Source organism: Streptomyces sp. NPDC041968 (assembly GCF_055589025.1).
On sequence record NZ_JBVJCB010000009.1, the window covers coordinates 171,607 to 225,914 of the forward strand.

Here is a 54,308-nt window from a genome sequence, read left to right on the forward strand (position 1 = left end):
CCCGGACGGCGTGGCCGTGACGGCGACGATGCCCGCGGGCACCCAGCGCGGGAACGCGGGCTTCGGCGAGGCCTACGCCGACGCGCTCTCCGGCTGGACCGCCACCGCCGGCGGTGCGCTCGCCCTCACCCTGCCGTCCACGGCCACCGCGCCCGCCCCGGCCACCGAGCCCGACGCTCCGGCCATCGTTCCCTCCACCGCGCCCCGCACCCGGGTGCCGGCCGGGGTGAGCGATCCGGTGCCGTACGGCGCCGAGCGCTGAGCGCCGCCTCGCCCCGCAGGTCCGCCCAGCCCGCACGATCACCCACACCTCGGCCGTGGAGCACATCCATGCACGTTCCCCACGGCGCGCGACGCTCCGGCGCGTCGCGCGTCACCCTGCTCACCGAAGGCACCTACCCGCACAGTCACGGCGGCGTGAGCGTCTGGTGCGACCAGCTCGTCACCGGCATGCCCGACCTCGACTTCGACGTCACAGCCGTCACCGGCACGGGGCGCGAACCACTCGTGTGGGACATCCCCGGACACGTCGGCCGGGTCGTCTCCGTCCCCCTGTGGGGTCCGGCCCCTCCGGGGCACCCGCCCCGGGGACGGGCCGGCAACCGGCTCGCCGCCGCCTACGAGCGCTTCGTGACCGCGCTGCTCGACCCGCGCGCGGAGGACGGCTTCGCCCCCGCCCTGTACCGGCTGGCGCAGGCCGCGGCCGACGGCCGGCTCAGCCCGTTCCTGCGCGGCGACCGGGCGATCGCCATCCTGACCGCGGTCTGGAACCGGCCGGGACTGCCCGTGCGCGAGGCCCGGCCCACCCTGCACGACGCGGTGACCGCGACCGCGCTGCTGGAGCACGCCCTGCGTCCGCTGGCCGCGCCGTACCCGGAACAGGGCGTGGCGCACGCGGTCAGCGGCGGTGTGGCGGTGCTGCCCGGACTCGCGGGACTGGAGCGCGACGGCGTGCCGCTGCTGCTGACGGAGCACGGCGTCTACCTGCGCGAGCGCTACCTCGGCTACCGCACCGCCCCCTACCGGTGGCCGGTGAAGGCACTGCTGCTCGGCTTCTTCCGCCTGCTGGCCGAGGAGACCTACCGCCGGGCCGCCCTGATCACCCCGGGCAACCGCTACAACCGGCTGTGGGAGGAGCAGGGCGGCGCCGCCCCGGAGTCCATACGCACGGTGTACAACGGCGTCGACCCGGCCGCCTTCCCGCCCGCCGGACCCGAACCGGCCGACCCCGTGCTCAGCTGGGCCGGACGCGTCGACCCGATCAAGGACCTGGAGACCCTGATCCGCGCCTTCGCCCTGGTACGGGCCGAACTGCCCGCCGCCCGCCTGCGGTTGTTCGGCGGCACCCCGCGCGGCGGCGAGGCCTACCGGGAACGCTGCGAGGCGCTGGCGGACCAGCTGGGCCACGGCGACGCGGTGACCTTCGAGGGGCGGGTCGACGACATCAAGGACGCGTACGCCGCCGGGAACGTCGTGATGCTCTCCAGCATCAGCGAGGGCTTCCCCTTCACCCTGATCGAGGCCATGTCGTGCGGCCGGGCGACCGTGTCCACGGACGTCGGCGGGGTCCGGGAGGCCGTCGGCGACAGCGGTCTCGTCGTGCCGCCACGCGATCCGGCCGCCATGGCCGCCGCCGCGCTGGAGCTGCTGCGGGACGCGGAGCGCCGCCGGGCCATGGGCGAGGCCGCCCGGCTCCGGGTGATCGAGCAGTTCACGCTCCGCCAGACCATCGACACCTTCCGGTCCGTCTACCTGGAGCTCTCCGCGTTCGGTGGTACGGCCGCACACGCCGGCGCGGCCACGGAGGACCTCCTCGCGCCGGCGGGCGGAGCACCGACGCCGGTGAGGAGCGCGACCGGATGAGCGGGCCCATGGCACTGGAGCCGGGCGGCGCGGAGCAGGACACGCTGGCGCTGCGGCTCGCCGGCGGGCGCGCCCCCGCCGGCTTTCCGGCCGACCAGCACACGCTCGCCCTGGTCCGCCCCGGTCACGGCGCCCAGAGCGACGCGGTCGACCTGCTGGCCGCGGAACTGGCCGACCGGATCGCACCCGCCGTCCACCCCTACGAGGTGGCCGCGCTGCTGGAGTCCGAGGGACTGACCGGTGAGGCGATCCGGGAGCGGTACGGGCACCGCGACCTCTTCTCCCTGGCCGCGGCCCTGTACCAGCGCATACCGCGCACGTTCCCGGACCCGCCGCGCCCGGCCGACCCCTGGCGGCCCGACCACGTGCGCTGTGCGCTGCGCGGAGCGCTGTTCGCACTGCCGGGTCTCGCCTACGCGCTGGCGGGCCGACTGCTGGACCAGCACGGTGTGATGCGGGCGCTGGTGGTGGCCGGTCTCCTCTCCTGGGCCTGGAACCAGGCGCTGGGACACCGCGCCTACCTGCGGCTGGCCACCGGGCGCCGGGAGGCGGGCCGCACCCTCCTCAAGGGAGCGACCGCGGGCGCCCTCGTAGCGGCCGCGGCCGGGGTGGCACTCGCCGGGTCCGGTCCCGCCGCCCTGGCCGTCACCGCCCAGTCGGGATACCTCGCGGCGGCCGGCGTGCTCCTCGTGCTGGGCCGGGAGCGGCTGCTGCTGGCCGCCCTCGCGCCGGTGATCGCCGGTGCGACGACGCTGCCGTGGTGGGAGCCCGGCACCGTGCTGCGCGCGGGCCTGCCGCTGCTGTCGTTCCTCGGCACCCTCGCCGCGGCCGGCTGGGCACTGCGCGGCACCCGCACGGCCACGCCCGTGGTGGACGCCGCCCGCCCGGGTCTGCTCCGCTCGCTGCCGTACGGACTCTTCGGGCTGGCCGCGGGTGCACTGGTCTTCCTGGCGGGCCGTCACCATCCGTGGGCGGTGATCGTCCTGACCCTGAGCATGGGCCCGGCGGAGTGGCTGCTGTACCGCTACCGAGGGCTGTCGGTGGCGGCGCTGCGGGCCACCGCCACCCCGGCCGGTTTCCGGTGGCGCTCCGCCGCCGTCCTCGCGGGCTGCCTGCTGGTGTACCTGGGGCCGCTGCTGCCCGCGGCCCTGCTGGTGGACGCCGAACCCGTCACGCTGCTGTTGCTCGCGGCGGCCCTGTGGACCTCCCTGCTCCTCCAGGCCTTCGGTGTGGCCTGGCCACCGGCCGCCCTGTGTCTCACGGCGGCCGCGGGCGCCGGCGCGGCCGCCCTGGCCGGATCGCCACCGGGGCCGGCGACCGCCCTGCCGCTGTGCTGCGGCGCGGCCGCACTCTGTCTCACCGTGTGCGTGCTGCGGCTGCTGGGCCGGCCGGCGGCCCATGCCTGACGCCGCGGCGGAACCGGGCCACCACCGCCCGGCCGGCCGCTCCGGGCTCTCGGCCGGCCACCGGCCCCCTGTCCCACGGACTCACGGATTCACCGCCCCACCGCCCACCGACCGGAAGGACCCCCGCGTGACCGCATCACCGCTCGCCGCCGTCACCGGAGCCGAGGGCTTCATCGGCTCCCACCTCACCGAAGCGCTCGTCGCCTCCGGGCACCGGGTGAGGGCCATGGCGCAGTACAACTCCTTCTCCTCCTACGGCTGGCTGGAGACCCTCTCCCCCGACGTCCTCGACCAGGTCGAGATCGTCCTCGGCGACGTCCGGGACCCGGGCTCGGTCCGCGGGTTCGTCGAGGGGGCCGAGTGCGTCTACCACCTGGCCGCCCTCATCGCCATCCCGTACTCCTACCAGGCACCGCACAGTTACGTGGACACCAACGTCACCGGCACCCTCAACGTGCTGGAGGCGGTCCGCGCCCAGGGCACGCCCCGGCTGGTGCACACCTCCACCAGCGAGACGTACGGCACCGCCCAGACCGTGCCGATCACCGAGGACCACCCCATCAACACCCAGTCGCCGTACGCCGCGTCCAAGGCGGGCGGGGACCGGCTCGCGGACAGCTACCACGCCAGCTTCGGCACGCCGGTGGTGACGCTGCGGCCCTTCAACACCTACGGGCCCCGGCAGTCCATGCGGGCGGTGATCCCGACCGTCATCGGCCAGGTCGCGGCCGGCGAACGCACCATCACCCTCGGCGACCTGCGGCCCACCCGGGACTTCACCTTCGTCAAGGACACCGCGCAGGCGTTCCTCGCGGTCGGCTCCGCGCCCGCCGAGCGGGTCGTGGGCCGGACGTTCAACGCGGGCACCGGCGGCGAGATCTCGGTGGGCGACCTGGTGGCCCTCATCGGCAAGGTGATGGACACCGCGGTCGACGTACGGGAGGACGCGCAGCGGCTGCGTCCGGCGAACTCCGAGGTGATGCGGCTGGTCGCCGACGCGACCCGGCTGCGGGAGGCCACCGGCTGGAGCCCGGCGCACGACCTGGAGGCAGGCCTCGGGCACACCGTGGACTTCTTCCTCGACCCGGCCAACCTGGCCCGCTACAAGACCGGCATCTACAACATCTGACCTGGACCGACACGTGAACCGAGGGGGGAACCTCATGCACGCAGTGATCCTGGCCGGGGGCAAGGGCGTCCGGCTGCGGCCCTACACCACCGCGCTGCCCAAGCCGCTCGTGCCCATCGGCGACCAGCACGCCATCCTGGAGATCGTCCTGCGCCAGCTCGCCTCGGCGGGGTTCACCAGCTGCACGATCGCCATAGGCCACCTGGGCGAGATCATCCGGGCCTACGTCGGCGACGGCTCGCAGTGGGGCCTGACCGTCGACTACTCCACCGAGGAGAGTCCCCTGGGGACCATCGGACCGCTGCTCACCATGCGCGAGCGGCTGCCCGAGCACTTCCTGGTGATGAACGGGGACATCCTCACCGACCTCGACTACGCCGACGTCCTGCGCCGGCACACCGCTTCCGGTGCCCCGCTGACCATCGCGACCTACGCCCGCGAGGTGCACATCGACTTCGGCGTCCTGACCACCGACGCGAGCCGGGTCGTCGCCTTCACCGAGAAGCCCAGCATGGACTACCGCGTCTCCATGGGCGTGTACGGGCTGTCCCGGGCGACACTCGACGACTACACGGCCGGACTGCCGCTGGGCTTCGACGAGTTGGTGCTCGACCTGCTCAGATCCGGCGACTGCCCGCACGCCTACGACTTCGACGGCTACTGGCTCGACATCGGGCGCCCCGACGACTACGACCGTGCCAACGCGGAGTTCACGAGCCGCAAGTCCCTGCTGCTCAAGGGAGCCTGAGCACCGCATGCGCATCCTCGTTGTGGGCTTCACCGGCTACCTGGGCGCCCACGTCGCCGAGCGGCTCCGTGCCCGGCCGGGCACGCGGGTCCTCGGCGGCGGCCGCTCGCCCGCCGCCGACGTGCCGGTCGACCTCGCGGGCGACCGCGTCGACCGGCTCGCCGAGGCCCTGGCGTCGGCGGCCCCCGACGCCGTGGTCAACTGCGCGGGCGCCACCGGAGGTGACCCGGTGGCGCTCGCCGAGCTCAACGCCCGCGGCCCCGCCGTCCTGTGCGCGGCGCTGCGGCTGGCCCGCCCCACCGCCCGCCTGGTCCACCTCGGTTCGGCCGCCGAGTACGGGCCGGGCACGGTGGACGTCAGGGTGCCGGAGTCGGCGGCGACCCGCCCGCTGTCCGCCTACGGCGCGACCAAACTGGCCGGCACCGTCACGGTCGCCACCTCGGACCTGGACGCGGTGGTCCTGCGGGTCGGCAACCCGGTGGGGCCCGGCGCCCCGCCGTCCGGGCTGCCCGGCCGGGTCACCGGGCTGCTGCGCGCGGCGGGCGCGGACCCGGACGCGGTGCTCCGGCTCGGCGACCTGTCGGCGTACCGGGACTTCGTGGACGTACGCGATGTCGCGCGGGCCGTCGAACGCGCCGTCCTCGCGGCCGGCCCGCTGCCGCACGTGCTCAACATCGGCGGTGGTGACGCCGCGTCGGTGCGCCGACTGGTGGGGACGCTCGCGGACACCGCCGGCTTCCGCGGCCGGATCGAGGAGGAAGCCACCGGTTCGGCACGTTCGGGCGAGGTCTCCTGGCAGTGCTCCGACATCGCCGCGGCGCGGGCCGCCCTGGACTGGCGGCCGTCGTACTCGCTCGACGAGTCACTGGCCGCGCTCTGGTCGGCGGACGACCGTCCGCGGGCCCTCACCGCGAAAGGCGACGGACCCTCGTGAGCCTGCTGATCCCGCTGTACGTCCACCCGGCCGAGGACCCGGGAGCCTGGCACCGGCTCATCACCGCGGCCGACCGCACGTACGGCGTCGTCATCAACCCCGGGAACGGTCCGGGCGGTGCTCCCGACGCCGCCTTCGTCGCGGCGGCCGGCGCGCTGCGGGCGGCGGGCGCCCGCCTGCTGGGCTACGTCGACACGGACTACGGCACGCGTCCGCCGGCCGAGGTCGCCGAGGACGCCCTGCTCCACCGGGAGTGGTACGGGACCGACGGGTGCTTCCTGGACCGGGTGAGTTCGGCGGCCGACGCGCTGCCCGCCTACCGGGCCCTGGTACGGGGGCTGCGTCGGCGGGGGTCACGGTCCGTCGTCCTGAACCCCGGGGTCCACCCGGCGCCGGGATACGCCCGGCTCGCCGACCTCGTCGTCACCTTCGAGGGGTCCTGGTCCACCTACGTGTCCGCGTTCAGCCGGCCGGACTGGACGCTGCGGCTCCCGCCGGAACGGTTCTGCCACCTGGTGTACGGGGTGCCCGAGGCGCTCGCCCCGCTCGCCGTGCGGACCGCCCACGAGCGCGGCGCCGCCGTCTCCGGCCCCGTGACGGGCGAACCGCCCAACCCGTGGGCCCGGCTGACGCCCCTGCTGACCGGGGCGCAGCGGTGAGGCGCTGGGCACGGGTGTGCGCCGCGCTGCTGGTCGTCCTGTCCGTCTCGGTGGCGGCGGGGTGCTCCGGCGCGGACCGCGAGCCCGCGCCGGACCCGTCCGCCGGCGCGAGGTGGCGGCCCGGGCCCGGACTGGCCTGGCAGTGGCAGCTCGACGGCAGGGTCGACCCGTCGGCCGACGTGCCCGTCTACGACATCGACGCGTTCGAGAACGGCACGGCGGACGTGGCCCGGTTGCACCGCGCCGGCCGCAAGGTGATCTGCTACGTCAACGTGGGCGCCTGGGAGGACTACCGGCCCGACGCGGACGCCTTTCCCCGCGCGGTGCTGGGCGGACCCAACGGCTGGCACGGGGAGCGCTGGCTGGACATCCGCGAGATCTCCGTACTGCGCCCCCTCATGGAGCGGCGCTTCGACATGTGCCGGGACAAGGGCTTCGACGCGGTGGAGCCCGACCTGGTGGAGGGCTACGGCAACGAGACCGGCTTCCCGCTCACCGCGCGGGACCAGCTCGCCTACAACCGCATGATCGCCGCCATCGCCCATGAACGGGGCCTGGCGGTGGGCCTCAAGAACGACCTGGCGCAGATCCCCCAGCTGGTAGACGACTTCGACTTCGCCGTCAACGAGCAGTGCGCCGAGTACGGCGAGTGCGCGCGCCTCGCGCCGTTCGTCGAGGCCGGCAAGGCCGTCTTCCACGTGGAGTACAGCGAGCCGACCCGTGCGTTCTGCCCCGAGTCGCGCCGGCTGGGCCTGTCCTCGATGCGCAAGCGGCCGGAGCTGGGGGTCTGGCGCGACCCCTGCTGAGCACGGCATGCGGCAGGATGGGGACCATGAGCGTAGTCAAGATCAACGTACTGACCGTCCCGGCCGAGCAGCGGGAGACGCTGGAGAAGCGCTTCGCCTCGCGGGCGCACGCCGTGGAGAGCTCCGACGGGTTCGAGTGGTTCGAGCTGCTGCGGCCGGTGGAGGGCACCGACGACTACCTCGTCTACACGCGGTGGCGTGACGAGGAGTCGTTCCAGGCCTGGATGGAGGGGCCCATGAAGGCGGCGCACCAGGGCGGCGGCGCGGAGGGCGGCGAGCGTCCGAAGCCCGCGGCGAGCGGGTCCACGGTGTGGTCCTTCGAGGTGGTGCAGCAGGCGGCCCCCAAGGAGGCGTGAGGTCACGGAGGCGGCCGCGGTCCGGTGGTCCGGGCCGCGGCCGCCTCCGTGCTCAGCCGAGCTGCACGAGCAGGTCGCCGCCCTCGACCTGCTGGATGCGGTTGATGGCGAGCCTGGTCACCGTGCCGGACTTCTGGGCGGTGATCGCGGCCTCCATCTTCATCGCCTCGATGGTGGCCACGGTGGCGCCGGCCTCCACCTCGTCGCCCTCGGCCACGGCGAGGGTCACCACGCCCGCGAAGGGCGCCGCGACATGGCCGGGGTCCGAGCGGTCGGCCTTCTCGGTGACGGGGACGTCGGAGGCCGCCGAGCGGTCCCGGACCTGGATCGGCCGGAGCTGGCCGTTGAGCGAGGACATCACGGTGCGCATGCCGCGCTCGTCGGCGTCGCCGACCGCCTGGAGCTCGATGAGCAGGCGGACGCCGGGGTCGAGGTCGACCGTGTACTCCTTGCCGGGGCGCAGCCCGTAGAAGAAGTCCTTGCTGTCCAGGACGCTGGTGTCGCCGAAGGTGCCGCGGTGGGACGCGAACTCGCGGGCCGGTCCGGGGAACAGCAGCCGGTTGAGGGTGGCCCGGCGCTCCTTGGCGAGTCCGGTGCGGTCGTCGGCGGTCAGCTCCGGCAGGGGCTTGGCGTCGGCGCGGCCGCGCAGGGCCTTGGTGCGGAACGGCTCGGGCCAGCCGCCGGGCGGGGTGCCCAGCTCGCCGCGGAGGAAGCCGACGACGGAGTCGGGGATGTCGAACCGGTCCGGGTCGGCCTCGAAGTCCGCCGGGGAGACTCCGGCGCCCACCAGGTGGAGGGCGAGGTCGCCGACCACCTTCGAGGAGGGGGTGACCTTCACCAGGCGGCCCAGCATCCGGTCGGCGGCGGCGTACATCGCCTCGATGTCCTCGAAGCGGTCGCCGAGGCCGAGGGCGATGGCCTGGGTGCGCAGGTTGGAGAGCTGGCCGCCGGGGATCTCGTGGTGGTAGACGCGGCCGGTGGGTGAGGCGAGGCCCGCCTCGAAGGGGGCGTAGACCTTGCGGACGCTCTCCCAGTACGGCTCCAGGTCGCCGACGGCCTGGAGGTCGAGGCCGGTGGGGCGCTCGGTGTGGTCGGTGGCGGCGACGATGGCCGAGAGGGAGGGCTGCGAGGTGGTGCCCGCCATGGACGCCACCGCCCCGTCGACGGCGTCCGCGCCGGCCTGGATCGCGGCGAGGTAGGTGGCGAGCTGACCGCCGGTGGTGTCGTGGGTGTGCAGGTGCACGGGGAGGTCGAACTCCCGGCGCAGCGCGGACACCAGCGTCGCCGCGGCGGGTGCCCGCAGCAGGCCGGCCATGTCCTTGACGGCCAGGACGTGGGCGCCGGCGGCGACGATCTTCTCGGCGAGCCGGAGGTAGTAGTCGAGCGTGTACAGCCGCTCGGACGGGTCGGACAGGTCGGCGGTGTAGCACAGGGCCACCTCGGCGACGGAGGTGCCGGTCTGCCGTACGGCGTCGATGGCGGGGCGCATCTGCTCGACGTCGTTGAGGGCGTCGAAGATCCGGAAGACGTCGATGCCGGTGGCCGCCGCCTCCTGGACGAAGGCGTCGGTGACCTCGGTCGGGTACGGGGTGTAGCCGACGGTGTTGCGGCCGCGCAGCAGCATCTGGAGGCAGATGTTGGGGACGGCTTCCCGCAGGGCGGCCAGGCGTTCCCAGGGGTCCTCGGCGAGGAAGCGCAGCGCGACGTCGTACGTGGCGCCGCCCCAGCACTCCAGGGACAGCAGCTGGGGCAGGGTGTGGGCGACCTGCGGGGCGACGGCGAGCAGGTCCTTGGTGCGGACCCGGGTGGCGAGCAGCGACTGGTGGGCGTCGCGGAACGTCGTGTCGGTGACACCGATGGTGGGCGACTCGCGCAGCCGGCGGGCGAAGCCCTCGGGGCCCAGTTCGGCCAGGAGTTGCCGGGAGCCCGCCGGGGGCTCGCCCGCGGGCAGGGGCGGCAGCTTGGTCAGCGGGTCGGCCAGTTCGGGGCGCTCGCCGTGCGGCTTGTTGACGGTGACGTCGGCGAGGTAGGTCAGCAGCTTGGTGCCGCGGTCGGCGGAGTGCCGGGCGGTCAGCAGGTGCGGACGCTGCTCGATGAACGACGTGGTGACCCGGCCGGCCTGGAAGTCCGGGTCGTCGAGCACCGCCTGGAGGAAGGGGATGTTGGTGGCGACGCCGCGGATGCGGAACTCGGCCACCGCCCGCCGGGCGCGGTTGACGGCGGTGGTGAAGTCCCGACCGCGACAGGAGAGTTTGACCAGCATCGAGTCGAAGTGGGCGCTGATCTCCGTACCGGCGTGGGTGGTGCCGCCGTCCAGGCGGATGCCGGAGCCGCCGGGTGAGCGGTAGGCGCTGATCTGCCCGGTGTCGGGGCGGAAGCCGTTGGCCGGGTCCTCGGTGGTGATGCGGCACTGGAGGGCCGCGCCGCGCAGGGTGATGTTCTCCTGGGCGAGGCCGAGGTCGGCCAGCGTCTCGCCGGCGGCGATGCGCAGCTGGGACTGGACGAGGTCGACGTCGGTCACCTCCTCGGTGACCGTGTGCTCGACCTGGATGCGCGGGTTCATCTCGATGAAGACGTGGTTGCCCTCGCGGTCGACGAGGAACTCCACGGTGCCGGCGTTGCGGTAGCCGATCTGCCGGGCGAAGTTCACGGCGTCGGCGCAGATGCGCTCGCGCAGCCGCGGGTCGAGGTTCGGGGCGGGCGCCAGCTCGATGACCTTCTGGTGGCGGCGCTGCACCGAGCAGTCGCGCTCGAAGAGGTGGATGACGTTGCCCTCGCCGTCGGCGAGGATCTGCACCTCGATGTGGCGGGGTTCCACGACGGCCTTCTCCAGGAAGACCGTGGAGTCGCCGAAGGCGGAGGCCGCCTCCCGGGACGCCGCCTCGATGGCCTCCCGCAGCTGGGCGGGTTCCTCGACGCGGCGCATGCCGCGGCCGCCGCCGCCCGCGACCGCCTTGACGAACACGGGGAAACCGACATCCTCGGCCGCGCGGACCAGTTCGTCCACGTCGGTGGAGGGCGCGGAGGAGCCGAGCACCGGGACCCCCGCCTCGCGGGCGGCGGCCACGGCGCGGGCCTTGTTGCCGGTCAGCTCGAGGATGTGGGCGCTCGGTCCGACGAAGGTGATGCCCGCCTCTTCACAGGCACGGGCCAGCTCGGGGTTCTCGGACAGGAAGCCGTAGCCCGGGTAGACGGCGTCCGCTCCGGCCCGCCGGGCCGCCCGCACGATCTCCTCCACGGAGAGGTACGCGCGTACCGGGTGCCCCGGCTCGCCGATCTCGTAGGCCTCGTCGGCCTTGAGCCGGTGCAGCGAGTTGCGGTCCTCGTGCGGGAAGACGGCGACGGTGCGCGCGCCGAGCTCGTAACCCGCGCGGAACGCGCGGATCGCGATCTCACCGCGGTTGGCGACCAGCACCTTGCGGAACATTGTTGATCCCTTCAGCCTGCCGGGTGACGAGACCATGGTGTCGGCGCCACCCCCGGTACGCCATGTGAGCCGGGCCACTCATGGCTCGGCCGGGGGTGGCCCGCCGCGGGTCCGGGCGCGGGTCAGACGTCGGAGTCGATGCCGGTGACCACCGACGGGCCGAGGGGCGCGCTGCTCACGTCCAGGCCGACCGCGCGCAGGGCGGCGTCCGCGACCTCGTGGGCGCGGCCTTCCGCCTGGGCGGTGGTGTCCGCCTCGACGGTGAGGCGGATGGTGAAGGTGCCGTCGTCGTTGAGCGAGAGGGCGTCCAGGTCCTCCTCGTCCCCCAGGTGGGTGCCGTGCGGGTCGTCCGGGCGCAGCGCCCGGGCCAGCTGGTCCTTCGTGCCGTCCTGGACCGTGCCGGTGAACGTCCCGGGTACCGAGATGACGTACGTCGTCATGGCTGTCCTCCTTCGGATGCCCTCCGCCTACCCCGATCCGGCCGCGGGACCCAGGCCGTGCGGGCGGGGCGGCGGTCGCGCGGCTCGTCGGGCCGGTGTCCCGCGCGGCGCACCCGGCGGTGGTGGGCGGGAGGACCCTGCCTCCGCGGGTGCGCCGGCGGTGCACCCGCGGCCGACCGGGTGCACGCCGACAGGCTGTCCCGCGGCACGGCCCGGTAAGCGGCCCGCGGGGGTGGCTGCGGAGCTTCCGAGGCGTCCGAGGGGCGCCCCACGGGCTCCCGCACCTCTCTTCACGCTGAAGCGCCCCGACCCGGCTCTGGGCAGGGGGTGGCGGTCCGTGACGGGCGGAGACCGGACGGTTCGTCGCCGTCGGCTTCCTCAGCGGACTTTGGCGGCTCTTTTAAGGCTTTCTGAAGATGACCTTCGGACGGCCCTTTCCGGCCCGGCCGCGTCCTAGGCTCTCGACCACCCCCCACAGTCCCGGTGGGCGCGGTCGCGTCCACCGGGTACGGGGTCCGATCAGCCGACAGACAAGCCGAGGTGTCCTGCGACATGGGTTCCCGCCGAGCCGCCCGTCCGTCCCGCTCCCACGCCCGGCCCCGCGGCGGGCTCAGGACCCGCGGTACCGCGCTGGCGCTCGGCGCCGTCACGTTGACGGCGGGCGTCGGGATCACCCTGGCCGTCGCCGGGGGTGAGGACGAGCGGGCCGCGGACCGGGTCGCCACGAGCGCGGCCGGTGAGGCCTCGCGCGCCGGGGAAGCGGCGGGCGGTACGGCTCCGCTCGCCTCCACGTCCGCCCGCCCGAGTGCCACGGCGAGCGGCTCACCGAGCGCGAGCCCGGGAGCGAAGGACGCGGAGAAGAAGGACGGGCGCGAGCCGAAGCGGACGACGAGCCCCTCCTCCGCCCGGCCGGCGACGAAGACCGCGCCCAAGGCACCCGCGCGGACGACGGCGAAGAGCGGCGGCGACCGGTCGTCGGGCGGTGGCGGTGACACCGGGTCGGGCAGTACCGGCGCGGGCTCGGGATCCGGTTCGGGTTCCGGCGGGTCCGGCGGCCCCGAGGCGCAGGTGCTCGCTCTCGTGAACGAGGAGCGGGCCGCGGCGGGCTGCTCGCCGGTCACGGCGAACGACCGGCTGACCCGGGCCGCCGACGACTACAGCGACGTCATGGCGAGCAGCGGTGTGATGTCGCACACCGGCCCCGACGGCTCCACGATGGCGAGCCGTGTCGAGGCCGCCGGTTACCAGTGGTCCACGCTCGGCGAGAACATAGCCAGGGGGCAGGCGGACGCCGCTTCGGTGATGGAGTCGTGGATGAACAGCTCCGGTCACCGCGCGAACATACTGAACTGCTCCTTCAGGGAACTGGGCGTCGGCGTGCACTTCGGCGACGGCGGCCCCTGGTGGACCCAGAACTTCGGCACCGGCCGCTGACGCCTCCGTCACCGTCCGCCGTTGGTACCCGCGAGTCCGAACGACACCCGCACCCGCGCCCCTCCCAACGGCGCGCGGGTGATCGTCAGCTCGCCGTCCGCCGTACCCGCCGCCCGGGCCACGATGTCCAGGCCGAGACCGGTGGAGCCCCCGACGCTCACGCCCCGGGTCAGCGCCGCCTCGGGGTCGGCCACGCCCGGGCCGGCGTCGTCGACCGTGAGGATGACGTGCCGCTCCGCCCGCTCCACGCGGACGGCGAAGGCGGTGCCCTGCGGGGTGTGCCGGAACACGTTGCCGATCAGGGCGTCGACGACGGCCGCCAGGTCGTCCTCGGGGAAGGCCACGGGTGCCGGGCGCGGGGTGAGGGAACGCTCGTAGGGCCGGCCCTGCTGGGTGGCGAGGACCGACCAGAACTCGAGCCGCATGGCGACCACCTCGGCGACGTCGCACGGTTTCGCCGTGGCCGTCCCCGCTCCGCCGAGCTGGGCGGCGGCCAGGGGCGTGCGCGCCGCGGCGATGATCGAGTCGAGTTCGCTCTCCAGTTGCCCGGCCGCTTCCGTCACCCGCCGGGCGCTCGGGGTGGCGCCCATCCGGTCGGCCTCCAGGTAGAGGGCGGTCAGCGGGGTGCGCAGCCGGTGGGAGAGGTCGGCGACCAGCTCGCGTTCCACGGCGAGGAGGTCGACGACCCGGTCGGCCATGGTGTTGAACGCGACGCCGGCCTCCTGGAGCTCGGGCGGGCCGTCCGGTTCGACCCGTACGTCGAGGTCGCCGGAGCCGAGGGCCAGCGAGGCGCGCTTGAGGCCGCGGGAGGAGCGGACGACGCGGGCGCCGAGCCGGTCGGCGACCAGCACCGAGCCGCCGACCAGGCCGAGCGCGAGCAGCGCCATCACTCCCCAGGACGCGGCCACGCCCCGGGTGAGGTCTGCGGCGGGCACGTAGGCCTCGACGACCGCGACCCGGTCGCCGCGCAGGACGACGGGCTGGAGGTAGACCCAGCCGTCCGCGGTGTCGACGGCGAGCGTCTCGCGTCCGCGCACGGCCCGGTCGAGCGCGTCCTTCGGCGCGTGCGGGTCCCCTACGAAGCCGCCGTCGGGCAGCCGCACCACGAGCTGGTCGGACGAGCCCAGCTCGGCGACGGCCTGGTGCACGTCGGCGCGCCGGGTGGTGAGGGCGAGCACCGGGGAGAGGGCCGAGGCGCGCTGTTCGGCGGCGGTGGTGACCCGGTCGCGGGCCTGTTCGCGGACGAGGAGGGCGAGCGGGATGAGGAACGACAGGGCGACCATCGAGGTGACGGCCAGGGCGATCCCGGCGAGGGCACGTCTCATGGCGAGCTGACCAGCTTGATCCCGATACCGCGCACGGTGTGGAGGTAGCGGGGCTTGCGCGCCTTCTCCCCCAGTTTGCGGCGGAGTGCGGAGAGGTGGACGTCCACCGTCTGGTCCTCCAGGTAGGGCTGCTGCCAGACCTCGGTGAGGATGCGCTGCCGGGAGATGACCTGGTCGGCGTTGGCGGCCAGGTAGGCGAGCAGGTCGAACTCGCGGCGGGTGAGGGCCAGCTCCCGGCCGGCGAGGTGCGCGGTGCGGGCGGTGGGGTCCACGCGCAGGTCGGCGACCTGGAGGACGGACCGCCGCGCCGCCCGTACGTCGGCGGGCTCGGACCGGCGCAGGACGGCGGCGAGACGGGCCGCGAGCTGCCCGCCGGAGAACGGCTTGACCAGGTAGTCGTCGGCCCCCGCGTTGAGCAGCCGGATGATCTCCGTCTCGTCGTCGCGGGCGGTGGCGACCAGCACCGGGACGCGGGAGATGCCGCGGATCATCCGCAGTACGTCCAGCCCGTCGAGGTCGGGCAGCCCCAGGTCGAGCACCACGATGTCCGGGGGGCTCTGCGTGATGTCGCGCAACGCCTCGAAACCCTGGTGAGCGGTCTTCACCGCGTAGCCGTGCCCGGTCAGGACCTCGATCAGCGCGGCCCGGATCACAGGGTCGTCCTCGACGACAAGTACGGAGGCCATGGGCAGGCACGTTAGCCGGTCCGTCACTATGGTGTCGTGTCCCGCCTCCTGCGCTACCTGATCATCTGGCTGTCGTGCACGGCCGCCAGTGTCACGGCTGTCATCATCACGATCCACTTCGTGGTGGGCTCGACCCGGCCGACGGCGCCGGTCGCGCAGTCGGCGCCGCAGGAGCTGGCGGCCCCGTCGCAGTCCCCGCGGCCCTCTCCGTCCCGGACCGCGAAGCCCTCGCCCAGCCCGTCGGCGACCAGCCGCGAGCCCAGTCCCACGCCGACCCGGACCAGTGAGAAGCCGGCCGATCCGGTTCCGACGCCGACGCCCACCGCCCGCACCACGCCCTCGCGGGCTCCGGCGGGCGGGGGCGACCTCGGCTGCGAGGACGGCGGGGCCGGCGTGTACACCGTGCCGTCGCAGGGCGGCAAGGTGACCGTGCGGTTCGGCGGCGCCGGGGTGTGCCTGATCTCCGCCGTGCCGAACCAGGGCTTCACGGTGGGCACGAGTCAGAGCGATCCACGGACGCTGATGGTGACGTTCTCGGCGGACCGCCACCGGTCGGAGATCACGGCGACGACGCAGCCGCGGAGCCAGGCCGGTGTCCGCGAGGTGTCGTTCTAGGGTGGCCCCGCCCGTCGGGGACCGGTGCCGGCCGGCGCGGGCACCCGCGGTGCCGCCGCCGGCCGGCGGGACGCTCCGCTCACGTCCTCGCGCAGGCGGACCCGTTCAGGTCGAACGCGGTCGGGGTGGTGTTGGCGGCGCCCTTCGCGCCGGTGAACCCGAGGGTCACCGCGGAGCCGGCCGGGACGGTGGCGGTGTAGGAGGCCGGGGTGACACGCACGGCGCCCCCGTTCTGGACCGGGGTTCCTCCCCACATGTTCGTGATCCTCTGCCCGTCGGCGAACGCGAAGGTCAGCGTCCACGGGCCGATGGGCGCGGTGCCCGTGTTGCGGATGACGATCTCCCCCTGGAACCCGCCGGGCCACTCGCCCACGACGCGGTAGCCCACCGAGCATGTGGCGCCGGGGGTGCCGCCCGCGTCGGTGGTGACGTCCACGGCGGCGGAGCGGGCCGAGCGGTTGCCGGCCGCGTCACGGGCGTAGACGGCGAAGGTGTAGGCGGTGTTGGCGGTGAGGCCCGTCACGGTGGCGGTGCTGCTGGTGGAGGCGGCGGCCGGGGTCTCGCCGCCGGCGCCGAGGCGGACCACGTCGTAGCCGGTGACGCCCACGTCGTCGGTGGCCGCGCTCCAGCCGAGGGTGACGGAGGTGGCGGTGACGGCGGTGGCGACCGGGGTGCCGGGGGCCGTCGGGGCCCGGGTGTCACCGGGGCCGCCGCCACCGAAGACCGTCGCCTCCTTCGAGGTCCGGGCGATACCGTTCACGCCGTTGAAGATGCGCTCGCCCCAGGAGCTGAGCCGGCTGGGGTCGAAGTCGATCACGAGGTCGAGGATCGGGTCGGTGTTGCCGCTCCAGGACCAGGCCAGGTAGCCGAGGTCGAGCTGCTCGGCGGTGGCCATCATGGTGTCCTCGTCGGGGTCCCCCCACTGGTCGGCGGGACCGCCGAACTCCCCGATGAGGATGGGCAGTCCGGCGTCCACGAAGGAGTTCAGGTAGCTGGTGATCTCCTGCGCGGTGTCGTAGACGCTGTACATGTGGATGGAGAAGATCAGGTTGCCGGTGGGGTCGGCGTCGTAGACGGCCTGGGCGTCGGCCTTCATCACGCCCTGCCAGTCCTGGCCCCAGTTGGGGGCGTCCACCATGATCGTGTGCTGGAAGCCGGCCGCGCGGAGCTTCTCGACCGCGGCGACGGTCGGCGCGGTCCAGCCGGCCGGGTCGGTGTTGCCCCAGGGCTCGTTGCCGATGTTGACGATGACGTAGTCCTCCTCACCGGCGAGGACGTCCTTGAGGCCGATCCAGTAGTCGGCGGCGTGGTCGAGGGTGCCGGCCGCGGCGTCCTCCCCGTAGCCCGTGGTGTCGTGCACCTCCAGCACGCAGATCAGGCGGTTGGCCTTGCAGTCCGCGACGACGGCGGCGACGTCGGCCGGGCTGTTCTCGGACCAGCGGTGGCCGTCGGAGAGGACGACCCGGACGCTGTTGGCGCCCTTCGCCTTGATGTCGGCGAGCGACTGCGTCTCACCCGGGTACCAGGTGTGCGCGTGGTTGACCCCGCGCATGACGAAGTCGTTGCCGTTGCCTTCGAGCAGCCTGCCGTCGCTGATGTGCAGGCCGACGGCCTGGGCGGCGGGCGTCTGGGCCAGGGCGACGGACGGGCAGAGGGCGCCGACGACGACCAGCCCGATCAGGGTGGCGAGACCGGTCAGGAGACGGGCGAAGGCGCTCTTGCTCTTCGGTCGGGGGCGTTGTGCCGGTAAGGGGCGTGGTGCGGTGCGCACGGCGACTCCAGGGGGCGAGTAAGTGCGGACACGGGGGACGCGCAGCTGTGGGAGCGCTCCCATAGAACTCAGGCGTCACGTACACGTCAAGACCTCGGGCGGAAAACGCTTGCCGGCCGCCCGTTTCCGGGCGGCCGGCAGCCGACTCACGTGACCGCACCCGTCAGGGCAGGGTCCACTTCTGGTTGGGTCCGGTGTGGCAGGACCACAGGTGCACGGGCGTGCCGTCGTTCCAGGTGCCGCCCGACGCGTCCAGGCACTTGCCCGACTGCGGGTTGCGCACCGTGCCGTCCGACTGCGCCGCCCACTTCTGGGCGCCCGAACCGTTGCAGGTCCACAGTTGGATCCGGGTGCCGTCCGCGCTGCCGCCGCCCGAGACGTCCAAGCACTTGCCCAGCGCCTTCAGCGTCCCGTCAGTGGCGACCGTCCAGCTCTGCGCCGCGCTCCCGTTGCACGTCCACACCTGCACCTTCGTACCGTCGGCGGTACCGGAGTTGTCCACGTCCAGGCACTTGCCGTTCACGCCCGTCACCCGACCGGTACGGGGCCCGGGCGAGGTGCCGGACTGCTTGACGCGGATGTTGCGGAAGGCCACGTCGTCGCCGTCTCCGTGGTTCTGGAGTCCGATGTGCCCCTGGGCCAGGCTCCGCGCCGGGTCGGTGTTGGTGAAGTCGTTGATCTTCGACCCGTTGAGGAAGATCTCCAGCCGCTCGCCGGTGACGCGCAGTTCGTACGTGTTCCACTCCCCCGGCGGGTTCAGCGCGGCGTCCCGTGCGGTGAGGTCCGCCGACTTGAAGCCGTAGACGGCGCCCGTGGTGCGGTCGGCGGCGTCCGTGGCGTCGATCTGGATCTCGTAGCCGTTGTTGACCGCCGACCAGGGGTCGTTGGAGGCGGGGAAGCCCAGGAAGACACCGGAGTTGTCGTCGCCGGACGCCTTCCAGTCCAGCTTGAGGGAGTAGTCACCGGTCAACTCCCGGGCGGAGTGCCAGAGCAGGCCCAGGCCCCCGTGGGAGGTGAGGGTGCCGTCGGCGAGAGTGAACCCGCCGGGGCCCGCCTGCTGCCAGCCGGTGGTGCCGGAGCCGTCGAAGAGCGACGTGTAGCCGCTCTCCGGGCGGCAGTCGGCGTTCGTCATCCCCGCCGCCCAGCGGACGCCGCCGAGCAGGTGCCGGCGGAAGGCGGGGTCGGTGTAGGACTCGTCGGTGTGGCCGCCGCCGGTGTAGAAGGCCCGGCCGCCCCGGTAGTCCTTGCACCAGGCGATCGGGTGGTCGCCGTTCATGTTCCCGCCCGCATAGCTCGACTCGTCGAGCGAGGCCAGCACATGGGCCGTGGTGCGGGGGTTGGTGCGGTAGTTGTACCACTCGTCGGTCCGCTGCCAGGTGCCGCCCAGGTGCGCGGTGGCGTCGTGGGCCCGGTCCTCGACCTCGACGGTCGCGGACTGGATGGCCGGGTGCGAGTGGAAGAGGGCGCCGGCCAGCCCCTCGTAGAAGGGCCAGTCGTACTCGGTGTCGGCGGCGGCGTGGATGCCGACGTATCCGCCGCCGCCGTTGACGTAACTCTCGAAGGCCGTCTGCTGGGCGGCGCCCAGTACGTCACCCGTCGTGGACAGGAAGACGACCGCCTTGTACTGGGCGAGGTTCCCGGTGGTGAAGGTTCCCGGGTCCTCGGTGGCGTCCACGGTGAAGTTGTTCGCCGTGCCGAGGGCCCGCAGCGCCGTGATGCCGTCGTCGATCGAGGAGTGGCGGAAGCCCACCGTCCGGGAGAACACGAGGATCTTGTACGCCGGGTCGGCCGCGGCCTGGGCCACGGTGTCCGGGGCCGCCTGTGCGGCGGTGGTGCGGGCGGTGTCACCGGCGGCGACGCCGGGAAGGGCGGTGGCCTGGGGGGCCATGCAGAGCAGTGTTCCGGCGAACAGGCCCAGGGCTGCTTTCAGTTTGTTGCGCATGATCGTCCCCTCCTCTCTACGGCAGGGTCCACTTCTGGTTCGCTCCGGTGTGGCAGCTCCACAGGTGCACGGGCGTGCCGTCGTTCCACGTGCCGCCCGACGCGTCCAGGCACTTGCCCGACTGCGGGTTGCGCACCGTGCCGTCCGACTGCGCCGCCCACTGCTGCGCACCCGAGCCGTTGCACGTCCACAGCTGCACCTTCGTGCCGTCCGCCGTGCCGCCGCCGGACACGTCCAGGCACTTGCCCAGCGCCTTCAGCGCGCCGTCACCGGCGACCGTCCAGCTCTGCGCCGTACTCCCGTTGCACGTCCACACCTGCACCTTCGTACCGTCCGCCGTGCCCGCGTTGTCCACGTCCAGGCACTTGCCGTTCACCCCCGTCACCGCACCCGTGCGGGTGCCTGCGCCGGAGGTGGAGAAGGAGAACTCGTCCACGTCGAACAGCGAGCCGCTGCCGCCCTTGAAGACCAGGTGGAGGGTGGTGGACCCGGTGGGTTGGTTGCTCAGTGCCGCGGTCACGTCCTGGAACGTCTCCCAGCCGCCGGTGACCGGCACCGTCGCCGTGCCCAGCAGCGTGCCGGTCGGGGAGCCCGCGCGCACCTCGATGGTGCCGCCGGACCCCGCGGAGGAGACCCGGGCGGTGAAGGCGGTGGTGTTGCCGAGGGCGTACGGCTGGAAGGAGATCCAGTCACCGTTCTCGATGTGACCGACGGTCCTGCCCCCGTGCGCCGGAGTGTGGGTGACGATCTGGACGCCCGAGGAGTTCCCGTAGTGCTCGGCCTGCCGGTGGCTGGGCTGGGTGATGTGCTGGTCGTGGGTGGTGAGGGCGGGCTGTCCGTTCGCGCCCTGGTCGGTGTACTCGGCGTCGATGACGCCGAAGATGTTGGCGTTGGGGTCGTGTTCACCGTCCGCGAGGGTCCGCAGCGTGCCGGTGCAGCCGGTGGCCGAGGTCTGCGGGTGTCCGTGGCTGTCGTGCCCCACGATGAAGGTCACCTTCACCTTGGCGCAGTCGATGGTGCCGTCCTCGGGGTCGGTCACCGTCACCTTGAACGGGATGGCGGCGCCGAAGTCGTAGACGCTCCCGTCGGCCGGCAGGTCGAGCCGCACCGTGGGCGCGGTGTTGCCGACCGTGATCTGCACGGAGGCCGTGGCGGACTTGCCCGTGGTGTCGGTGACCTTCAGCGTGGCCGTGTAGCGGCCGTTGGTGGTGTAGGTGTGGGACGGGTTGGCCGCGGTGGAGGTGGCGCCGTCGCCGAAGTCCCAAGCGTACGAGAGGGCGTCGCCGTCCGCGTCGGAGCTGCCGGCGGAGGAGAAGGTCACCGCGAGGGGCGCCTTGCCGGAGGTGGTGTTCGCCTTGGCCTGGGCCACCGGGGCGTGGCCGCCGGTGACGTGCTCGATGCGGTACAGGGCGGAGTTGGCGTCGCCGTTGAAGTAGCCGGTGCCGTAGTCGAGAACGTACAGGGCGCCGTCCGGGCCGAAGGCCATGTCCATCACCTGGGTGCCGCTCCAGGGGAAGGCGTTGATGGACTGCACGGTGCCGTCGCCGCCGGCCTCGATGCGTTTGATCCAGCGTCGGCCGAACTCGCCGGCGAAGAAGTCGCCGTCGTACTCGGCGGGGAACTTGACCTCGGAGGTGGAGTTCGCGTCGTAGCGGTAGACGGGTCCGCCCATGGGCGACTCCGAGCCGCCGCCGAACTCCGGTACCGAGCCGCCGTCGTAGGGGATCCAGGCGGGCTGGACGGGCGGCAGGTCGGTGAGGCCGGTGTTGCGCGGCGAGGTGTTCCTCGGGGCGGCGCAGTTGAACGCGGCACCCGACGCGCCGGAGGCGAAGTCGTGGTCGACGTAGGCGTCGTTGTCGCCGGTGCAGTAGGGCCAGCCGAAGTTGCCCGGCTTCGTGACGCGGTTGAACTCGACCTGCCCGGCCGGTCCCCGGGAGGCGTTCGCGGTGCCCGCGTCCGGGCCGTAGTCACCGACGTAGACGGTCCCCGTGGCCTTGTCGACGCTCATCCGGAAGGGGTTGCGGAAGCCCATCGCGTAGATCTCGGGGCGGGTCCTGGCGGTGCCGGGGGCGAAGAGGTTGCCGGACGGGATGCCGTAGGACCCGTCGGCGTTCACCTTGATGCGCAGGATCTTGCCGCGCAGGTCGTTGGTGTTTCCGGAGGAACGCTGGGCGTCGTACGCGGGGTTGCGCGAGGCGCGCTCGTCGATGGGGGTGTAGCCGTCGGAGGCGAAGGGGTTGGTGTCGTCGCCCGTCGACAGGTAGAGGTTGCCGGCCGCGTCGAAGTCGATGTCGCCGCCGACGTGGCAGCACAGGCCGCGGGAGGCGGGCACGTCGAGGATCTTCTTCTCGCTGGCGGTGTCCAGGGTGCCGTCGGTCCGCAGGACGAACCGGGACAGCCGGTTGACCCCGTCGAAGGGGGCGAAGTCGGCCGCCGACCCACTGGCCGGCGCGTCACCGGCGGGGGTGTTCAGCTTGGGGGCGTAGTAGAGGTAGACGAACCGGTTGGCCGAGAAGCCGGGGTCCGCGGCGACGCCCTGCAGTCCTTCCTCGTCGTGGCTGTAGACGTCCAGTTTGCCCGCCACGGCCGTGGTGCCCGCCGCGTCGGTCCGCCGGAGGGTGCCGTCGCGCGAGGTGTGCAGCACCGAGCGGTCCGGCAGGACCGCCAGGGTCATGGGTTCGCCCGTCTCGGCCACCCCCTTGGCGAGGGTGACCTGCTGGAACTCCTCGGCTGCCGCGGCCTTGGTCCCGCCGCCCGGGTCCGCCGTGGCCGCGACGGCCGGGCTCACCGGCAGCGTCAGGCCGACGGCACACGCCAGGGCCGGCAGCAGGAAGCGGACACGTCTGTGTCCGCGCGGTGTCGTGCGCACTGAGTTCTCCCGGAGAGTGAGGGGTGGCGGCAGGCATGCTGGGCCTGCCGTGAGGGAGTACGGGCGCGCGCCGTCGCGCCGTCGAGCGCCGGTCGGGGACAGCTATGACCGGTTCATTTCAAGGAAGTTAGCGGCCTTGGTCCGAACCTGTAACCCCCTTCTCCGCAAGATCTCTAATCTTTTTCCGCCGACGGGACAAAGTGCCTGGACGCGTCGCCGAGGAGGGTCACGGCGCGCCGTGCCGGCCTACGCGGTCCAGCACCGCCCGCATCGCGCGCTGGACGGCCTCGCGGGTCTCGTCGGTCGGGTCGACGCCTTCGAAGGCGTGGTGGCCGTGCGGCACGTCGACCACCTCCACGTCCGCTCCCGCGTCCTCGGCCGCGGCCAGGAACTCCTCGACGGTGGCGGCGATCTCGGGCGCCTCCAGTCCGACGCGGGTGAGCACGAGGGGCAGGTCGCCGGCGTCCGCCACCGCCCGCGCCGGGTGGAAGCGGGAGCCGGACAGTCCCCACGCGGGCAGGGGCGCGAGCACCGGGTAGGTGGCCGCCAGGCAGCGCAGCCACCGCGGGGGCGCGGCGAGCCAGTCGGTGGTGATCAGACCGGCCCCCGAGAAGAACCACAGCGCGACCCGGTCCGCGTCCACAGCCGGGTCGGCCCGGACCGCCTCCACCGCGGCGGCCACGTCCGCGGCGGCGCGCTCGTAGTCCGACAGGTCGTGGAGACGGTGGTCGACGACCGCGCCCACCGCGCCGCCGGCCGCCGCGAGGCGTGCGTAGCCCGTCAGGGTCGGCCAGTCCCTCGGGGTCGGCCGGGCGTCGGCGGGTACCGGGCCGCCGTGCACGAACAGCACCGCGGGCCGCGGGCCGTCGGCGTCGGGCAGGTGGAGGTCGACGTTCCCGTGCCGTTCCCGGAGGGCTTCGGGGACGTCGAGCGGGAACGGGCGCAGATGCGCGGGCGGCACCGCCGCGTCGGCGGGGACGAGCCGGTGTCCCTCGCCGGCCGCGGCCCGCAGCAGGACGTCCGTCAGCTCGGCGGGAGCGGAGAGCATCGGCCAGTGTCCCGTGGGGAGTTCGAAGAAGGTCACCCGCGGGTCGGTGAGGGCCTGCAACGCCGGATCGCCGAAGCCCACCATCATCTGGACCGTTTCGATGCTCGCACCGTTGCGCGTGCACAGCACGCCGGTGGTGGGCACCGTGGCCACCGCGCCGGTCAGGCTCAGCGGCTGGAGCAGGGTGGCGAGCGGCTGCGGCGCGGCGAGAGCGGTGAGCCGGTCCAGCGTCGCGTCCGGGACGCCTGCCGTGCTGCCCCACAGCCGCCACTCGTCGGCCCCGGCCGGGGGCTTGAGCACGTCGCCGGTGTCCTCCCGGCCACCGGCGGCGGCCAACCGCGCGCGCAGCGACCGGTCGGGCACGGCGGCCAGGGCGGGGACGCCGTCCTGCGGCATGCCCGAGTCCAGGTGAACGACGCGGCCGACGCGCTCCGCCCGCCGGTCGGCGGCTCCCAGCGCCGGGTGGATGCCGTAGTCGTGGCCGACCAGCACCACCTCGCGGTCCTGTGCCGTGCCGAGGGAGTCGATCACCGTGAGAACGTCCGCGATGTGGGTCTCCAGGTCGATGCCGCCGGCCGGCGCGGTACGCGGACCGTCGAGCCCGGTGAGGGCCACCGTGTGCGCCTCGGCGCCCGCGGCGGTCAGTCGGGCGGCGGTCTCCCGCCACACGTGGGTACCGGTGAACATGCCGGACACCAGGACGAACGCGGTCATGGTCGCTCCTTCACACCCCTGCGGGGCGGCCCGATCGCCGTCCCGCGGTCGCCGGTACGGTAGGAACTCCCCCTGAGGGAGGTTCAAGTGACCACGTCGGACGACGGTCTGTGCGGCATCGGTGAGCTCGCCGAGCAGGCGGGCGTCACCGTGAAGACGGTCCGCTTCTACTCCGACCGCGGGCTGCTGCCGGAGGCCTCCCGCAGCGCCGGCGGGCACCGGCGCTACGGCCCCGAGGCGCTCGACCGCCTGCGGCTGATCCGGTCCCTGCGCGCTCTCGACCTGTCGGTCCCGGTGGTGCGCCGGATCCTCGACGAGGAGGGCGACCCGTGCGGCGCGTACGCGCAAGGCGGCGCCCTGGAGGCCGCCGTCGCCGGGCGGCTGAGCGACGTCGGGTCCGAGCTGGCGGCGCTGCGCTGGCGGGAGGCGGCGCTGCGTCTTGTGCAGGAGTGCGCGCCCGGGGAGCGGCCGGACCGGCTGCGGCTGATCGGCGCCGTGAGCGTCCCGCCCAGCACGGCCCCGCTGGTCCGGTTCTGGCGCGGCTGGCTGCCTCCGCGGATGCCGGCCCCCTCCACCGGCGCGTTCCTGGAGGTGGCGGTGCCGCGGCCGCCCGACGATCCGGCCCCGGCCCAGGTCCTCGCCTTCGCGCGGCTCAACGCCCTTGTCCTCGCCCCCTGTCCGGGTACCGCGCAGCCCCAGCCCGAGGCGCACCGGGTGGCCGGTGCCCGGGGCGCCGCCGTGCTGTACGAAGGGCTGGCGGAGGCGTACGAGCTGGCTGGCGTCCAGCTGCGCCGGGACCGGCCCCCGAGCCCCGGCGAGGCGCTGGACGGCTTCGTCGGCGCGTACACGGGCGCGTACGGCGTCCGGGACACCCCGGCCTTCCGCCGTGGGCTGGCCGGGCAGCTCGCGGCCGATCCGCGGATCGACCGCTACTGGGAGCTGGTCGCCGAGGTGATCACCCCGCCGGGCCGCCGGGCCGAGCCGACGCCCGGCTCCGCGCACGACTGGCTGCTCGCGGCCCTGGTCGGGGAGACGGGGGCGGCACAGCCGGTGGTGGGACGTCAGGGGACGTCGCCCCGCCAGTCGAAGCGCCGGCGGTCGTCGGTCCTCGGACCGTACGCGGAGCGTCCGCCCGGGCCGTAGCGGCCTATCTCCGTGGCCAGCACCACTCCCCTGGCCCGCTCCCGCTCCGTGAGGTCCGTGACGTCCAGGAGCAGACCGTCCAGGGGGCCGCCCACCAACTGGACGTAGCCCCGGCCGGGCCGCGGCCCGGGGCTGTCGTGGTCGGCGCCGTACACCCTGCCCCGCATGAACTCCACCTCATCCATGCGTCGCAGCCTCGCATCCGCCACTGACAACGCCTGCGGGACGGCGTCCTCACAGGGGCGGGTCGTCGAGCAGGTCGAGCAGGCAGCGGGCGCCCTCCTCGGCGACCTGCGCCGCCGCGGCACCGGACGCGCCGGGGAACAGCCTGCCGTAGGCCCCGGCCCGGCTCAGGGCACTGAGCCGCCACGCGAGACCCACCGCACGCCGCAGCTCCGCCGTGCTCCGGCCGACGCCCGTCCAGGGTTCCAGGTAGGCGTCCCGCAGGCGCGGCAGGACCCGCGGCCCGTATCGGTCCCGGGCCCGGCGGGCGGGGACCGCCAGGCTGCAGAAGGGGTGGGAGAGGACGGCGTCCCCCCAGTCGAAGAAGGTGAACCGGCCCGGCGCGGGGTGGAAGAGCTGGCCCTCGTGCAGATCCGCGTGGTCGAGGGAGTCGGGGATGCCCGCTGCCGCGAGTTCCTCGCACCACTCCACGACACGGGGACGCAGCCCTTCGACTCTCGCGCGGTCCACCGTCCGCAGCGGGGAGGCGTCGAGCCGGTCGAAGACACCGGGCAGCGCGGTGGCCGGCAGGTGCGGGACCCCCAGCCGTGCGATCTCCGGTACGCGCGCGGCCAACGCGTACTGCGCGGCGGCGTACTGGCGCAGGAGTTCCTCCCACGCGGTGGGGCCGACCGTTCCCCGGTCGAGTACGTCACGCAGGAGCGGTCCGCCGTCGGGCAGCAGCGACCAGCCCCGGTCGGCGTCCACCGCCAGGGGCTCCAGCACGTGCCGCGGCACCCAGCGGGCCAGCGCGGCGGTCAACGCGCCCTCGAAGGCACTGGCCGGCGGGTTCGCCTTGAACCAGACCGCACCGTGTCCCGCAACGGGCAGCCGGACCAGGACGGACCAGGGGCGCAGGCGCACCCGCCACTCCCCGGCCGGCCGCAGGCCCCGGGCGGGGAGCCGCCCCTCCACCCAGCCGACGGCGGCGGCCCGCCAGTCCTCGTCCTCCCAGGGGGTGACGGTGTCCGGGAACCGTCCCCGGTCCACCACCACCCGCGTCGTCTCGCGCATCGCCTCATCTCAGCACCGCGTCCCGGGCGCGGCCACCGCTTTTCGACCCCGCCGGGTCGTGCCCGCGCCCGGGAGTGCGGCGGACAATGAGCGCGAGGAGGGCCGCGGCGGCGCACGCCGCGCCGAGGACGGTCCACAGCGGGTCGTAGCCGGCGAAGGCGTCACGCGCGACGCCGCCCAGGAAGGCGGCCAGCGCGGCACCGACCTGGTGCGCGGCGTTGGCCCAGCCGAAGACGATGGCGCTGTCGTCCCCCCAGAAGGTGCGGCACAGGGCGATGACGGGGGGCACCGTGGCGAGGTCGAGGAGGCCGAAGAGGACGACGAAGGCCATCATGGGCGGCGTCACGGTCGCGCTCATGAGCGTGGGCAGCGCGACCAGCAGCAGACCGCGCGCGGTGAGGACGACGGCCAGCAGCCTGCGCGGGTCGAGCCGGTCGGTGAGCCATCCGGCGACGACGGTGCCGGCGACGTTGAAGACGCCGATCAGCGCCAGCAGCGTCGAGGCGGTGGTGACCGGCATGCCGTGGTCGTGGGCGGCGGGCGCGAAGTGCGTCCACATGACGCCGTTGGTCGAGGCACCGCAGACGGCGAAGGCGATGGCGAGCAGCCAGAAGGGGGCGGTCCGCGCGGCGTCGCGCGGGACGGTGAGGGCGCGCCGTGCCGCGCCGGGGACGGGCGGCGGCCTGGGGACGAAAGCGGGGTTGCCGTAGGGGCGGTGACCGCTGTCGGCGGGGTGGTCGGCCAGGGCGAGCCGGACCAGGACCAGGACGGCCAGGGCGGCGAGGGCCGGCGCGGCCAGCGACGCACGCCAGCCGTGGTGGTCGACGGTCCAGGACAGGGCGGGCAGGAAGACCATCTGCCCGAGCACGCCGGCCGAGGAGAGGATGCCGGTGACCAGGCCGCGGCGGGTGGTGAACCAGCGGTTGGCGACGGTGGTGGCGAGGGTCATGGACAGCGCGCCGGTGCCGAGGCCCACCAGGAGGCCCCAGAGGAGGGTGAACTGCCAGGCGGCGGTCATGACGGTGGTGAGCAACGCTCCCGCGGCGACGACGCCGAGGGCGGTGCCGACGATCCGCCGGACGCCGAAGCGGTCCATCAGGGACGCGGCGAACGGGGCGGTGAGGCCGTACAGGACCATGTTCACCGAGGCGGCGAGGCCGATGGCGCCGCGGGACCAGTGGAACTCGCCGTGCAGCGGGCTCTGGAGGATGCCGGGCAGGGTGGAGAACGCACCGGCGACGACGATCGTGGCCGCGGTGACGGCCGCCGTCCACCAGGCGCGGTGGCCGGGGAGGGTGCGGGGGTGTCGGGTCGTGTGGCGCATGGGCACCACCCTTCGCCGGACGCCGAGCACACACCACTGGCCAGATGGACAGCGAGTGAAAGAATCTGGTCATGACTGATGGACGAGGCCGGGCACCGCACCGGGTGGCGGTGTTCGTGCGCCCCGGGTTGCTGCCGATGAAACTGGGCATCGTGCACCGGCTGTTCGGGACGGCCGCCGACGAGGACGGACGGCCGCTGTACTCGGTGCTCACCTGTGCGAGCGCGCCGGGCGAGGTCGCCACCGACACGGACTTCAGCGTGCACGTCCGGCACGGGCCACAGGTCCTGGAGAGCGCCGACACGGTGGTGGTGCCGGCGGCCGTGGAGGACTACGGGCCGCAGGAGCGGGGGCGGCTGGCCGACCCGGTGCGGGCGGCGCTGGAGCGGGTCCCGGCCTCCGCCCGGCTGGCGTCCATCTGCACCGGCTCCTTCGTACTGGCCGCGGTCGGCGCGCTGGAGGGGCGCCGGGCCACGACGCACTGGAAGTCGTGTGCCGAACTGGCCTCGCTGTACCCGGAGGTGGACGTCGATCCGGACGTGCTCTACACGGACGACCGCGGGGTGCTCACGTCGGCCGGCGTCGCCGCGGGGATCGATCTGTGCCTGCACATGATCCGCGACGATCACGGCGTGGAGGTCGCGAACCGGGTGGCGCGCGGGACCGTGGTGCCACCGCATCGCGAGGGGGGCCAGGCGCAGTACGTCGACCGGCCCGTCCCGCAGGCCGACGACGCCTCGACGGCCGCCGCCCGGACCTACGCGCTCCAGCGGCTGGGCGAGCCGCTCACCCTGGAGGACCTCGCACGGCAGGCGGCGATGAGCGTGCGGACCCTCAACCGGCGGTTCCGGCAGGAGACCGGGGTGACGCCCATGCAGTGGCTCGGCCGGCAGCGCCTCGACTACGCGCGGCGGCTGCTGGAGCGCAGCGACGAGCCGGTCGACCGCATCGCCGCCCGCGCCGGGTTCGGCACCGGGACGGCGATGCGCCAGCACTTCCGCGAGGCGCTCGGTGTGTCGCCCCGGGCGTACCGCAACACCTTCCGCGGGACGGCGTAGTGCGAGGTGTCCGGGCCGGCCAACGGGCGGGCCGGCCCGGACACCGGCGGATCAGACCAGGTCGAAGCGGTCGAGGTTCATGACCTTGACCCAGGCGTCGACGAAGTCGTGGACGAACTTCTCCTTGGCGTCGTCGCTCGCGTAGACCTCGGCGAGCGCCCGCAGTTCGGAGTTCGACCCGAAGACCAGGTCGGCGCGGCTGCCCGCCCACCTGACCTCGCCGGTGGCGGCGTCACGGCCCTCGAACGTGGTCTGGTCCTCGGACGTCGACTTCCAGGTGACGCCCAGGTCGAGCAGGTTCACGAAGAAGTCGTTGGTCAGCGAGCCCGGCGTCCTGGTGAAGGCGCCGAGCTGGGAGTTCTGGTAGTTGGCGCCCAGGACCCGCAGGCCGCCGACGAGCACGGTCATCTCGGGCGCGCTCAGGGTGAGCAGGTTCGCCCGGTCGAGCAGCAGGTACTCGGCCGGCAGGCGGTTGCCCTTGCCGAGGTAGTTGCGGAACCCGTCGGCGACCGGCTCCAGCGCCTCGAACGACTCGGCGTCGGTGTGCTCCTCCGTGGCGTCCACCCGGCCCGCGGTGAAGGGGACCTGCACCTGGAAGCCCGCCTCCTTGGCGGCCTTCTCCACGGCGGCGGTGCCACCGAGGACGATCAGGTCGGCCAGGGAGACCTTCTTGGCGCCGGAGTTGAACTCCTGCTGGACGCCCTCCAGGACCCGCAGGACCTGGGCCAGCTCGTCGGGCTCGTTGACCTCCCAGCCGCGCTGCGGCTCCAGGCGGATGCGGGCGCCGTTGGCACCGCCGCGCTTGTCGCTGCCGCGGAAGGTGGACGCCGAGGCCCAGGCGGTGGACACCAGCTGCGAGACGGACAGGCCGGACTCGAGAAGCTTGGTCTTGAGGGTGGCGACGTCCTCGGCGTCGAGGGGCTCGCCGTCGGCCTCCGGCAGCGGGTCCTGCCAGAGCAGGGTCTCCTCGGGCACCTCCGGACCGAGGTAGAGGGACTTCGGGCCCATGTCGCGGTGGGTCAGCTTGTACCAGGCGCGGGCGAAGGCGTCCGCGAACTCCTCGGGGTTCTCGTAGAACCGGCGGGAGATCGGCTCGTAGATCGGGTCGTAGCGCAGCGACAGGTCGGTGGTGAGCATCTTCGGGCGGTGCTTCTTCGACGGGTCGTGCGCGTCCGGGACGATCTCCGGGGCGTCCTTGGCCACCCACTGGTTCGCACCGGCCGGGCTCTGCTCCAGCTCGTACTCGAACTCGAAGAGGTTCTTGAAGAACCCGTCGCTCCACCGGGTCGGGGTGGACGTCCAGGTGACCTCCAGACCGGAGGTGATGGCGTCACCGCCCTTGCCCGTGCCGAAGGTGTTCCGCCAGCCCAGGCCCTGCTCCTCCATGGTGGCGGCCTCGGGGTCGGCGCCGACGTGGTCGGCCGGGCCGGCACCGTGGGTCTTGCCGAAGGTGTGGCCGCCGGCGATCAGCGCGACGGTCTCCTCGTCGTTCATCGCCATGCGGCGGAACGTCTCGCGGATGTCGCGGGCGGCGGCGATCGGGTCCGGGTTGCCGTTGGGGCCCTCCGGGTTGACGTAGATCAGGCCCATCTGGACGGCGCCGAGCGGGTTCTCCAGCTCGCGGTCGCCGCTGTAGCGCCGGTCGTCGAGCCAGGTGGTCTCGGGGCCCCAGTAGACGTCCTCCTCGGCCTCCCAGACGTCGGCGCGGCCACCGGCGAAGCCGAAGGTCTCGAAGCCCATCTGCTCCAGGGCGACGTTGCCGGTGAGGACCAGCAGGTCGGCCCAGGACAGGCTCTGCCCGTACTTCTTCTTGACCGGCCACAGCAGGCGGCGGGCCTTGTCGAGGTTGCCGTTGTCGGGCCAGCTGTTGAGCGGCGCGAACCGCTGCTGTCCGGCGCCGGCGCCGCCGCGGCCGTCGCTGATCCGGTAGGTGCCCGCGCTGTGCCAGGCCATGCGGATCATCAGCGGGCCGTAGTGGCCGAAGTCGGCGGGCCACCAGTCCTGCGAGGTGGTGAGGACCTCGGCGATGTCGCGCTTCACGGCCGGCAGGTCGAGCGACCCGAACGCCTCGGCGTAGTCGAAGTCGTCACCCAGCGGGTTGGCCACCGCGGGGTTCTTGGCGAGGATCTTCAGGTTGAGCCGCTCCGGCCACCACTGGCGGTTTCCGCCCCCCTGGGTGGGGTGCGGGGCGCGTCCGTGGGCGACCGGGCAACCACCGGTCTCCTCGGTTTTCGCGTCGGTCACGATGGCGTCGTGGTTCTCGGACATGGACATCCTTCCGGAGGGGCGGATCAAGGTGCTGGGGTACTGCCGGGGGTGGAGCAGTCGGGACACAGGCCCCGGTAGATGACCTCGGCCTCGTCTATCGCGAAGCCGTGGTCGTCGGAGGCGGTCAGACAGGGCGCCTCGCCGACGGCGCAGTCGACGTCGGCGAGGGCGCCGCAGGACCGGCACAGGACGTGGTGGTGGTTGTCCCCCACCCGCCCCTCGAACCGCGCCGGGCCGCCGGGCGGCTGGATGCGGCGCACGAGCCCCGCCGCGGTGAGCGCGTGCAGCGCCTCGTACACGGCCTGCAGGGAGACGTGGCCCACGCGCAGGCGCACCTGGGCGGCGGCCGCCTCGGCGTCGAGGTGACCGCCCCGCCGGACGGTCTCGAGCAACGCGACACGGGCTGCGGTCACGCGTAGGCCGGCCCCGCGCAGCTCCGAGGCGACGTCCGTATCCCGGGATGCGGTCATGGCGGGAACCTACTCCGCCAAACACGAAAGCCTCAAGGAAACGAACCGATCAATTTCGGTGACGGTCCGGTGCGGCGGGGCGACGCCGTGCCGGGCGTGCCCCGGTGGCGGTGAACGATCGTGGTAGACAACGTGGGTGCGGGGCACTGGCAGGGAACGCCGCATCCGGCACAGCGCGACAACAGGAGTGAGTGAGTAGCCCGTGCTATTGAAGACGTTCCGTTGGGCCTTCGCCGTCACCGCCCTGGGCCTGGCCGTGGGGGTGCTGTACGACGGGTGGACCGCCTTCGGCCTGGTCGCGATCCTCGCCGTGCTGGAGATCTCCCTGTCCTTCGACAACGCGGTGATCAACGCCGGGATCCTGAAGAAGATGAGCGCCTTCTGGCAGAAGATCTTCCTCACCGTCGGCATCCTGATCGCCGTCTTCGGGATGCGCCTGGTCTTCCCCGTCGTCATCGTGGCGGTCAGCGCCCGGCTGAGCCCGTGGTCCGCGGTCCACCTGGCGCTCACGGACAAGGAGCGCTACCAGGAGCTGGTGACGGACGCCCATCCGTCGATCGCCGCCTTCGGTGGCATGTTCCTGCTCATGATCTTCCTCGACTTCGTCCTCGAGGACCGCGAGATCAAGTGGCTCGGTCCGCTGGAGCGCGCGCTGGCCAAGCTCGGCAGGGTGGACATGCTGTCGGTCTGCGTCGCCCTGGTCGCGCTGCTCGTCTCCGCCGTCACCTTCGGCGCCCACGCCCACCAGCACGGCGGCATCCACGCCGACAAGGCGCAGACGGTGCTCCTCGCCGGGGTCGGCGGCCTGATCACGTACATGGTCGTCGGCGGTCTCTCCGGCTTCTTCGAGGGCCGGCTCGAGCGGGAGGAGGAGCGCGAGCGCGAGGCCGGGACGGCGGCGGCGCGTTCCGGCGGGAACCGTTCGGCCGTCGCCCTCACCGGCAAGGCCGCGTTCTTCATGTTCCTCTACCTGGAGGTCCTGGACGCGTCGTTCTCCTTCGACGGCGTCATCGGCGCCTTCGCCATCACCAACGACATCGTGCTCATGGCCCTGGGCCTCGGCATCGGCGCCATGTACGTCCGCTCGCTCACCGTCTACCTGGTCCGCCAGGGCACCCTCGACGACTACGTCTACCTGGAGCACGGCGCCCACTACGCCATCGGCGCCCTCGCCGTCATCCTCCTGGTCACCATCCAGTACGAGATCAACGAGATCGTCACCGGCCTCATCGGCGTCCTCCTGATCGGCGCCGCGTTCTGGTCCTCCGTGCGCCGCAACCGCGCCCTGACCGCGGCTTCCTGACGCCGGAGGCGGCGGGACCGCCGACCGCGGGACCGTGGGCCCGGCGGCCGGGCTGCCGGGGCCCGCCTCAGGAGACGGTCGCGGGCGGCGGGGTCCAGCGCCGGGTGCGGGCCGCGGCGCCCGAGACGCCGTAGTCCTTCCTCAGTTGCTCGGGGATGGCGTAGTGCATCACGCGTCCGCGGGTGAGGGAGGACAGTTCGAGGACCGTCGTGAGGTGGCCGATCCGGTCCAGGGCCCACGCGCCCAGCGGCGAGCGGTCCTCGATGGTCTCCAGGACGCCCAGGAGGTGCGGAGCCGCCTTCACCAGGGTGTCCCAGGTGGTGCGGGGCACTTCCAGCCAGTCGGCGCACGTGTCCCCGACGAGGTAGCGGATCAGGGCCGAGACCACCGGGTCGAAGAGGGTGCCGGGGACCACTTCCTCGTACAGGTCGATCAGCTGCCGCGTCAGGTGGGCGCCCTCCTCGGAGGGGCCCATGTGGCGCAGCATGTACAGGTCGAGGAACCGGCGCGCCTCGTCGAGCGTGCCGGGGACGGCGTTCTGGTCGACACCGAGCATGGCGCCGACCACGCGCCAGGCGTAGAAGTACGCGTCCGCCCCTTCGGCCGACATGTGCACACCTAGGCGGTGCAGGCTGTCCAGGACCAGCAGGGAGAAGAACATCTGCCCGCCGATCATGTCCTCCTGGCAGATCGGTACGCCCAGGGCCTCGGTGTCCCAGCGGTCCTCCCGCCTCAGGTGGTGGCGGATGGCGGCGTGCAGCAGACGTACCTTCTGGGCGGCCGGGATGAAGCGGCCACCGGCCTCGAAGGCGTCCGGTTGCATGAGGTAGACGGTGAACTGGCCGGTCTCCGCCATGCGTTTGGAGGGGTAGTTCAGACCGTGGGTGGCGGACAGCAGCCTGGCCACGTGCGGGACGACGTAGCAGGCGGGCATGGACGCGAAGGACAGCGCGGTGGAGATGTGCACGTTGTTGTCGATGAAGAAGAGGCGGGCCTTCTCCATCTCGCTCCAGTCCACCCAGTCGGGCGGGGTGGCCGTCGCCCGCAGGTACTCCCTGGCGACCCCGGGCAGGCCCTCCGGCAGCGCCTGGCCGGTCGTGGAGACGTAGCGCATCAGGGAGTTGAACGTGCCGATCTCGCCGCGCTCGAACAGGGTGGCCACGACGGCGTCGGCCAGGTCGTCGCCGCTGCGGCGCAGGGCGTCCATCGAGGTCTCGGTGTAGGTCATCGCGGTCTCCTCGTCAGTGGATGCGGTCGGTGGCCTGCTGGGCGAGTGCGTGCAGCGCCCGGCGCGCGTGCGGGGGCGTGTCGGCACGGTCCAGGGCGCGGGTGGCCTGTTCCACCCGGGCGCCGATCATCCGCTCGACGCGCTGCGGTGCCTTCAGCTCCCGCATGAGGGCGCGCACGTCGCGCAGGTGCGTCTCGTCCAGGTCGTCACGGCCCAGCACCCCGCTCAGCCGCTCCCGCTGGGACGCGTCGGCGGCCCGCCAGGTCTCGGCCAGCAGTGCGGTGGGCCGGTGGGCCCGCAGGTCGTCCAGGCCCGCCTTGCCGGTGCGCTCCGGGTCCCCGAAGAGGCCGAGCAGGTCGTCGCGGAGCTGGAAGGCCTCGCCGAGCGGCAGGCCGTAGGCGGAGTAGGCGTCCCGCAGCCCGGGGCCGGCGCCGGCGAGCAGGCCACCGATGAGCAGGGGGTGTTCGACGGTGTACTTGGCGGTCTTGTACCGGACGACCTTGAGCGAGGTCCCGGTGTCCGGTCGTCCGCCGGTGTGCAGGATCTCCAGGCACTCGCCGGCGATGAGTTCCCGGGCGAGTTCGCCCCACAGCCCCCGGGCGCGGGCGAGGTAGGCGCCGGGCAGGCCGCTGCCGGCGAACAGCCGTCCCGCGAGGGCCATCAGGTGGTCGCCCACCAGCATGGCCAGGGACCGGGCGGCGGTACGGGCCCGCCGGCGGCCGTCCCGGGCCAGTACGGCTTCCAGGGCGACGTGGGCGGTGGGCAGACCGTGCCGCAGCGGACTGTCGTCGATGAGGTCGTCGTGGACGATGGCCGCGGCGTGCACGAGCTCCATGGCGGCCGCCGCTCGCACCAGCGCGTCGTCGTCGGGCTGCCCGGCCGCTCGCCAGCCCCAGTAGCAGAAGGCGGCCCGCAGCCGCTTGCCGTGCCCGGCGGCGCCGCGCAACTGCTCGGCCACGGGGGTGAGGGCGTCGTCGACGGCCCCCAGGTGACCGGCCTCCTCGTCCACGAAGCTGTGCAGCACGCCGTCGACGCGGACCTTGAAGGCGGCCGGGTCCCAGCGGTCAGTCATCGACGCCGTCGGCCGCCCGTCGCCCGCGCGCGTGCCGGGCGAGTACCTCCAGGTGGGCGGGCGGCACGTTGGTGCACCGCTCCAGGGCCAGCCTGCCCCGGGCCTGGAGGTCCTGTTCGGCCTCCCGCACCAGGTCGGCGGTGTCCGAGCGGCGCAGGAGACCGCGCACCGCGCCCACCGCCGACCCGAGGGTGCTCACCGCCAGGTCGGCGAGTCCGGCGACCACCAGCACGGCCTGGTCGTCCCGGCCTCTGCCCCGTCGCGTCGCGTGCGTCATGCTTCTCCCCGGAGATCGCGTCGTCAGCGATGCGCCTGGTCGACGGCGCATCCGGTCCGATCATGACCGGGCAGAACGGACGAAAGATCGCGAATACCCCTTCGAGCGATGCGGGGAACTGGCGAGCGACGAGAGCGACCTCGCGTCGGGCGGGCTGTTCAGTCGTCCGAGGCCCCTCCCCCGGCGCTCCTCCCGGAGCCCTCGGGCCGCGCGCCGGCCCGCCGCCGGGGCCGCGGCGGCACCGCTCGCGCCCGGCGCGGCCTCGGATCACCCGGCCCGCTCGACGCTCCACGCCGGCAGCCGCTCGAAGAAGTCGACCGCCTCCTCGCGCCACCGCGGACGCCAGCCCGCGGCCACCAGGCCGGCCTGCTCGGCGTGGCGCCGCATGTCCGCCCGCATGAGGGAGGCCACGCCGCGACGCTCACCGATCTCCCGGACGGCGGCGACGGTCTCCGGGGCGCAGGCACGGTCCCCGAGAGCCTCCTCCACGAGGGTGCGCTCGGCACCGCTCGTCGCGGACAGCAGGCGGGCCACGGTGTAGCTGTGCCTGCCCTCGCGGAGGTCGGTGCCCGTCGGTTTGCCCATGGCGGCCGGGTCGCCGAAGAGGTCCAGATAGTCGTCACGCATCTGGCCGCAGATGCCGACCAGTCGCGCGTAGCGACGCAACTCCTCGTCGTGGTCGGCCGGTTGTCCGCCCGCGGCCAGGAGCCCGAGGTACAGCGGGGCGAGGACCGAGTAGCGGGCGGACTTGTGGTCGGCCACGTCGTGCAGGACCTCGTCGTCCGGGGCGACGGGCGCGAAGTCGCGCTCCAGGTCGGCGATCTGCCCCACGAACGTGTCGGTCGCGGCACGTGTCTGGACCTCGACCATGGCCTGCCGCACCTCGACCGGGAGCTCGGCGTCCAGCAGCACGCGCAGGGAGAGGGCGAGCGCGAGGTCCCCCGCGAGGACGGTGAGCCCGAGCGCGGCCTGCGGGTGCCGGGGGAACCGCTCCCGGTAGGCGTAGTAGGTGGTCGGTCCTCCCCGGCGGGTGGCGCTGTCGTCGATGAGGTCGTCGTGCACCAGGCCGTGGGTCTGCAGCAGCTCGATGCTCAGGGCGGCGGCGTCCAGCCCCGGGACGGGCTCGTCCCGCACCAGGCGCGCGGCCTCGTGCAGCAGCACGACCCTCATCCGCTTGCCGCCCCGCAGGGAGAGGTCGCGCAGCAGTTCCAGGCACTCCGGCGTGAACCGGCTGAAGGACGGCGCCTCCAGCGTCGCGCCCAGCGTCCCGAAGTACTCGGCGAAGAGCGCGTTGAAGAGGCGCTCGCACCGGGCGGCACGGTCCAGCGGCTGCTCGGGCATGGCGAGGTCCTCCTGGGGCCGGGCGGGTGACGCTCAGCAGTGTGCCAGGTGGCCCGGACACGGCGGGGCCCGGCTCCGCCGTCGCGGGGCCGGGCCTCGGGGTCACTCGCGGTTCAGCCCTGGCGGGCCTTGAAGCGCGGGTCCTTCCTGTTGATCACGTAGGTCACGCCGTGCCGGCGCACCACCTGTGCGCCCGGCCTGGCCTTCAGCGAGCGCAGGGACTTACGCACCTTCATGATCGCCTCCTCGCTCCGTCGCTCCGTCGCTCCGTCGCGCCGTTCAGCGTTCCTCGCGGAACGGAACGTGCTGTCCCGCCACCGGGTCGTACTTGCGCAGGACGAGCCGGTCGGGGTCGTTGCGTCGATTCTTGCGCGTCACGTACGTGACGCCGGTCCCGGCCGTCGACCTCAGCTTGACGAGCGGGCGTGCGGTGCTGCGTGCCATGGTGCTCCTTCCGACCGCGGCGCGGGCTGCCGATCCGTCCCGCGCATGTCGGTCAGCGGCGTCAACAGTGCCGTCCGGCGGTCCATTCCCGGGAGTCCGCCGCCCGGCCGAGACGGCGGCGGCGCTCGGTCCGGGCGCACCGCCGGGCCGCGCCCGGAGGGGCTGCGCTTTCGGGCGCCCCGCCGCTCGGGACCGCGGTCCGGCGCACGGGCCACGAGCCGGTCCGGTCGTGCCGCCGGCTCACCCTCGCCCACGCACCCGCCGTACGAGGTCCTCGGCCGCCCGGGGCCACGCGGGGTGGTCGAAGGCGAAACCCGCGTCGAGCAGACGGCCGGGGACGACGCGCCGGCTCTTGAGGAGCAGTTCGGTGTCCGAGCGCAGGACCAGGGCGCCGAGTTCGGCCATCCACCGCGTGGCGGGCAGGCCCACCGGTACGCCCCGCGCCTGCCGCAGGGCGCGCATGAAGGCCCGCTGCGGCAGGGGGGCCGGAGCGGCGAGGTTGACCGGGCCGGTGAGGTCGTCGCGGGCGGCCAGGAAGTCGAGGGCGCGGACGAAGTCACGTTCGTGGATCCAGGACACGTACTGTGCGCCGCCCGCGACGGGGCCACCGAGTCCGAGGCGCGCCATCCACAGCAGGACGTCCAGCACGCCGCCCCGGTCGGGGCTCATCACCATGGCGGAACGCAGGGCGACCTTGCGGGTGTGCGGGGTGTCGGCGCGCTCCTGCTCCCGTTCCCAGGCCCGTGCGATGTCGACGCTGTAGGACCAGTAGGCCGGCACATCGGGCTCCCGGCCGCCCATCACACCGGTGGCCTCGTCGTGGGGCGCGTCGAAGCGGTGGGCGTAGACGGTGGCGGTGCTCATCTGCAGCCAGACCCGGGGCGGCTCGGCGGCCGCCGCGATCGCCTCGCCCACGACGCGCGCGGAGTGCACGCGCGAGTCCCTTATGGCCCGCAGGTTGGCGGGGGTGTAACGGCAGTTCACACTGCGGCCGGCCAGGTTGACGACCAGGTCGCTGCCGTCGACCTCCTTGCACCAGTCCCCCGGCGTCCTGCCGTCCCACGGGACCTCACCGGGCCGCTGCGGCCGGCGGCTGAGCACCACGACCTCGTGTCCGGCCGCGGTCCAGGCACGCTTCAGCACCGTCCCGACCTGCCCCGTCCCCCCAGGGATCACGATTTTCATGGGCTGCTCCCCCTTCGTCGTACGGCGACCCTATCCCAGATTTGAACACGTTCAAACCGATGCGTCGGCAGGGTGTCACCCCGCGGTGGGGCCCGCCCCCAACACCGTCTGGACGAGCGTGGGATGCGGTCCGGCGCGACAGCGGATCGGATGGGTGCCATGCGCAGACCCATAGCCGTGGCGTCCAGCCACTCCCGTCGCCTGCTCACCTCAGGCGTCCTCCTCGCCGTCCCGTCCCTCCTCCTGACCGCGTCCGCGGTCCCCGCGTCGGCCGACGGGACGGGCACGACGCCCGTCCGCGGTTCCGCCCACATGGGCATGGGGGTCCTGGCCCACGAAGGGGTCCAGGGACGGCCCGCCGCGACCCGGGCCACCCAGACCGAAGGGGTCGACGTCTCCAGCCACCAGGGCGACGTCGCGTGGCCGACCCTCTGGAGCAGCGGGGTCAAGTGGGCCTATGTGAAGGCCACCGAGGGGACCTCCTACCGCAACCCGTACCACGCCCAGCAGTACGGGGGTTCGTACGACGTCGGCATGATCCGCGGCGCGTACCACTTCGCGACCCCGGACGGCGCCGGCGGTGCCGCCCAGGCCGACTACTTCGTGGACCACGGCGGCGGCTGGTCCAAGGACGGCCGGACGCTGCCGGGGGTGCTCGACATCGAGTACAACCCGTACGGGGACACCTGTTATGGCAGGACGGCGAGTCAGATGGTCACCTGGATCGGCGACTTCCTGGACCGCTACAGGGCGCGCACCGGCCGTGACGCCGTGATCTACACCTCCACCAACTGGTGGAAGCAGTGCACCGGGGACTACAGCGGCTTCGGCGCGACCAACCCGTTGTGGATCGCCCGGTACGCCTCGACCCCCGGTCCCCTCCCGGCCGGCTGGGACTACCACACGATGTGGCAGTACACCTCCTCCGGACCGACCGTCGGGGACCACGACAAGTTCAACGGCACGCTGGACCAGGTCAAGGCGCTGGCCAACGGCTGAGGCCCGCCGGTCCGGGCGGCTCCGTCAGCGCTCGGGGAGGGAACCCAGGACGTCGGCGACCTGCTCACGCACCACGTCCCGCGCCCCGGGCGGCAGCGCGCCGACGTCCGTGCTCCGCAGCAGGTCGAAGACCTCGTCGGCGTCCGCGTGGCACGGCGCGGTCCCGTCGAGCACCTCGTAGCCGTCGCGCACGGCGACCCGCAGTCGCCTCGGGCCCCCGTCCTCGGCGTGCACGGCGGTGGCGACCACCAGTGGCGGCGGTCCACCGGCCTCGGCGGGCTGCTTGCGGTACCCGCTGGCCAGCGGGGTGCGCCAGCGCAGGCCCAGCAGCAGAGGGCGCTTGGCGACGACCTCCGGCAGATCGGTCTCGTAGGCCCCCTCGGGTCCCAGCACCCTGGCACGGGCGTCCAGCACCAGGGCCGCGGGCAACAGGCACCGCAGGCTGCTGCCGACCAGGTTGCCCCCGACCGTGGCCGTCCGGCGTACGGCTCCGGTGCCCACGGTGCCGGCCGCCCCGCGCAGCACCTCCGGTACGCGGTCGCCAATGCGGTGCAGCACCACGGCCGCCCCCAGTTCCTCGGGCCCGACCGCGGACGCCTCCGGCAGCTCGCGCAACGACATGGCCAGTTCGGGGAAGCCGTCCCGCTGCCAGGTGGCCCACACGAGGGTCGCCCCGCCTATGGGCACCGCTCCCTGTGCCATGCACTCCTGCGCTTCGGACACGGACGTGGGCAGACGCAACAGCATGGCGATCGACCTGCTTTCCCCGGAGGGCGGCGGTCGGTCGGCACCGCGCCTCCCGCCGCGTGATCACGGTCATTGCGCATTCTCCGTACCCCCGCGGGGGCGCGTACAGGGCTCACTCATGCACCATGTGCGCTGTTCGCGCGCCGGAGTACCACGCCGAACCAGCCTCGCCCGAGCGGCTCACCCCAGCGTGGCCAGGAACTCCAGCAACGCACGGTTGAACTGCTCGGGTCGCTCGGCGCCCGGGAGATGGCCGGCCCGGTCGACGACGACCAGGGTGGAGTGCGGCACGAGCCCCCGGATGGCCTCTGCCTCCGCGACGGGGGTGTAGACGTCGTCCGCGCCGACGACCACGAGGACCGGTGCCTCCACGGCGGCCAGGACGTCCCGGTAGTCGGGGCGTTCGGCCCGCCCGCGCAGCGCGGCCGCGGCACCGCGGGGATCGGTGGCGCGCATCATCTCCAGGACGCGGGCGGCCACGTCCGGCAGGGCGGTGACGTTGTAGGCGGCGAGCATCCTGTCGATGACCTCGTCCGCGTAACCGTCCATGCCCTCGGCGAGGAGACGGTCGGCCAGCCGGTTGCGGAACTCCTTGCCCTCGGCGGTCTCGGCGGGCGCGGAGGTGTCGGACAGGACGAGGGCCCGTACCCGGTCCGGGTGGCGCAGCTGGAACTCCATGGTGATCTGACCGCCCATGGAGACGCCGCCGACCACCGCGCGGCCGACACCCACGTGGTCCAGGAGCGCGGCGAGGTCGTCGGCGAAGTCGGCGAGCAGGACCTTGCCGGGCGTCACGCTGCTGCGACCGTAACCGCGCAGGTCGGGGGCGACGACCCGGTGGCCGGCCGCCGTCAGCGCCTGCACCTGGGGCGCCCACAGGGAGCGGTTGAAGGGGTGCCCGTGGATCAGGAGGACCGGGAGTCCGGCCGAGGGACCGGAGTCGTCGTACTCGATCGTGGCGCCGCGCACGGTTACGGAGTTCATTCCCGGCACCCTAACGGGGGCGCCGCACCCCCGGGGCGGAAGCGTGCGGGCGTCTCCGCCCGCACGGTCTCGCCGTCCTACGGGCGTCGTGCGACGAAGACGAACTCCCGTCCCTCGCGGTCGGGGGCTCCGCGCACCTCCTCCAGCACGTAGCCCCGCGCCGCCAGGTCCGCCTCGACCTCCTCCCGCTGCCGGAAGCGCAACGTCGAGTCGGAGGTGAGCACTTCGCCGTCGGAGCCGAAGACGTAGGTCCAGCGGAAGCGGACCAGCGGCCACCGCACCTCCGTCAGCCGGCACCAGCTCTCCACCGTGCCCTCGCCGGGCACCTCCGTGACCCGGTACGTCCGCTCGCGGTTCCACCCCTCCCAGGCGCGCCGGGCCGGATCCCGCGTCTCGAACACCAGGCGCCCGCCCGGCCGCAGGGCCTCGTACGCGCCACGGAGCGTGGCGTGCCACGCGCCGGGGTCGGTGATCTCCTGGGAGGCGTTCGCCGTCATGGTCGCCAGATCGACCCGCAGCGCGGGCAGCGAGGCCGCGTCGCCCTCGATCCACCGCACCCGGTCACCGCCCGGCTTGCGCCGCGCCACGTCGACCGAGGCACCGGCGGGATCGACGCCGACGACCTCGACGCCGCGGCCGGCCAGCAGCAGGGCGAGCACTCCCGTGCCGCAGCCGATGTCCAGCACCCGCCGGGCCCCGAACTCCTCCGCCATGCGCAGGTAGGCGTCGAGGTCACCGCGATCGGGGTCGAGGGCGTCGTGGACGGCGGCGAGCCGTGGATGCCGGAAGCACTCGTCAGCCATGCGGCCGACCGTAGCCGAAGGCCCCGGCGCGGTGGCCCGCGCGCCGGCACCGTCCGACGCGGACACGCCGGCGTCGTCCGCCTCCGGCCGTCGGCCTGGGGCTCCGCACTGGCCTCACGTGCGGTCGGCCGGAGGGGCTCCCGGGTTCCCGGAACCGCCGGTCCGACCGAAGCAGCGGAGGCGGACGCGGGAGCATCGGCGCACGGCCGCCGCCCGCCGTGCCTCCGCGCCCGGCCGGAGGACGCGTCCCCGGCCGCCCCGCCGGGTATCCCCCAGGCACGCCCCGCCGACCGCCGGTGCGGACCCGGGCGCGGACACCCCGTCTCCCACGGAAGGCGAACCGGAATGACCGACCCTCACAGCCTGGAGCCCGTCGCCACGTTCTGCGGCAACTGCGACTGCGGCTGCCCCCAGTTGTTCGTCGACCCCGCCGCCCCGGCGGAGCGACGGATCGTCCTGACCGACGACTTCGGGCAGCGCGTGCAGATGAGCGCCGACCAGTTCGCGTCGCTGGTCGACGAGGCCAAGCAGGGCAGACTCGACGGGATCGCCCTGCCCTGAGCGGACACCACGGGGCCGCCGCCCACCCACCCGTCCCGGCCGCGCCGTCCGGCGCGCGTCCGGGCGGGTGAACGCTCACGCGATCGGACGATCGAGAGCGCCACCGCGGGGAAGGGGGGATCCATGCACGCACTCGTCATCAACTGCACCCTCAAACCCTCCCCGCAGCCGTCGAACACCGAGGCTCTCGCCTCCACGGTCATCGCGGCACTGAAAGGCCACGGCGTGGAGGTGGACGTCGTCCGGGCCGTCGACCTGAACCTGAAACCCGGGGTCGAGACCGACATGGGTGAGGGCGACGACTGGCCGGGCGTGCACGAGAAGCTGCTGTCGTCGCAGATCCTGATCATCGCCTCGCCGACCTGGCTCGGTCGCCCCTCCTCCGTCGCCCAGCGGGTCCTGGAACGCATGGACGCCATGCTCAGCGAGACGGACGACGAGGAGCGCCCCGTCGCCTACAACCGCGTCGCCGGGGTCCTGGTCACCGGGAACGAGGACGGCGCCCACCACGTGATCAGTGAGATCAGCGGCGGGCTCACGGACATCGGCTACACCATCCCCGGCCAGGCCTGGACCTACTGGCACCTCGGCCCCGGGCCCGGTCCCGACTACCTCGACGACGACCGGGGCCACGACTGGTCGACCTCCACGGGCCGGGCCATGGCGTCCAACCTGGTGCACGCGGCGCGCGCGCTCGGCGCGATGCCGCTGCCGGCTCCGCCGTCCTGACGTCCTCCCCGGCGCCCGACCCGGAAGGGCGGTCACGGGCCGGCACGCCCGGGCGCCGCGGACCGGGGCGGGGTGAGGAGGACGGTGGCCTGCGGACGGTTGACCCACCGCAGCGGGGAGACCCGTCCTTCCGGGGAGGGGCGCAACGACCGTGCATGTCTGCCGCCGCGGATGCGGGGCAGTCGTGCACGTGCGACAACGTACGAAAAACGCATGAGGAGGCTGAGGTCCGACATGACGCACGATCTGACCCCGAAGTACACGGTCCCCGGCATCGAGCGCGAGGCCGCCGGACGACTGATCGGCGTGCTGCGGCTGCGTCTGCACGCCCTCAACGACCTGCACCTGACCCTCAAGCACGTGCACTGGAACGTCGTGGGGCCGCACTTCATCGCCGTGCACGAGATGATCGATCCGCAGGTCGACCAGGTACGCGAGATGGCCGACGACGTCGCCGAGCGCATCGCCGCCCTCGGCGGGGTGGCGCAGGGGACGCCCGGGGCCCTGGTCTCCGAGCGGAAGTGGGACGACTACTCCATCGGACGCGCCGACGCCATCGCCCACCTCGGTGCGCTGGACGTCGTCTACACCGGCGTCGTCGAGGGCATGCGCGCGGCGGTCGAGGAGGCGGGCAAGATCGACCCCGCCACGGAGGATCTCCTGATCGGCCAGCTCAGGGACCTGGAGCAGTTCCAGTGGTTCGTCCGCGCCCACCTGGAGAACTCCGGCGGCACCCTGGCGACGGGCAGCGCGACGTCCGAGGCGGAGGCCGCCAAGCGCGGCGCGGAACTCGCCTAGGGCCTCCATGCGGCGCACCGGCGCGGCCCCCCGTCCGGGGCCCCCGCCGGTGCGCGGCCCCGACGGGGGCCGCGCCGCCGGAGCGTGCTCAGCGCGTGGGACGCCCCCGGCGCCGTCCGATGAGCACGCCGACGAGGATCAGGTCGAGGACCAGCAGCACGGCGCCGACGACGAACAGGTAGAACAGTCCCTCGGCGGCCACCCCGATCACGCACAGGACCAGCGCCACCAGCAGCAGCAGGAGAAAGAGGCTCACGGTCGTCTCCCCTCGGAGCGTCTCGTAGGTGGGTCAGCGACGGCCGAGCCGGCGTTCACCGCGGGTGCCCTGCTCGTACGGCAGACCGTAGTGCGCGAAGACCGCGCCCTCGTCCTCGGCGGCCAGTTCACCGTCCGGATCGATGCCGGGCGCGTCCTTGACCAGGCCCTTGTCGTAGGTCACCTTCAGATAGCCCGGTCCGACGACGGCCTTGTCCACCGGGACGAACACCAGCCGCCGACGGGTCGGCAGACCGATCGTGACCGCGACGAACGCGGGCAGGTCGGTGGTGGTGTCGACATAGACCGATTCCAGGGTCCCGATCTTGCGGCCACCGCTGTCGACGACATCATGGCCTCGCCAGTCCCGAATGTTCTCAGCTTCGAACATGCCCGTTCTTCCCTTCCTAGGACGCGCTCACTGTCTTGTTCCCCGCCTCGCGGTCTTGTTCCCCGCATCGCGCCGACGTCGCCCGCAGTGTTCCCCCTCGGACGCCGGGCGCCCGGTCGCGGTAGGCTGCGTGGCCGGAAGAGGCACCCGGGACACGCACGGCGCCCGGCGGAATTCCGAAGGAGATCGAGTGTGGATGCCACAGGTCCCGCGGACGGCTCGCCACAGGTGCGGAGCGGCCCCGTGCTGGAAGTGGGCCCCCTGCCCGGACGGCCGGGCATCCGGGCCAGTGGAGAGATCAGCGTGACCACACGCCGGTCGTGGGAGAACGCTCTCACCGAGATGTCCCGACGGCACGCCGACGTGTCGTACGTCGAGCTGTCCGGCGTACGCTTCGTCGACGTCGCCGGTGTGACGGCGCTCGCCGTCACAGCCATGAACCTGCCGGGCGGGCGGGTGGTGGTGGAGCAGCCGCCACCGCAGCTGCCCCGGGTACTGGAACTGTTCTGGCCGTCCCTGAACCGGATCGAGGTGGCCCCGCGATGAGTACGGTGACCACCGAGGAGACCTTCTCGCATCCAGCGCTGTTCTACCGCTCGGAAGGCGAGTACGCCGACCGGACCGTGACGTTCGTGCGGGACGGGCTGGCCGCCGGCGAACCGGTCGCGGTGGCCGTGCCCGCCCCCAACCTGGAGCTGATCCGCGGAGGGCTGGGACCGGACGCGCGTGACGTCACCTTCCTGGACATGACCGAGGCCGGCCGCAACCCGGGGCGGATCATCCCCGGTGTCCTGCGGGCGTTCGCGGACACGCACCCGCGGGGACGGGTGCGCATCATCGGCGAGCCGATCTGGGCCGGGCGCAGCGCGACGGAGTACCCGGCGTGCGCCCAGCACGAGGCGTTGATCAACGCGGCCTTCACGGGCCGTGCCGCCACGATCCTGTGCCCGTACGACGAGACCCGGCTGGCCCCGGACGTCCTGGCGGACGCCCTGGTCACCCATCCGACGGTCATCACCGCGGGTCACGAGCGGGTCAGTGAGACCTACGACTGGCCCGAGGTCGTCGCCCGCTACAACGAGCCGCTGGAGCCCACCGCGGGTGCCGACGTCCTCTCCTTCGGCGCCGAGGAACTGCCCGAGGCACGCCGCTTCGCCGTGGACCGGGCGTCCGGGCTGGGCCTGTCCAGGCGTCGGCTCCAGGACGCGGAGCTGGCGGTGTCGGAGCTGACCACCAACAGCGTCCTCCACGGTGGTGGCAGGGGCACGCTGGCGGTCTGGGCGGAGGCGGGACAGGTGGTGTGCGAGGTCCGGGACAAGGGGCGGCTCACGGACCCGCTCGCCGGCCGCCGTCCCGCCGAGCGGGGGCAGATCGGTGGGCGCGGCCTGCTGCTCGTCCACTACGTCGCGGATCTGGTGCGGGTGCACACGACGGACGACGGCACCGTGGTCCGGTTCTACCTCGGCCTGTGAGGGTGCGGATGCCGGCTCCGGCGGACAGACCATGAAAAGCATGCATGAGGGTCATGAGCCGGGGTAGGCGCAGTCTCGTCGGCCGACAAAGCCGGCAGTGACGGGGGCCGATCGACTGGGAGGGAACATCATGGCGACGATGACCGCACGGATCACCGAGCACACCACCACGGGCATGCCGGAGGTGGCGGACCCGTCCAAGGTGGCACCGAAGGACGCGCGGGAGTTGTCGAAGCTCTTCTTCCAGCAGCTGACGGTCCTCGAAGAGGGCACGCCGGAATACCAGTACGCGCGCAACACCCTCATCGAGATGAACATGTCCCTGGTCCGCTTCGCGGCCGGCCGGTTCCGCAGCCGCGGACCGGAGGAGATGGAGGACATCGTCCAGGTCGGCATGATCGGCCTGATCAAGGCCATCGACCGCTTCGAGCTGACCCGCGAGGTCGAGTTCACCTCCTTCGCCGTGCCCTACATCGTCGGTGAGATCAAGCGCTTCTTCCGCGACACCTCCTGGGCCGTGCACGTGCCCCGCCGCCTGCAGGAGGCCCGCGTCCAGCTGGCCCGGGCCACCGAGGAGCTGCGCAGCCGGCTGGGCCGCAACCCCACCACCAAGGAACTCTCCGAGCTGATGAGCCTGCCGGAGGACGAGGTCGTCGAGGCCCGCCTGGCGGCCAACGGATACAACTCCGCCTCCCTCGACGCGGCCATCAGCGGCAGCGAGGACGGCGAGTCCGCCCTCGCCGACTTCATCGGCGCCGACGACGCCACCCTCGCCCTGGTGGACGATTTCCACGCGCTCGCCCCGATGATCGCCGAGCTGGACGAGCGCGACCGCCAGATCATCCACTGGCGCTTCGTGGAGGAGCTCACCCAGAAGGACATCGGCGAGCGCCTCGGCGTCTCCCAGATGCACGTCTCCCGGCTGATCTCCCGCCTGCTGGCCCGCCTTCGCGAAGGCATGCTGACCGAGCACTGAGCCGTGCGGCTCAGGCGGCGGCCGTCCTCCTGCGGCGGCCCCCGGCACCGCTGAGGGCGTCGATGAGCTGTTCGCGGCTCATCCTCGACCGTCCGGTGACGCCCTGGTCACCGGCCTTCCGGTAGAGCTCCGCCTTGCTCAGCTCCCGCAGGTCGCTCCGCTTCTCCCTCGGAGGCGTCCTGCGGGAGGAGGCCGCGGCCTTCTTCCGCGGTGCGGAGGACCGCTTGCCGGGAGCGCTCCTCGTGTCGGCCGTCGACCGTCCGCCGGCCCCGCTCCCGCTCTTCGCGGACGCCGGCTTCTTCTTCCCGGGCCCCTGCTTCTTCTCCGCGGGGGCCTGTCGGCTTTCCCCGGGCCCCTGCTTCCTCTCCGCGGAGGCCCGCTTCCTCTGCTTCTTCTCCGGGGACGGCCGGTCGCCCTGCCCGCCCTTCGCGGACACCCGCCCACCGCTGCCGCCGGCCTGCTCCAGACTGCCCCGCAGGGCTTCCATCAGGTCGACGACGTTCGTGGCCCGGGGCGCTTCCTCCGCGACGGCGACCTCCTGGCCCTCGGCCTTCGCCCGCACCAGCTCGCGGACCTTCTCCTGGTACGTGTCGCGGTACCGGGCGGGGTCCCAGGGACCGCTCAGGGCGTCGACCAGTCGCAGCGCCATGTCCAGCTCCTTGCCCCGTCCCGCCCGGTCCTTCGGCAGCTCGGGCAGTTCCTCGACCGGGTCCCGGACCTCGTCGGCCCAGTGCAGGGTCTGGAGCACCAGGACCTCGTCCTCGGCGCGGAGGGCGGTCAGGTACTGCCGGTTGCGCATGACGAAGGTGGCGACGCCGGTCTTGCCGGTCTCCGCGAGGGCGGTGCGGAGGAGTTCGTAGACCTTGAGGTACTCCTTGCCGCGCGGGGCGACGTAGTAGGTGCGGTCGAAGTAGACCGGGGCGATCCGGTCCAGGTCGACGAAGTCGGTGATCTCCAGGGTGCGGGAGCGGCCGGGTGCGATCTCCTCCAGTTCCTCCGGCTCCACGACGACGTACTCGCCCTCGCCCACCTCGTAGCCCTTGACGATGTCACCGGCGTCGACCTCCTCGCCGGTGCGCTGGTTGACCCGTCTGTTGCGGATGCGGTCCGAGGTGCCGCGCTGCAGCTGGTGGAAGTGGACCGTGTGGTCCTGCGTCGCCGTGAACACACCGACGGGCACCGACACCAGCCCGAAGGTGATCACACCCGTCCAGATCGCCCGTGCCATGGCCGTCCGCTCCGTCCGCTCCGCCGTCCGCTCCACCGCCCAGGCCGGCCACGCTGCCACCGCGGTGGCCGCTTCGCGCGCCGGGCGGGGCACACGGGTCACGGGTCGGTGCGGCCCGGCGCGCGGGCGGGCGCCGCCGCACGAACAGCCGGTAGCCCGCGCGGATCGGCCGCCTTCGGTATTCCCTGTGACATGGGGACGGCGATCGCACCGGCGCCTCGGCCCGTCCCCTCCGTCGACCTCCGACCGAAGGGCCACACCCATGACCTGTCACCTGAAGGCGATCACCCGCGAGGAGCACCTGCGCTTCGTCGCCGCCCGGTCTTCCGTGAGTCACCTGCAGACCCCGGCGTGGGGAGAGGTCAAGCCGGACTGGCGGGCGGAGAGCCTCGGCTGGTTCGACGAGGGCGGCGACCTGGTGGGGGCCGGACTGGTGCTGCTGCGGGCGTTGCCGGGGGTCCGGCGGCATCTGGCGTATCTGCCCGAGGGACCGGTTCTCGACTGGGCCGCGCCGGACCTGGAGCGGTGGCTGGAGCCGATGCTCGCCTACCTGAAGGGACGGGGCGCCTTCTCGGTGCGGATGGGGCCGCCGGTGGTGGCGCGGCGCTGGAGCGCCGAGACGGTCAAGGCGGCGATCGCCGACCCGGAGGCCCGGCGGCTGGGCGACGTGGAGCCCACCGTGCGGGAGCCCGCGGCCGACGGCGTCGCCGAACGGCTGCTCCGCATGGGCTGGCGGCGGACCGAGCCCGGGGGCGAGGACGGGTTCGCCGCGGGCCAGCCCCGCTACGTGTGCCAGCTGCCCCTCGCGGGACGCTCGCCGGACGAGATCCGCAGCGGTTTCAACCAGCAGTGGCGCCGCAACGTCAAGAAGGCCGAGAAGGCGGGCGTGAAGGTGGTCCGCGGCGACCAGGAGGACCTGCCGACCTTCTACGAGCTGTATGCGGAGACGGCCGAACGGGACGGGTTCCTGCCGCGTCCCCTCCCGTACTTCCAGCGCATGTGGACCGCGCTGACGGCCGAGGACCCGGACCGCATGCGCCTGTACCTCGCGCACCACGACGGGGAGGTGCTCGCGGCCGCCACGATGCTGACCGTCGGCGAGCACGTCTGGTACTCCTACGGAGCCTCCACCGCCCGCCGCCGCGAGGTGCAGCCGAACAACGCCCTCCAGTGGCGGATGATCTGCGACGCCCATGAACTCGGCGCGGCCGTCTACGACTTCCGCGGCATCACCGACACGCTGGACGAGGACAACCACCTGCTCGGGCTGCTGCGGTTCAAGACCGGCGCCGGCGGTGAGGCCGTGGAGTACCTGGGCGAGTGGGAGTATCCGCTCAACAGGGTGCTGCACAGGGCCCTGGGGCTCTACATGTCGCGGCGCTGACGCCGCCCCCGCGGTCAGTCGGCGGGTTTCTCCCACACCGACACGTGGCGGCGGCTCTCGTGGGTGAACGGCTCCCCGCTCCACCCCTCCCACCGGTCGCGAAGGCGCATCCCGGCGATCCGGGCCATCAGGTCGAGCTCGGCGGGCCAGACGTACCGGAACGGGATCGCCGCGTGCTCGGCACGTCCGTCCACGACGGTGACGTTGCCCCGGGGCAGCAGCCGCAGTTCGCGCGAGCGCCTCGGTTCCCTGCCTCGGTCCCGGCCCTTCAGGGTCCGCCGGCTCGGCGTCCGTCCGCGAAGGCGCCGTCGCCGGTGAAGGCCAGTGCGGCGAAGCGTTCGCCGATGCGGCGGTGGGTGGCCGCGTCCGGGTGGAGGTTGTCCGGCAGCGGCAGCTCGGCGGAGTCGGCCTCGCCGTAGAGCGCGCGGCCGTCGAGGTGGTACAGGTTCGGGTCGTCGGCCGTGCGCTGCGCGACGATACGGGCCAGCTCGTCCCGGATGACGTTCAGGGTGAGTTTCCCGCTCGCTCGTTCCGCCGGGTCGCCCATGGCCACGAAGCGCATCCGCCCCTCGCCGAGGCCGGTGAGGTCGGGGGCGAGGGGGCCGGGGGTGTCCTCGTGGACGGGGCACAGGATCGGCGAGACGACCAGCAGCGGGACGGTGGGGTGCCCCTCGCGGACGGTGTCGAGGAAACCGTGCACGGCGGGGGCGAAGGCACGCAGCCGCATGAGGTCGTGGTTGACCACGTTGATGCCGATCTTGACGCTGATCAGGTCGGCCGGGGTGTCCCGCATGGCCCGCGCCGTGAACGGGTCCAGCAGGGCGCTGCCGGCCAGTCCGAGGTTGACGAGTTCCACACCGCCGAGGGACGCGGCGAGCGCCGGCCAGGTGGTGGTGGGACTCGCGGCGTCCGAGCCGTGACTGATCGAGCTGCCGTGGTGCAGCCAGACCCTGCGTCCGGGGTCGGGGGCGGGTGTGACGGGAGCGTCGGTGCGCAGGGCGACGAGTTCGGTGGTCTCGTTGTGCGGCAGCCAGATCTCGATGTTCTTGCTGCCTTCGGGCAGGCCGGTGAAGCGCAGTGTGCCGACCGGGCCGGGCTCGACCGCCGCCGTGCCGGTGGTCATGTCGATGGTCAGGGTGTTGCCGCCGACGACGGTCCCCCGGCCCGCCGGGCGGCCGTCGACGAGCAGGTCGTAGACGCCGTCCGGACGCGGCGGGGCTCCGGCGTAGACCCGCTTGGTGGGCAGCGTGTCCAGTTCGAGCGCGGTGGCCCGGGTGCGCAGGGCGAGTCGGACGCCGGACGGCTGGGACTCGGCCATGGCCAGTTGTCCGTCGGTGTTCTGCGCGCGGGCCCGGGCGGGCAGCCGGTGCGGCAGCAGGCCGTGCTCGGTGCGTTCGACGTCGAGGGCGCCGCGCAGGAGTTCCCGCGTGATCGGCGTGGTGATCCAGTCGTGGTCGGTGTTCATGCCGCCTCCGGCCGATGGGTGGTTCGGGATGTGCACAGCGCGGGCTTCAGGCTGCGCGGCTCACTGTGCGGGCCAGTTGCGCAGCAGGGCGTCGAGGGCGTCCACGATGCGGGTCCAGGTCTCCTGGCTGTCGGGGGCGCTGTGGCTGAAGCCTCCGGCCAGCTCGAGGCTGACGTAGCCGTGGAAGACGCTGCCCAGCAGTCGGACCGCGTGGGTCTCGTCGGGTTCGGTCAGGTGGTAGCCGCGCAGGATCGCCCGGGTCATCCGGGCGTGGCGGACGCCGGCGCTGTCCGCCGCCGTCTCCGGGTCCAGGCGCAGCCGGGCCGCCGCATAGCGGCCCGGGTGCTCCCGAGCGTAGTCGCGGTAGACGTCCGCGAAGGCGGCGAGGGCGTCCTTGCCGGCCCGTCCCGCCAGTGCCGCGGCTGCCCGGTCGGCGAGTTCGGCGAGGGCGAGCAGGGCGATCCGGGTCTTGAGGTCCTGGGAGTTGCGCACGTGCGAGTACAGGCTCGCGACCTTGACGTCGAAGTGCCTGGCCAGGGCGGAGACCGTCACCTGGTCGAAGCCCACCTCGTCGGCCAGGTCCGCACCCGCCCGCACCAGTCGGTCGGTGGTCAGCCCCACACGCGCCACAGTCCCGTCCTCCCGCTTGCCTCCACCTATTATGCAATTACCTAAAGCTTTTAGGCAACGTGCCCTTGAGCAACCCGCGCTCGGGCACCGGGTGAGCGGCACGGTCCGTTCGGTCGGTTCCGGGACGGAGACCGGCGGACAAACGGCCGTCGGCGGCCGCAGGCATGAGTGCCGGCGGTGCGGGGACCCCGACCACATGTCCCAGCCCCGTCTGGTCACGTTCGGACACGGCACCGCGGGCCGCACGGCCCTGGCGGAACTGCTGCGCGGTGCCAGCGTGACCGCCGTGGTCGACGTCAGGACCGCGCCGGGCAGCCGGCGCGACCCCGACCTGCTGTGCGAGCGGCTGGCGCGGTGGTTGCCGGAAGAGGGGCTCGCCTACCGGTGGGAGCGGCGGCTGGGCGGGTTCCGCAGGCCCGCGCCGGACTCGCCCGACGTCGTCTGGCGCAACGCCTCGTTCCGGGGCTACGCCGGTCACACCCGTTCGCCGGAGTTCGTCGCCGCCATGGACGCGTTGCTGGACCAGGTGTCGCGGGAACGCACCGCGGTGATGTGCGGCGAGGCGGTGTGGTGGCGGTGCCACCGACGCCTCGTCGCGGACTTCGCCGTGCTGGCCCGGGACCGTCCCGTGGCCCACCTCATGCACGACGGCCGCCTCACGGCGCACTCCCCCACCCCGGGGGCGCGTCTGCGGGCGGACGGACTCCTGGTCTACGACGACGAGGAGGCGGCGGCGATGCCCGTGGCGTCGCGGCCGGGGCGGCCCTAGACGTCGGCAGGAGGCGAGGTCCCATGCGGCGCAGCAGCGGCGGACACGGCCGGGCGAGCGGCGGACGCGGCGCGGCTCGGGTCGAGTCGGTTCTCGACGAGCTCTACACCACGCCTCCCTCCGACTTCGTCTCCCGCCGCGAGGAACATGCCGCGGCCGCGAGGACCGCCGGCCGCAAGGAGGACGCGCGCCGGCTCCACGCCGCCCGGCGGCCCACGCTCGCGGCCTGGGCGGCGAACCTGCTGACGCACTCCCGACCGGAGGAGGCCGGCCGGTTCCTGGAACTGGGACGGGCGCTGCGCGACGCACATCGCACCCTGGACGCCGCCGGGCTCAGGGAACTCTCCGACCAGCGCCGGCGCATCGTCTCCGCGCTGTCCCGGCAGGCGGCCCAGCTCGCCGGCGAGGCGGGGCACCCGCTGTCGGAGGCGGCGCGGCGGGAGGTCGAGGCGACCCTGCGCGCGGTACTCGCGGACCCGGAAGCGGCCGACCGGTGGGCCGGCGGACATCTGGCGGTGTCGCTCACTCCCCCGTCCGGGTTCCCCGCGGACGGCGCCCCGGCCGAGCCCGCGCCGCCGGAGCGGCCGTCCCGGCCCGGGACACCTCGCGGCAAGCCGGCGGGCCGGACGAAGGACGAACTCGCCGAGCGGCGCCGCAGGCGGCAGGAGGAACTCGACCGCGCCGAACAGGCGGCGGAGCGGGCGGCGCGACTGCTGCGCGACAGGCGCGCGGAACAGGCGGACGCCGACGCCTCGCTGCGGCGGACGCAGGACGAACACGGCCGGGCGCGTGCGGAGTTGTCCGCCGCCGAACAACAACTGCGGCAGGCGCGGGAGAGACTCGACCGGGCCGAACGGGAACGGCGGGACGCCGAGGAGCGGGGCCACACCGCCGCGGACGCGCTGGCCCGGGCCGAGCACGAGGCGCGGGAGGCCACGCGCCAGGTGGACCGTTCGGCCTCCGGGGTCAGGCGTTCCGGCCCGTCCGGCTGAGTACCCGTGTCCACCCCACCCGACCGCTTCCCGTCGACGAGGGAGGCCGGCCAGTCCAGTCACCAGGAGGAACCCGTCGTGCACATCACCGGCCGACTTCACCGCCCGTCCGCCACCGGAGTCAACCACGCGACACGATCCGTCCGGCGCCTGGTGCTCGCGGGTGCGGCGGTCGCCGCGGTGCTGACCGGCTGCTCGACACAGGATGCCGTCTGCGGTGGTGGCGAGTACCCGGTCATGACCACCGGCGGCACCGGCCGCACCTGTGTCCCCGACGGCGAGGAACCGCCCGAGGGATACACCCGCTTCCCCGAGGGCAAGGTCCCCGAGCACGTCGGAGACGAGTGGGACACCTACTGGCAGACGCACACGGTCGACCGGGACGGGAAGACCGTCGAGGTGTCCGACGGCGAGTGAGTACGGAGGACCCGCGGCCCGAACATGCGCGCGAAGAACCGTCGACACATACCACGTTGACGGCCATACGTGGTATACCGGCCCGGCAGCAAACAGGGGAACAAGCAGCACCCACCGTCCGTACTATCTGTGTCAGCACAGTCGGCGACAGTCGCCTGTTCTCCGCTGCCGGGCGCCGACGGGACAT

General features: G+C 73.4%; 54 protein-coding genes and 1 pseudogene (1 of these 55 running past the window's edge). 25 read left to right on the forward strand and 30 right to left on the reverse strand.

The features are described 5' to 3' along the window. The 9 genes from ACZ6EG_RS22575 to ACZ6EG_RS22615 form a co-directional block, all read left to right on the forward strand. On the forward strand, positions 1–262 hold the 3' portion of the coding sequence (locus tag ACZ6EG_RS22575; protein ID WP_391970509.1) for a hypothetical protein. 1,874 nt of this gene lie to the left of the window's left edge; only the last 262 of its 2,136 coding nucleotides appear in the window; the start codon falls outside the window, past its left edge; the stop codon is at positions 260–262. A gap of 68 nt (positions 263–330) precedes the next feature. Beyond that, positions 331–1,863, forward strand: coding sequence for a GT4 family glycosyltransferase PelF (gene pelF / locus ACZ6EG_RS22580; RefSeq protein ID WP_391970510.1), 1,533 nt, complete (start codon positions 331–333; stop codon positions 1,861–1,863). After that, positions 1,860–3,269 (forward strand): hypothetical protein, encoded by a 1,410-nt coding sequence (locus ACZ6EG_RS22585; protein WP_469606970.1) that lies wholly within the window; start codon positions 1,860–1,862, stop codon positions 3,267–3,269. Before pelF ends, ACZ6EG_RS22585 begins: the two co-directional genes overlap by 4 nt. 127 nt (positions 3,270–3,396) lie before the next feature. Continuing rightward, the gene (locus ACZ6EG_RS22590) at positions 3,397–4,398 is read left to right on the forward strand and encodes a GDP-mannose 4,6-dehydratase (RefSeq protein ID WP_469606973.1); all 1,002 of its coding nucleotides are present in this window, start codon (positions 3,397–3,399) and stop codon (positions 4,396–4,398) included. Positions 4,399–4,432: 34 nt separating this feature from the next. Further along, a complete protein-coding gene (locus ACZ6EG_RS22595; RefSeq protein WP_391970513.1) occupies positions 4,433–5,146 on the forward strand; it encodes a nucleotidyltransferase family protein in 714 nt (237 codons plus the stop codon). Positions 5,147–5,153: 7 nt separating this feature from the next. Further along, positions 5,154–6,080, forward strand: a complete 927-nt coding sequence (locus ACZ6EG_RS22600) for an NAD-dependent epimerase/dehydratase family protein (RefSeq protein WP_469606977.1) — start codon at positions 5,154–5,156, stop codon at positions 6,078–6,080. Continuing rightward, a complete protein-coding gene (locus tag ACZ6EG_RS22605; protein WP_469606981.1) occupies positions 6,077–6,739 on the forward strand; it encodes a spherulation-specific family 4 protein in 663 nt (220 codons plus the stop codon). The genes ACZ6EG_RS22600 and ACZ6EG_RS22605 overlap by 4 nt, the downstream gene beginning before the upstream one ends. Beyond that, the gene (locus tag ACZ6EG_RS22610) at positions 6,736–7,545 is read left to right on the forward strand and encodes an endo alpha-1,4 polygalactosaminidase (protein ID WP_469606984.1); all 810 of its coding nucleotides are present in this window, start codon (positions 6,736–6,738) and stop codon (positions 7,543–7,545) included. The genes ACZ6EG_RS22605 and ACZ6EG_RS22610 overlap by 4 nt, the downstream gene beginning before the upstream one ends. 26 nt (positions 7,546–7,571) lie before the next feature. Then, on the forward strand, positions 7,572–7,901 hold the full coding sequence (locus ACZ6EG_RS22615) for an antibiotic biosynthesis monooxygenase family protein (protein ID WP_063483989.1): 330 nt from the start codon (positions 7,572–7,574) through the stop codon (positions 7,899–7,901). Positions 7,902–7,953: 52 nt separating this feature from the next. Here the strand turns inward: ACZ6EG_RS22615 and ACZ6EG_RS22620 are convergent, their stop codons facing one another. Together ACZ6EG_RS22620 and ACZ6EG_RS22625 are read right to left on the reverse strand one after the other, a co-directional pair. Continuing rightward, positions 7,954–11,328 (reverse strand): pyruvate carboxylase, encoded by a 3,375-nt coding sequence (locus tag ACZ6EG_RS22620; protein WP_391970517.1) that lies wholly within the window; start codon positions 11,326–11,328, stop codon positions 7,954–7,956. Between the two features lie 122 nt (positions 11,329–11,450). Then, complete coding sequence (locus ACZ6EG_RS22625; RefSeq protein ID WP_391970518.1) at positions 11,451–11,768, reverse strand: hypothetical protein; 318 nt, start codon at positions 11,766–11,768, stop codon at positions 11,451–11,453. A gap of 552 nt (positions 11,769–12,320) precedes the next feature. On the opposite strand from ACZ6EG_RS22625, the gene ACZ6EG_RS22630 reads away from it, so the two are divergent. Further along, complete coding sequence (locus tag ACZ6EG_RS22630; RefSeq protein WP_391970519.1) at positions 12,321–13,202, forward strand: CAP domain-containing protein; 882 nt, start codon at positions 12,321–12,323, stop codon at positions 13,200–13,202. 8 nt (positions 13,203–13,210) lie between these two features. Here the strand turns inward: ACZ6EG_RS22630 and ACZ6EG_RS22635 are convergent, their stop codons facing one another. Genes ACZ6EG_RS22635 through ACZ6EG_RS22645 form a run of 3 tightly spaced genes read right to left on the reverse strand, consistent with a single transcriptional unit; the run spans position 13,211 to position 15,614 of the window. Then, the gene (locus tag ACZ6EG_RS22635) at positions 13,211–14,527 is read right to left on the reverse strand and encodes a sensor histidine kinase (protein WP_391970520.1); all 1,317 of its coding nucleotides are present in this window, start codon (positions 14,525–14,527) and stop codon (positions 13,211–13,213) included. Then, on the reverse strand, positions 14,524–15,213 hold the full coding sequence (locus ACZ6EG_RS22640; RefSeq protein WP_366766832.1) for a response regulator transcription factor: 690 nt from the start codon (positions 15,211–15,213) through the stop codon (positions 14,524–14,526). The genes ACZ6EG_RS22635 and ACZ6EG_RS22640 overlap by 4 nt, the downstream gene beginning before the upstream one ends. Before the next feature lie 53 nt (positions 15,214–15,266). Beyond that, positions 15,267–15,614, reverse strand: coding sequence for a hypothetical protein (locus ACZ6EG_RS22645; protein ID WP_469606992.1), 348 nt, complete (start codon positions 15,612–15,614; stop codon positions 15,267–15,269). Here ACZ6EG_RS22645 and ACZ6EG_RS22650 point away from each other — a divergent pair. Beyond that, complete coding sequence (locus tag ACZ6EG_RS22650; protein ID WP_469606995.1) at positions 15,607–15,828, forward strand: hypothetical protein; 222 nt, start codon at positions 15,607–15,609, stop codon at positions 15,826–15,828. The two genes, ACZ6EG_RS22645 and ACZ6EG_RS22650, sit on opposite strands and share 8 nt — an antisense overlap. A 79-nt stretch (positions 15,829–15,907) precedes the next feature. Here the strand turns inward: ACZ6EG_RS22650 and ACZ6EG_RS22655 are convergent, their stop codons facing one another. From ACZ6EG_RS22655 to ACZ6EG_RS22670, 4 genes are all read right to left on the reverse strand, one after another. Next, positions 15,908–17,599 (reverse strand): cellulase family glycosylhydrolase, encoded by a 1,692-nt coding sequence (locus ACZ6EG_RS22655; protein ID WP_469606998.1) that lies wholly within the window; start codon positions 17,597–17,599, stop codon positions 15,908–15,910. Between the two features lie 163 nt (positions 17,600–17,762). Continuing rightward, the gene (locus ACZ6EG_RS22660; RefSeq protein ID WP_391970522.1) at positions 17,763–19,541 is read right to left on the reverse strand and encodes a ThuA domain-containing protein; all 1,779 of its coding nucleotides are present in this window, start codon (positions 19,539–19,541) and stop codon (positions 17,763–17,765) included. Between the two features lie 16 nt (positions 19,542–19,557). Beyond that, the gene (locus tag ACZ6EG_RS22665) at positions 19,558–22,410 is read right to left on the reverse strand and encodes a carbohydrate-binding protein (protein ID WP_469607001.1); all 2,853 of its coding nucleotides are present in this window, start codon (positions 22,408–22,410) and stop codon (positions 19,558–19,560) included. Between the two features lie 226 nt (positions 22,411–22,636). Further along, a complete protein-coding gene (locus ACZ6EG_RS22670; RefSeq protein WP_469607004.1) occupies positions 22,637–24,172 on the reverse strand; it encodes an alpha/beta hydrolase in 1,536 nt (511 codons plus the stop codon). 87 nt (positions 24,173–24,259) lie between these two features. Between ACZ6EG_RS22670 and ACZ6EG_RS22675 the strand changes: the two genes are divergently transcribed. Beyond that, positions 24,260–25,315 carry a helix-turn-helix domain-containing protein gene (locus tag ACZ6EG_RS22675; protein WP_391970525.1) on the forward strand — a complete coding sequence of 352 codons (1,056 nt, stop codon included), beginning with the start codon at positions 24,260–24,262 and terminating at the stop codon, positions 25,313–25,315. Here the strand turns inward: ACZ6EG_RS22675 and ACZ6EG_RS22680 are convergent. Genes ACZ6EG_RS22680 through ACZ6EG_RS22690 form a run of 3 tightly spaced genes read right to left on the reverse strand, consistent with a single transcriptional unit; the run spans position 25,234 to position 27,875 of the window. Then, positions 25,234–25,500 carry a hypothetical protein gene (locus ACZ6EG_RS22680; RefSeq protein ID WP_356610197.1) on the reverse strand — a complete coding sequence of 89 codons (267 nt, stop codon included), beginning with the start codon at positions 25,498–25,500 and terminating at the stop codon, positions 25,234–25,236. The genes ACZ6EG_RS22675 and ACZ6EG_RS22680 overlap by 82 nt on opposite strands. A gap of 49 nt (positions 25,501–25,549) precedes the next feature. Beyond that, positions 25,550–26,551, reverse strand: a complete 1,002-nt coding sequence (locus ACZ6EG_RS22685) for a phosphotransferase (RefSeq protein WP_469607009.1) — start codon at positions 26,549–26,551, stop codon at positions 25,550–25,552. A gap of 4 nt (positions 26,552–26,555) precedes the next feature. After that, positions 26,556–27,875, reverse strand: a complete 1,320-nt coding sequence (locus tag ACZ6EG_RS22690) for an MFS transporter (protein ID WP_469607012.1) — start codon at positions 27,873–27,875, stop codon at positions 26,556–26,558. Positions 27,876–27,946: 71 nt separating this feature from the next. On the opposite strand from ACZ6EG_RS22690, the gene ACZ6EG_RS22695 reads away from it, so the two are divergent. Next, a complete protein-coding gene (locus ACZ6EG_RS22695; RefSeq protein ID WP_469607015.1) occupies positions 27,947–28,933 on the forward strand; it encodes a GlxA family transcriptional regulator in 987 nt (328 codons plus the stop codon). A 51-nt stretch (positions 28,934–28,984) separates the two neighbouring features. Here the strand turns inward: ACZ6EG_RS22695 and katG are convergent, their stop codons facing one another. Both katG and ACZ6EG_RS22705 read right to left on the reverse strand, forming a co-directional pair. Then, positions 28,985–31,201, reverse strand: a complete 2,217-nt coding sequence (gene katG, locus ACZ6EG_RS22700) for a catalase/peroxidase HPI (protein ID WP_356610193.1) — start codon at positions 31,199–31,201, stop codon at positions 28,985–28,987. A 23-nt stretch (positions 31,202–31,224) separates the two neighbouring features. Further along, positions 31,225–31,671, reverse strand: coding sequence for a Fur family transcriptional regulator (locus ACZ6EG_RS22705; protein WP_391970527.1), 447 nt, complete (start codon positions 31,669–31,671; stop codon positions 31,225–31,227). A gap of 202 nt (positions 31,672–31,873) precedes the next feature. Here ACZ6EG_RS22705 and ACZ6EG_RS22710 point away from each other — a divergent pair, with 202 nt between their 5' ends. Then, entirely contained in the window at positions 31,874–32,974 is a 1,101-nt protein-coding gene (locus ACZ6EG_RS22710; protein WP_469607020.1) for a DUF475 domain-containing protein, read from the forward strand. A 67-nt stretch (positions 32,975–33,041) separates the two neighbouring features. Here ACZ6EG_RS22710 and ACZ6EG_RS22715 read toward each other — a convergent pair whose 3' ends face one another. The 7 genes from ACZ6EG_RS22715 to ACZ6EG_RS22745 all read right to left on the reverse strand — a co-directional run bounded on the left by ACZ6EG_RS22715 (position 33,042) and on the right by ACZ6EG_RS22745 (position 38,521). After that, complete coding sequence (locus ACZ6EG_RS22715; RefSeq protein WP_469607025.1) at positions 33,042–34,202, reverse strand: oxygenase MpaB family protein; 1,161 nt, start codon at positions 34,200–34,202, stop codon at positions 33,042–33,044. 13 nt (positions 34,203–34,215) lie between these two features. Next, positions 34,216–35,274, reverse strand: coding sequence for a polyprenyl synthetase family protein (locus ACZ6EG_RS22720; RefSeq protein WP_469607028.1), 1,059 nt, complete (start codon positions 35,272–35,274; stop codon positions 34,216–34,218). Next, positions 35,267–35,551 (reverse strand): polyprenyl synthetase, encoded by a 285-nt coding sequence (locus tag ACZ6EG_RS22725; RefSeq protein WP_391970531.1) that lies wholly within the window; start codon positions 35,549–35,551, stop codon positions 35,267–35,269. Before ACZ6EG_RS22725 ends, ACZ6EG_RS22720 begins: the two co-directional genes overlap by 8 nt. Before the next feature lie 267 nt (positions 35,552–35,818). Further along, entirely contained in the window at positions 35,819–36,892 is a 1,074-nt protein-coding gene (locus ACZ6EG_RS22730) for a polyprenyl synthetase family protein (RefSeq protein ID WP_469607033.1), read from the reverse strand. Positions 36,893–37,005: 113 nt separating this feature from the next. Beyond that, the gene (gene ykgO / locus ACZ6EG_RS22735; RefSeq protein ID WP_356610186.1) at positions 37,006–37,128 is read right to left on the reverse strand and encodes a type B 50S ribosomal protein L36; all 123 of its coding nucleotides are present in this window, start codon (positions 37,126–37,128) and stop codon (positions 37,006–37,008) included. A gap of 43 nt (positions 37,129–37,171) precedes the next feature. Beyond that, positions 37,172–37,336, reverse strand: a complete 165-nt coding sequence (rpmG, locus tag ACZ6EG_RS22740) for a 50S ribosomal protein L33 (RefSeq protein WP_383638658.1) — start codon at positions 37,334–37,336, stop codon at positions 37,172–37,174. Positions 37,337–37,576: 240 nt separating this feature from the next. After that, a complete protein-coding gene (locus ACZ6EG_RS22745) occupies positions 37,577–38,521 on the reverse strand; it encodes a TIGR01777 family oxidoreductase (protein ID WP_391970533.1) in 945 nt (314 codons plus the stop codon). Positions 38,522–38,680: 159 nt separating this feature from the next. On the opposite strand from ACZ6EG_RS22745, the gene ACZ6EG_RS22750 reads away from it, so the two are divergent. Beyond that, positions 38,681–39,520 (forward strand): lysozyme, encoded by an 840-nt coding sequence (locus tag ACZ6EG_RS22750; protein WP_391970534.1) that lies wholly within the window; start codon positions 38,681–38,683, stop codon positions 39,518–39,520. A 24-nt stretch (positions 39,521–39,544) separates the two neighbouring features. Here ACZ6EG_RS22750 and ACZ6EG_RS22755 read toward each other — a convergent pair whose 3' ends face one another. The 3 genes from ACZ6EG_RS22755 to ACZ6EG_RS22765 all read right to left on the reverse strand — a co-directional run bounded on the left by ACZ6EG_RS22755 (position 39,545) and on the right by ACZ6EG_RS22765 (position 42,054). Then, a complete protein-coding gene (locus ACZ6EG_RS22755; protein ID WP_469607038.1) occupies positions 39,545–40,267 on the reverse strand; it encodes an FAD binding domain-containing protein in 723 nt (240 codons plus the stop codon). A 180-nt stretch (positions 40,268–40,447) separates the two neighbouring features. Further along, positions 40,448–41,251 (reverse strand): alpha/beta fold hydrolase, encoded by an 804-nt coding sequence (locus ACZ6EG_RS22760; protein WP_469607043.1) that lies wholly within the window; start codon positions 41,249–41,251, stop codon positions 40,448–40,450. A 77-nt stretch (positions 41,252–41,328) separates the two neighbouring features. After that, the gene (locus tag ACZ6EG_RS22765) at positions 41,329–42,054 is read right to left on the reverse strand and encodes a class I SAM-dependent methyltransferase (protein WP_391970537.1); all 726 of its coding nucleotides are present in this window, start codon (positions 42,052–42,054) and stop codon (positions 41,329–41,331) included. Positions 42,055–42,399: 345 nt separating this feature from the next. On the opposite strand from ACZ6EG_RS22765, the gene ACZ6EG_RS22770 reads away from it, so the two are divergent. The 3 genes from ACZ6EG_RS22770 (at position 42,400) to ACZ6EG_RS22780 (ending at position 44,142) form a co-directional block, all read left to right on the forward strand. Further along, the gene (locus ACZ6EG_RS22770) at positions 42,400–42,615 is read left to right on the forward strand and encodes a hypothetical protein (RefSeq protein WP_356610179.1); all 216 of its coding nucleotides are present in this window, start codon (positions 42,400–42,402) and stop codon (positions 42,613–42,615) included. A gap of 123 nt (positions 42,616–42,738) precedes the next feature. Then, positions 42,739–43,344 carry a flavodoxin family protein gene (locus tag ACZ6EG_RS22775; RefSeq protein WP_469607047.1) on the forward strand — a complete coding sequence of 202 codons (606 nt, stop codon included), beginning with the start codon at positions 42,739–42,741 and terminating at the stop codon, positions 43,342–43,344. Between the two features lie 234 nt (positions 43,345–43,578). Beyond that, complete coding sequence (locus ACZ6EG_RS22780) at positions 43,579–44,142, forward strand: Dps family protein (RefSeq protein WP_391970538.1); 564 nt, start codon at positions 43,579–43,581, stop codon at positions 44,140–44,142. Positions 44,143–44,230: 88 nt separating this feature from the next. On the opposite strand, the gene ACZ6EG_RS22785 is transcribed toward ACZ6EG_RS22780, so the two are convergent. Beyond that, the gene (locus tag ACZ6EG_RS22785) at positions 44,231–44,398 is read right to left on the reverse strand and encodes a hypothetical protein (protein ID WP_391970539.1); all 168 of its coding nucleotides are present in this window, start codon (positions 44,396–44,398) and stop codon (positions 44,231–44,233) included. A 33-nt stretch (positions 44,399–44,431) separates the two neighbouring features. Continuing rightward, a complete protein-coding gene (locus ACZ6EG_RS22790; RefSeq protein ID WP_391970540.1) occupies positions 44,432–44,788 on the reverse strand; it encodes a PRC-barrel domain-containing protein in 357 nt (118 codons plus the stop codon). A gap of 192 nt (positions 44,789–44,980) precedes the next feature. On the opposite strand from ACZ6EG_RS22790, the gene ACZ6EG_RS22795 reads away from it, so the two are divergent. The 3 genes from ACZ6EG_RS22795 (at position 44,981) to ACZ6EG_RS22805 (ending at position 47,236) form a co-directional block, all read left to right on the forward strand. After that, positions 44,981–45,334 (forward strand): STAS domain-containing protein, encoded by a 354-nt coding sequence (locus tag ACZ6EG_RS22795; protein ID WP_391970541.1) that lies wholly within the window; start codon positions 44,981–44,983, stop codon positions 45,332–45,334. Beyond that, on the forward strand, positions 45,331–46,260 hold the full coding sequence (locus tag ACZ6EG_RS22800) for an anti-sigma factor RsbA family regulatory protein (RefSeq protein WP_391970542.1): 930 nt from the start codon (positions 45,331–45,333) through the stop codon (positions 46,258–46,260). Before ACZ6EG_RS22795 ends, ACZ6EG_RS22800 begins: the two co-directional genes overlap by 4 nt. A gap of 130 nt (positions 46,261–46,390) precedes the next feature. Further along, positions 46,391–47,236, forward strand: a complete 846-nt coding sequence (locus tag ACZ6EG_RS22805) for an RNA polymerase sigma factor SigF (RefSeq protein ID WP_391970543.1) — start codon at positions 46,391–46,393, stop codon at positions 47,234–47,236. Between the two features lie 10 nt (positions 47,237–47,246). Here the strand turns inward: ACZ6EG_RS22805 and ku are convergent, their stop codons facing one another. After that, the gene (gene ku, locus ACZ6EG_RS22810) at positions 47,247–48,524 is read right to left on the reverse strand and encodes a non-homologous end joining protein Ku (RefSeq protein WP_469607054.1); all 1,278 of its coding nucleotides are present in this window, start codon (positions 48,522–48,524) and stop codon (positions 47,247–47,249) included. Positions 48,525–48,726: 202 nt separating this feature from the next. On the opposite strand from ku, the gene ACZ6EG_RS22815 reads away from it, so the two are divergent. Beyond that, entirely contained in the window at positions 48,727–49,848 is a 1,122-nt protein-coding gene (locus ACZ6EG_RS22815; protein ID WP_391970544.1) for a lipid II:glycine glycyltransferase FemX, read from the forward strand. A 14-nt stretch (positions 49,849–49,862) separates the two neighbouring features. Here ACZ6EG_RS22815 and ACZ6EG_RS22820 read toward each other — a convergent pair. From ACZ6EG_RS22820 to ACZ6EG_RS22830, 3 genes and pseudogenes are all read right to left on the reverse strand, one after another. Continuing rightward, positions 49,863–50,051: pseudogene (locus ACZ6EG_RS22820) on the reverse strand (SAM-dependent methyltransferase); the annotation flags it as partial. A 65-nt stretch (positions 50,052–50,116) separates the two neighbouring features. Further along, positions 50,117–51,313, reverse strand: a complete 1,197-nt coding sequence (locus tag ACZ6EG_RS22825; protein ID WP_469607057.1) for a GDSL-type esterase/lipase family protein — start codon at positions 51,311–51,313, stop codon at positions 50,117–50,119. Positions 51,314–51,373: 60 nt separating this feature from the next. Further along, positions 51,374–51,943, reverse strand: a complete 570-nt coding sequence (locus tag ACZ6EG_RS22830) for a TetR/AcrR family transcriptional regulator (protein WP_361014865.1) — start codon at positions 51,941–51,943, stop codon at positions 51,374–51,376. 196 nt (positions 51,944–52,139) lie between these two features. Here ACZ6EG_RS22830 and ACZ6EG_RS22835 point away from each other — a divergent pair, with 196 nt between their 5' ends. The 3 genes from ACZ6EG_RS22835 (at position 52,140) to ACZ6EG_RS22845 (ending at position 54,121) form a co-directional block, all read left to right on the forward strand. Further along, positions 52,140–52,712 carry a DUF488 domain-containing protein gene (locus ACZ6EG_RS22835; protein ID WP_469607062.1) on the forward strand — a complete coding sequence of 191 codons (573 nt, stop codon included), beginning with the start codon at positions 52,140–52,142 and terminating at the stop codon, positions 52,710–52,712. 23 nt (positions 52,713–52,735) lie between these two features. Further along, entirely contained in the window at positions 52,736–53,704 is a 969-nt protein-coding gene (locus ACZ6EG_RS22840; protein ID WP_469607064.1) for a hypothetical protein, read from the forward strand. A gap of 78 nt (positions 53,705–53,782) precedes the next feature. Beyond that, entirely contained in the window at positions 53,783–54,121 is a 339-nt protein-coding gene (locus ACZ6EG_RS22845) for an SCO0607 family lipoprotein (protein ID WP_391970706.1), read from the forward strand. Positions 54,122–54,308 lie beyond the last annotated feature (187 nt).

What these genes read in the sequence shown, in the direction of transcription:
- pelF (WP_391970510.1), top strand. Translation starts at nt 331, where the DNA reads ATGCACGTTCCCCACGGCGCGCGACGCTCCGGCGCGTCGCGCGTCACC.
- ACZ6EG_RS22585 (WP_469606970.1), top strand. Translation starts at nt 1,860, where the DNA reads ATGAGCGGGCCCATGGCACTGGAGCCGGGCGGCGCGGAGCAGGACACG.
- ACZ6EG_RS22595 (WP_391970513.1), top strand. Translation starts at nt 4,433, where the DNA reads ATGCACGCAGTGATCCTGGCCGGGGGCAAGGGCGTCCGGCTGCGGCCC.
- ACZ6EG_RS22600 (WP_469606977.1), top strand. Translation starts at nt 5,154, where the DNA reads ATGCGCATCCTCGTTGTGGGCTTCACCGGCTACCTGGGCGCCCACGTC.
- ACZ6EG_RS22615 (WP_063483989.1), top strand. Translation starts at nt 7,572, where the DNA reads ATGAGCGTAGTCAAGATCAACGTACTGACCGTCCCGGCCGAGCAGCGG.
- ACZ6EG_RS22620 (WP_391970517.1), bottom strand. Translation starts at nt 11,328, where the DNA reads ATGTTCCGCAAGGTGCTGGTCGCCAACCGCGGTGAGATCGCGATCCGC.
- ACZ6EG_RS22625 (WP_391970518.1), bottom strand. Translation starts at nt 11,768, where the DNA reads ATGACGACGTACGTCATCTCGGTACCCGGGACGTTCACCGGCACGGTC.
- ACZ6EG_RS22630 (WP_391970519.1), top strand. Translation starts at nt 12,321, where the DNA reads ATGGGTTCCCGCCGAGCCGCCCGTCCGTCCCGCTCCCACGCCCGGCCC.
- ACZ6EG_RS22635 (WP_391970520.1), bottom strand. Translation starts at nt 14,527, where the DNA reads ATGAGACGTGCCCTCGCCGGGATCGCCCTGGCCGTCACCTCGATGGTC.
- ACZ6EG_RS22640 (WP_366766832.1), bottom strand. Translation starts at nt 15,213, where the DNA reads ATGGCCTCCGTACTTGTCGTCGAGGACGACCCTGTGATCCGGGCCGCG.
- ACZ6EG_RS22660 (WP_391970522.1), bottom strand. Translation starts at nt 19,541, where the DNA reads ATGCGCAACAAACTGAAAGCAGCCCTGGGCCTGTTCGCCGGAACACTG.
- ACZ6EG_RS22670 (WP_469607004.1), bottom strand. Translation starts at nt 24,172, where the DNA reads ATGACCGCGTTCGTCCTGGTGTCCGGCATGTTCACCGGTACCCACGTG.
- ACZ6EG_RS22680 (WP_356610197.1), bottom strand. Translation starts at nt 25,500, where the DNA reads ATGGATGAGGTGGAGTTCATGCGGGGCAGGGTGTACGGCGCCGACCAC.
- ACZ6EG_RS22685 (WP_469607009.1), bottom strand. Translation starts at nt 26,551, where the DNA reads ATGCGCGAGACGACGCGGGTGGTGGTGGACCGGGGACGGTTCCCGGAC.
- ACZ6EG_RS22690 (WP_469607012.1), bottom strand. Translation starts at nt 27,875, where the DNA reads ATGCGCCACACGACCCGACACCCCCGCACCCTCCCCGGCCACCGCGCC.
- ACZ6EG_RS22695 (WP_469607015.1), top strand. Translation starts at nt 27,947, where the DNA reads ATGACTGATGGACGAGGCCGGGCACCGCACCGGGTGGCGGTGTTCGTG.
- katG (WP_356610193.1), bottom strand. Translation starts at nt 31,201, where the DNA reads ATGTCCGAGAACCACGACGCCATCGTGACCGACGCGAAAACCGAGGAG.
- ACZ6EG_RS22705 (WP_391970527.1), bottom strand. Translation starts at nt 31,671, where the DNA reads ATGACCGCATCCCGGGATACGGACGTCGCCTCGGAGCTGCGCGGGGCC.
- ACZ6EG_RS22715 (WP_469607025.1), bottom strand. Translation starts at nt 34,202, where the DNA reads ATGACCTACACCGAGACCTCGATGGACGCCCTGCGCCGCAGCGGCGAC.
- ACZ6EG_RS22720 (WP_469607028.1), bottom strand. Translation starts at nt 35,274, where the DNA reads ATGACTGACCGCTGGGACCCGGCCGCCTTCAAGGTCCGCGTCGACGGC.
- ACZ6EG_RS22725 (WP_391970531.1), bottom strand. Translation starts at nt 35,551, where the DNA reads ATGACGCACGCGACGCGACGGGGCAGAGGCCGGGACGACCAGGCCGTG.
- ACZ6EG_RS22730 (WP_469607033.1), bottom strand. Translation starts at nt 36,892, where the DNA reads ATGCCCGAGCAGCCGCTGGACCGTGCCGCCCGGTGCGAGCGCCTCTTC.
- ykgO (WP_356610186.1), bottom strand. Translation starts at nt 37,128, where the DNA reads ATGAAGGTGCGTAAGTCCCTGCGCTCGCTGAAGGCCAGGCCGGGCGCA.
- rpmG (WP_383638658.1), bottom strand. Translation starts at nt 37,336, where the DNA reads ATGGCACGCAGCACCGCACGCCCGCTCGTCAAGCTGAGGTCGACGGCC.
- ACZ6EG_RS22745 (WP_391970533.1), bottom strand. Translation starts at nt 38,521, where the DNA reads ATGAAAATCGTGATCCCTGGGGGGACGGGGCAGGTCGGGACGGTGCTG.
- ACZ6EG_RS22750 (WP_391970534.1), top strand. Translation starts at nt 38,681, where the DNA reads ATGCGCAGACCCATAGCCGTGGCGTCCAGCCACTCCCGTCGCCTGCTC.
- ACZ6EG_RS22755 (WP_469607038.1), bottom strand. Translation starts at nt 40,267, where the DNA reads ATGCTGTTGCGTCTGCCCACGTCCGTGTCCGAAGCGCAGGAGTGCATG.
- ACZ6EG_RS22760 (WP_469607043.1), bottom strand. Translation starts at nt 41,251, where the DNA reads ATGAACTCCGTAACCGTGCGCGGCGCCACGATCGAGTACGACGACTCC.
- ACZ6EG_RS22765 (WP_391970537.1), bottom strand. Translation starts at nt 42,054, where the DNA reads ATGGCTGACGAGTGCTTCCGGCATCCACGGCTCGCCGCCGTCCACGAC.
- ACZ6EG_RS22770 (WP_356610179.1), top strand. Translation starts at nt 42,400, where the DNA reads ATGACCGACCCTCACAGCCTGGAGCCCGTCGCCACGTTCTGCGGCAAC.
- ACZ6EG_RS22775 (WP_469607047.1), top strand. Translation starts at nt 42,739, where the DNA reads ATGCACGCACTCGTCATCAACTGCACCCTCAAACCCTCCCCGCAGCCG.
- ACZ6EG_RS22780 (WP_391970538.1), top strand. Translation starts at nt 43,579, where the DNA reads ATGACGCACGATCTGACCCCGAAGTACACGGTCCCCGGCATCGAGCGC.
- ACZ6EG_RS22790 (WP_391970540.1), bottom strand. Translation starts at nt 44,788, where the DNA reads ATGTTCGAAGCTGAGAACATTCGGGACTGGCGAGGCCATGATGTCGTC.
- ACZ6EG_RS22800 (WP_391970542.1), top strand. Translation starts at nt 45,331, where the DNA reads ATGAGTACGGTGACCACCGAGGAGACCTTCTCGCATCCAGCGCTGTTC.
- ACZ6EG_RS22805 (WP_391970543.1), top strand. Translation starts at nt 46,391, where the DNA reads ATGGCGACGATGACCGCACGGATCACCGAGCACACCACCACGGGCATG.
- ACZ6EG_RS22815 (WP_391970544.1), top strand. Translation starts at nt 48,727, where the DNA reads ATGACCTGTCACCTGAAGGCGATCACCCGCGAGGAGCACCTGCGCTTC.
- ACZ6EG_RS22825 (WP_469607057.1), bottom strand. Translation starts at nt 51,313, where the DNA reads ATGAACACCGACCACGACTGGATCACCACGCCGATCACGCGGGAACTC.
- ACZ6EG_RS22835 (WP_469607062.1), top strand. Translation starts at nt 52,140, where the DNA reads ATGTCCCAGCCCCGTCTGGTCACGTTCGGACACGGCACCGCGGGCCGC.
- ACZ6EG_RS22840 (WP_469607064.1), top strand. Translation starts at nt 52,736, where the DNA reads ATGCGGCGCAGCAGCGGCGGACACGGCCGGGCGAGCGGCGGACGCGGC.